A 55,906-nucleotide genomic window follows, 5' to 3' on the forward strand; every position below is an offset into this window, starting at 1 on the left:
TGGCGCAGACCACCGAGGTCAAGGGCGACGGTCAGAAAGTCACCGGGTTGGTCTACAAGGACCGCACCAGCGAAGCGCTGCACGAGGTCGAGCTGGAAGGCATCTTCGTGCAGATCGGCTTGCTGCCCAACAGCGACTGGCTGAAAGGCACCGTCGAGCTGTCGCGCTTCGGCGAGATCATCGTCGACGCCAAGGGCCAGACCAACATCCCCGGCGTGTTCGCGGCCGGTGACGTGACCACGGTGCCCTACAAGCAGATCGTCATCGCCGTGGGCGAAGGCGCCAAGGCCTCGCTGAGTGCCTTCGACCACCTGATCCGGACGTCCGTACCGGCGTAAGTGACGCAAGGCGCAAAAAGAAGGGGAGCGGCCGCGAGGTCCGCTCCCTTTTTCGTTTATCCGCGCTGTCGGCTTCGTCCGACCGCCAGGTGCGATCGAAGGATAGTTAGCGCACATCCGCAGTCTATTGCTGTACAGCGAATCCTCGGGTTCGACTGCAAGCGAGCGGATGGAGCGCCGGTCGGCCGTTTCGTCATGCATCTGTCAGCAGTTCATGGAGCCATCCACAGATGATGAAAGCGGATACACCGCAGAACACCCGCGGTGCGGTGGTTACGCTGAGCAACAGAGCTCGGGAACCGCAGCACGAAGCCTCCGTACACGCCGAATTGGCCAGGCGTATCGCCGGACTCCAGGGCATGGCCTTTCTTGGTGAATATGACCCTGCCATGGATTATTCGGGGAAGCTCTACTTCGTTCCCTCCGGCACCGTCATTGGCGCCCGGCAGGCGCGCGAGCTGGGGTTGGGCGGCGAAACCGATCTGTTCGGCGGAGTGGTGCCGCAGGCGTTCGTCGAAACCAAGGCCATCTCCCATCCGCTGATCCGTCCCGACGCCGAAGCGCCGGTGGGCTGGTCCCGCCCCTTCGGCGCCCGCGTGAAGGGCTGCGTATTGCGTGGCTACAGCGCATTTTCCCTGGCGGATGCGCGCGAGGCGGGACACAGGTTGCTGCAAGAGGGGGCGCTGCGGATCAAGCCCGTGCGGGCAACCGGCGGCCGTGGCCAGCAAAAGGTCAGCGGTGTGCATGAGCTGGACGAGGCGCTGGCGCAGCTCGACGAAAAGGAGTTGCGCCAGTACGGGTTGGTGCTCGAGGCGCACCTCGACGAGGTCACCACCTTCAGTGTCGGGCAGGCCCGGGTGGCCGGCCGGGTGATCAGCTATCACGGCACCCAGCGTCTGACCCAGGACAATACGGGCGAAATGGTTTACGGCGGCTCGGACCTGCTGGTGGTCGAGGGCGGTTTCGATGCGCTGTTGAGGCTGGACCTGGATGAGTCGACCCGGCAGGCGGTGTCACAGGCCCAGGCATATGACGAAGCGGCCTCGAGCTGCTATCGCGACTTCTTCGCCTCCAGGCGCAACTACGACATCGCGCGCGGCGTCGATGGCAAGGGCCGCGTCTGCTCCGGCGTGCTGGAGCAATCCTGGCGGATCGGCGGCGCCAGTAGCGCGGAGATCGCCGCCCTGGAGGTGATCGTCCGGGGGCGCGTCGAGGGGGCCGTGCGGGCCTCTTCGGTGGAGCTGTACGGCGAAGACCCGAGCCTGCCCGCGAATGCGACCCTGATGTTCCAGGGGCAGGATGCGGAAGTCGGTTTCATCACCAAGTACGTCACGGTAGAGGACTAGAGCGGAGCCTATGGCAACTCATAGCGAAGCGGTAGACATCCTGGTCGAAGACGAACACATCGCCGGGACCTTCCTTACCCCGCCGACGAAATTGCCCGGTGTGCTGTTCGTGCATGGCTGGGGTGGCAGCCAGGCGCGGGATCTGGCACGGGCCCGGGGTATCGCCGGGTTGGGCTGCATCTGCCTGTCCTTCGATCTGCGCGGTCATGCGCAGACCCAGGCCCAGCAGCAGACGGTGACGCGCGAACAGAACCTGAAGGACCTGCTCGCGGCCTACGATCTGCTGGCGCAACATCCGCATATCGATCCCTCGGCCATCGCGGTCGTGGGCACCAGCTACGGCGGTTATCTGGCGGCAATCCTGACCTCGCTGCGGCCGGTGCGCTGGCTGGCCATGCGCGTGCCAGCGCTCTACCGCGATGAAGACTGGGTCATGCCCAAGCGCCAGCTCGACCGTGAGGTGCTCAACCGCTTGCGGCGTAGCAGGGTCAGACCCGAGGACAATCGAGCGCTGGCAGCCTGTGCCGCGTTCAGAGGCGATGTGCTGATCGTCGAGTCGGAGCAGGATAGTTTCGTCCCTCACGAGACCATCATGAGCTACCGTGCGGCTTTCCAGCAGACGCACTCGCTGACTCATCGGATCCTCCTCGGTGCCGATCACGCCTTGAGCGAAGAGAGCTGCCAGCGCGCCTATACCGACATCCTGGTCGGCTGGGCGACTGAGATGGTGGTGGGCGGGCGACTCAACCGCAGGAAGGACGAATGACCCTATGCAAGCGGGCGCCGCTGCGCATCGTCATTCCGGCGGGGTAGGCGGTTCGACAGGCCCGATGAAACCGCTCCAGCGCCGGTCGAGTACCTGCTGCTTGAGCACCTCGATGACATCGACCAGCAGTTCTTCCAGCGCCAGGTCGGTGTTCTCGTCCTGGTACACCCAGGCGTCGAAGAATTCCTCGGCGAGATTGCGCGCCAGGCGTTGGAACTGCGGACCCTGCAGACCGTCGACCGCACCCTGGATCAGGCGCGCGGCGATATCGGCCAGGGCATCGTCCAGCGTGTCGGCCAGGCGCCCGCCGAGCGGCACGCGTCGCAGGTTGCGTACCTCGCGGTTGTCGCGCAACGCCTGATGAATCAGGCTGCCCACATAGCCTTCGATGGCGCCGCGATTGTCCCGGTAGCCGTTTTCCAGCATACCCTGCAGACGCCGTGACAGGTCGTCGAGCAGGCGCTCCTTGCGTGGCTTGACGACTTCCTGCAGCAGCCGCCGGGAAAGGTCGTCGCTGGCGCCGATCTCCTGTTGCAGGCGGCTGAACAGCCGCACCATGACCCGGTCCGAGAGTTCTTCCAGCAACAGCAGGTAGTAGCGTCTGAGCAGGCCGTACAAGGCCCAGCCACGCATGTCGATCAGGCCCAGCCGCTGCAGGCGGACCAGCAACACACCAACACGCAGCACGCGCAACAACCGGAAACCACTCAGTGGAATGCAGCCGAGCACGTCGTACCAGTGTGCGAAGGGGTAGTACCACCAGCGCGCGTAGCGGCGTTCGAACAAGGCGATCGTCCAGCCCAGCAATACATCCAGGACGAAGATGGTCACGAAGCCCAGGTCGATGAGCTGGAAATTGGCGTGGATGTGCTGATCGTAGGCGGCATGCCAGGCCGGTAGCCAGGTCGCCAGGAGCTGGCTGATCGGCGCGATGGCGAACAGGCCGTCGAACAGGATCAGCCCCAGGTTCGCGCACACCAGCAGGACGATCAGCGCTTCCCAGGCGACATGCAGTCCCTCGCGCTGCCGAGCCGGAGGGGCGAGCGGCCGCTCAGGCATTCGCACTATCCGGCGCACTGGCCGCCTGCCAGAGGATTTCGGCGCAGCCCTGGCGGCGGGCGATCAGGCGGGCGGCCACGAAGAACAGGTCGGACAGACGATTGAGATAGGCGAGCCCCACCGGACGCAGGGGTTCGCTGGCGTTGAGCAGCTGGCAGCGGCGCTCCGCCGTGCGCGCCAGGCTCCGGCACAGGTGCGCCAGGGCGATCAGGCGCGAGCCGCCGGGCATGATGAAGTCCTTCAGGGGGCCGAGCTCCTGGTTCCAGCGGTCGATGGCCGCTTCCAGTCGACTGATTTCAGCCTCGTCCAGCGCCTGGTACTCCGGCATGGCCAGTTCGCCGCCCAGATCGAACAGACGGTGCTGGCAATGACTCAGCACTTCGATCAGCTCGGCGAGCCCCGGCCATTGCCCCTGTTCTTGCGCGAGGTCTGCCAGCAGCAACCCCAGCTGGCTGTTCAGCGTATCCAGCTCGCCCATGGCTTCGATTCTCGGATGGCTCTTGGGCACACGACGGCCATCTGCCAGCCCGGTTTCGCCCGTGTCGCCGGTGCGTGTGTAGATCTTCGACAGTCGGTTGCCCATGTTCGGTCCTTGTTAATAGCTGGTTGGTTCGGATGGCGTGGAGAGCGGCAGGCGCAGCGTGAAGGTACTGCCCTGTCCGGGCCGGGACTGTATCTCCATCTGGCCCTTGTGATTGTTGGTGATGATGAAATACGAAACGGAAAGGCCCAGGCCGGTTCCCTGGCCAACTTCCTTGGTGGTGAAAAAGGGCTCGAAGATACGCTTGCGGACGCGTTCGGGTATACCGCTACCGTTGTCTTCGACCTGTATTTCCGCCCAGGGCGGATTCAGACGGGTACGCAGGATGATCTGCCCGGGCACGTCGCTGCCTTTCTGGTGGATGGCCTGGGCGGCATTCTTCAGCAGGTTCAACAGCACCTGTTCCAGCTCGTTGCCGATGCAGGGGACACGATCCACCTGAGGATCGAAATCGCGAACGATATCGATGGCGCGGAAATCGAAGCCTTCGATCAGTGCGAAGTCGTTGCCGGCGATCTCCAGCGCCTGGTCGATCAGCACCGGCAACTGGCACTCGGCCAGTTGGCGATTGCTCATCCGGCTGAAACTGAGCATGTGGCTGACGATCTTGGCCGCGCGGGAGCCGGCCTGCTGGATTCCGTCCAGCAATTGCGGCACTTCGCGGCGCTGCAGGTACTGGTTGACGGCTTCCAGCTGTACGCCGGTTTCCTCGGCGCTCTTGCGGTTGCGTTCCAGCTCGGGGGACAGCCGGCGGCGGATATTCTGTGCGTTGTGCAGGATGGCGCCGAGCGGGTTGTTGATCTCATGGGCCATACCGGCCGCCAGGCTGCCGACCGACAGCATTTTTTCCGACTGCACCATGATTTCTTCCATGTTGATGCGCTCGGTGATGTCGTCGATGCGGATCACCACCCCGCGACCGCCTTGTCCCATCAGGGGATAGAGCGTCAGCGCGAAATGCCGGGGTTCCTCGTTGAGCAGCCAGGTGACGCGCTCGATCTTGGCGACCTGATGCTGCTCGGAGGCCAGGCGAATCTGCGTGAGGAAGGGCTTGAGCGGCTCGAAGGCGATGAACACCGGCTGGTTCAGTGCATCGTCCAGCGAGGTGCCGGAAAGCTGGCTGGCCTGCTGATTCCATTGGGTGACGTAGAGCTGTTCGTCCAGCGCGATGAGCGCCGAGGGCATCGAGTCGATGATGCTGTTGAGGTAATGCTGGAAGCCGGTGAGCTTCTGCTCGATCTTGCTGCGCACCTGGACTTCCAGTTCCAGCTTGCGGTTCGAATGGCGGGTCTGCTCGGCCAGCCCCTGCGCGTGATCGAAGGCTTCCTGGGCGTCGTCGCGGGCGCGCTTGAGCTGCTGCTCGCGGGCTTCCATGCGCGACAGCATGGTGTTGAAGGCATCGGCCAGGCGGCCGATCTCGTCCTGGTTCTTCGGCGTAGCGCGTAAGGCGTAGTTCTCCTCGCGAGTGACCTGGCGCGACAGGGCTTCGAGATCGCGGATCGGGCGGCTGATCAGCTGGCGGATCTGCCGCGCGACGATGATCCACAGCAGCAGGCTGACCGCGAGAATGGCCAGGCTGGCCGTCAGCGTGCCCCTGTAGAAGGCGCCTGGCAGCTCGCTGCTGGCGACCATCAGCAGATGGCCGGTTCGACCTTCGCTCGCTGGCAGCTCCACCAGCAGGCTGGCGCGTATCTCGCCGGCCCGCCAGGTGTGCACCTTTTCCAGGCGTTCCGGCAGGGCCAGTCGCTCGCCGCGCTGAAGCTGCGCGAGGCTGTTACCGGCGGCGTCGTAGATGATCGCCCCGCGCAGGGGAGGATAGTCCGCCAGGCGCGCCAGCAGAGCGTTGGCCGATGCTTCGGAGGCCAGCGCCTTGCTGCTCAATTCCTCGGTGGCGAGCAGTTCGCCGAGCGTGTGCATGGCCTGGGGGGCAACGCTCTGGCGGGAAATCCAGTAGGCGGCACTGATGAACGCGAGGTTGGAAACCAGCAGGACGGCTGCCAGCAGGACGAGCATGGCGACCAGCAGTTTGCGGCCGACCGGAAGGTTTTCGAGCTGCTGGCGCAGATTCATGGGAAGACAATGTCTGGCAGGATGATCCTGGCAGGTTAGCGGCGCCTTAGTCCCTGGGCAATCCGCGGCGATCCAGCAGCGTTTGCAGGCGCCGGTGCAGCCCGTCCAGGTGGGGCACTTTCAGGCCGATGAGCGCCGCCGTGCTGCAGGCATGGCCCAGCAGGTAGGTGATTTCGGTGCGGCGCCCTGCATGGACGTCCTGGTACATCGACGAATAATTGGCTGCGGTTGCCTCTATGACCTGTCGCACATCCTCCGCGAGCCCGGCTGCCAGCTCGGGGTAACCGTTCGCCACGAGCAGCGCGGCAAGTTCGTCGCACAGTGCATCGAGCGCCTGGGGATGGGCCCGCAGTTCGCCGTTGCGACAATCGTGCAGCACCGTCAGGGGGTTGATTGCGCAGTTGAGCGCCAGCTTGTGCCACAGGCGCCCCATGATGTCGGTGGTCCACCGATGGGGAATCGATGCCGCGGCAAGGTCTTCCAGCCACGCCGGAGCGGTTGAATCATTCGGGTCGCCCAGCCAGTTCTGCCCCTGGCCGGCGAAGGTGGCGTGGAAGCCATTCTGGCGGTAGGCGCCTTCGGTACTGGAAACGAACAGGCAACGCGCAGCGGGCCAGCGGCTGGCCACTGCCTGCTGACTGCCCAGGCCATTCTGCAGCAGCAGGATTTCGCAGGATTCGGCGAAGCGGCTGGCAACCTGGGCGACGGCGTTTTCCGCATCGTAGGCCTTGCAGGCGACCAACAGGCGGCGAATCGGCGTATCCGCTTGCGCCAGTTCGGCGGGAATTCTGTACAGGTGGGTCTGGCCGTTCTCCGTCAGTCGCAGGCCGCCGGCGTTCCGGTAGTCGTTCAGGCGATCCGGGTTGCGCAGGATCAGCCGGACGGGCAGCCCGGCGCGGGCCAGGCGGCTCGCCCAGAGAATGCCGAGACTGCCCGCACCGAGCACATGCCAGGTGGTCATCAGCCCGATTGCTTCAGCCGCAGCGGTACGATGCGTCCCGTTGCGTAGGCATCGCGCAGCAGTGACCGTGCCTGAGTGGTGACCGCCGGAGCATCGGTGGGAAAGGCGTTCGCGTCCACGCTGACCAGGCTGATGCCGGCCTTGAGCGAGACGAAGCCCTCGCTGGTTTTGAACGCCTTGAGGTTCAGGCCTTCATGCAGGCGCTTGAAACTGCTGGGTGAGCAGGCCTTGACGTCGTCGACCAGGGCCAGCAAGCCGAAATGATCTTCATCCAGGCGGCTGAGTACGTCCAATGGCCGTACTAGCTGTTGCAGGCGCCGCGCCACGCCCCGCAGCAGCTCGTGATGATATTCCTCGCCGTGCCGGTCCCGCTGGGATGCCAGTTCCTGCAGGCCGATCAGCAAATAGCACAGCGCGCCGCCGCGACTCTCGATCTGCCGCAGGCTGTCGCCCAGCTTCTGGTTCATGTAGCGCGAATTGCCCAGCCCGGTGATCGGGTCGATCAGGTTGCGCTGTTCGAGATCGTTGAGGTCTTCGGTCAATGTGCGATTCGTCTGCGTCAGGCGTTGCAGCGAACCGCAGAGGCGGTCGGCGGCATAGACCCGTGGCACCAGCTGCTCGTGCATCGCGGATTTGCTGATGAAGTCGTCCACCCCGCGGTCGAACGCCTGGCTCAGCACATCCTGGCCGTCGCGGCCGGTGAGGAGGATGACGTAGGTGTAATGGGCGGACATTTCGTCCTGCTGGCGGACCTGGGCGGTCAGTTCCAGGCCATCCATCTCCGGCATCAGCCAGTCGGCCAGCAGCACGTTGGCCGGCCGCTGTTCGATCAGCGCCAGTGCGGCGCTGGCGCTGTCGGCGAAACGAATGTCCTGGTAGCCGGCCTTGGACAGGGCGCGGCCGATCATCACGCTGGAGAATTTGGCGTCGTCGACAACCAGAATGCTGAGTTGGGGGTTGGGCATTGATGATCTCGGTCGGAAAGGCTGTCGTGTCGCCTGCGGTCAGCACCGCCAGGTTGAATGGTTATAATGATGGCGTATTTCAATCGTCAAGCACGGCGCGCTCGGTCACACCGTGGCGCCATCAATCTGGAGGAATCCCATGCCCTCGTTCGACGTGGTGTCCGAACTGGACAAACACGAAGTCACCAACGCAATCGACAATGCCATGAAGGAGCTGGAGCGGCGTTATGACTTGCGCGGCAAAGGCAGTTTTGAACACAAGGATCTGACGGTAAACCTGACCGCCGAAGCCGATTTCCAATTGGAACAGATGCTGGAAATCCTCAAGTTGAGCCTGGTCAAGCGCAAGATCGATATCCAGTGCCTGGAATTCAAGGATCCCTACCCGTCGGGCAAGACGGTCAAGCAGGAAGTGATTCTACGCGAGGGCATCGACAAGGAGCTGGCCAAGAAGATCGTCGCGCATATCAAGGACGCCAAGCTCAAGGTGCAGGCGGCCATCCAGGGCGAGCAGGTCCGGGTGACCGGCAAGAAGCGCGATGACCTGCAGGAGGCGATTGCCCTGCTGCGTGCCCATGAGTTCGGCATGCCGCTGCAGTTCAACAACTTCCGCGACTGATCCGCCACTTTTCTTCCGCTTTACCCCAGCACACCGCACGATCGGTGTGCTCTGCTTTCAGGAGTCCGTACATCATGGATGTCAATATCGAATACCTGGTCGGCCTGTCCGAGGCATGGCTGCCCATCGTGCTGCAGTACTCGGCCCAGCTGCTGCTGGCGCTGATCACCTTCCTGATCGGCTGGTGGCTGATCAACAAGCTGACGGGCAGGCTCGGCGCGCTGCTGCGTCGCCGTCAGGTCGACCCCTCGCTGCATGGCTTCATCGAAAGCCTCGCCGGGGTAGCGCTCAAGATCCTGCTGCTGATCAGCGTGGCTTCGATGGTCGGTGTGGAAACCACGTCGTTCATCGCCATGATCGGTGCGGCCGGATTGGCAGTGGGTCTGGCCCTGCAGGGCAGCTTGGCCAACTTCGCCGGTGGTGTGCTGATCCTGCTGTTTCGTCCGTTTCGGGTCGGCGAATGGATCGAGGCCCAGGGCGTGGCAGGCACCGTCCACTCCATCCAGATTTTCCATACTGTGCTCAAGAGCGCCGACAACAAGACCATCGTGGTGCCCAACGGCAGCCTGTCCAACGGCCATATCACCAACTATTCACGCGAACAGCGTCGGCGTGCGGACATCAACGTCGGCATCGCCTACAGCGCGGATATCCGGCTGGCCCGCAAGATTCTGCTGGAGATCGCCGAGGATGCGCGCGTGCTGCGTGACCCCGAGCCCGTGGTGTTCGTGACCGGTCTGGGTGAAAGTGCGGTGAACCTGTCGCTGCGCGTCTGGGTCGCCACGGGCGACTTCTGGCCGGTGACGTTCGCGTTCACCGAACAGCTCAAGGAGCGTTTCGCCGAGGCCGGCATTGGCGTTCCGCTGCCGCGCCGCGAGTTGCACGTCGTTCAGGGCTGAGCCGTCAGCCGTGCTCGGAAGACGGCGTGCTCCGCGCCGCGTCGGGGTGCTGGCGGTTGCGCGTCCATTGCCAGGCGATCAACACCAGCGTCGGCACCCCGAGCAGGGCGGTGACCAGGAAGAAGTTGCTGTAGCCGAGATGCTCCACCATCACCCCTGAATAGCCCCCTAGCAGGCGCGGCAGCAGCAGCATCAGCGAGCTGAGCAGCGCGTACTGGGTGGCCGAGAACTTCAGGTTGGTCAGGCTCGACAGGTAGGCGACGAAGGCCGTTGAGGCCAGCCCGCCACTGAAGTTGTCGCAGGAAATGGTGACGATGAGCATCTGCAGGTTCGCGCCCATCTCCACCAGCAGCATGAACATCAGGTTGGTCGCCGCCGAGGCGACGCCGCCGATGAAGAGGATCGGCAGGATGCTGAAGCGCACGATCAGCAAGCCGCCGAAGGCCGCACCGAGCAGCGTCATGATCAGCCCGAACAGCTTGCTGACGCTGGCGATCTCGTCCTTGGAAAAGCCCTGGTCGATGTAGAACACGTTGGCCATCACGCCCATCACCGTGTCCGACATCCGGTAGGTGGCGATCAGCCCGAGCAACAGCAGCGCCTGCCAGCGGTAGCGCACGATGAAGTCGGTGATCGGCGTCAGCACCGGGCCCATCAGGATGCGCCCGGGTGCCGACAGGCAGCCCCAGCAGATCAGCAGGTACATGGTGCCGCGCGGCCAGTAGCCGCCCCAGTAGGACTGGAACATACCGGTGGTCGAGACCATCAGGATGATCAGCACGATCACCGACACCGCCTGGTGGGCGAAGTCGAAGCGCGACGGGCGCTGCTTCTGCCCGGCCTGACCGAGGATATGCCGCACCGGCACCAGAAGCGCCCGGCCCACCGGAGAAATGCTGCCGAGGATGAACAGCGCGTAGAGCGTCGCCCGCGGCCAGGCCTGGGCGATCAGCGCATTGATCATCGCCGGCACGGAAATCAGCAGCACCAGCAGCAGGCCTACCGATGCCAGCTGGTGATTGAAGGTGTAGCGGGAGGGTTCGTTGGGCAACGGTGCGGCTGCCTGAGGCTCGGGGATCAGCAGGCTGGTGATCAGGCCCGGCACGATCAGCAGGGCGAAGACGATGTAGGTGGTGGTCCATGCAGCCTGGTTGTAGTCCAGGCTGCTCGACCCCAGCCACTCGGCGAGAAACAGCGCGCCGGCACTGGCCAGCAGCATGGCGATGCGGTAACCGGTCATGTAGCTGGCGGCCAAGGTGGCCTGCAGGCGATCTTCGGCGATCTCCAGGCGATAGGCGTCGATGGCGATGTCTTGGGTCGCGGAGGCGAAGGCGACAGCCACGGCCAATGCAATCAGCAGCGTCAGGTTTTCCTGAGGGTTGCACAGCGCCATGCCGATCAGGCCGACGGCGATCACGACCTGCGACAGCACCAGCCACGAACGGCGCTTGCCGAGTGCCCCGATCCAGGGCAGGCGCCATTGGTCGAGCATGGGCGACCAGACCCATTTGAAGGCATAGGCCAGGCTGATCCAGCTGGCGAAGCCGATGGTTTCGCGGGAAACCCCCGCTTCGCGCAGCCATACCGAGAGCGTGGAGAACACCAGGATCGCCGGCAATCCGGCGGCGAATCCGAGGATGAGCAGCGTCAGCGAGGCGGGGCTGGCATAGGCGGCGAGGGCGTCGCGCCAGGTTTCACGGGACATACGGCGATGATCTGTCGGCAATGGAGGCAAAAGCCGCACTCTACCCGCTGTGCTCGGATGAATGCCAGCCGTGCCGACGCACGTCCACCCGGTCGTTGACTATGGTCAGGCCCTCGGCGCGCAAACGCATGCGCTGCTCGTGACCCGCCGCGGTGCCCGCCGGCAGGCTGAGCCGGCCGCCGGCTGCGATCACCCGGTGCCAGGGCAGGCGGGTATCGTCCGGCAGTTGCGACATGAGCCGTCCGACCCAGCGCGCGGCACGGCCGAGGCCGGCCATGGCGGCCAGCTCACCATAACTCACCACCTTGCCTTCGGGAATCTGCGCCATGACCAGATAGACGGCGGCGCGGCGCGTCTGGGCATCGGCATCGGGTGGCAGCAGGGGAGATTGTTCTGTCATGGACGCGCTTCCGGTGAACTCGGCTTCCGCCTGGCGGTCATTGCTTGCTGTGACTACGGGCATAAGGATAATGCAGCCTTCCAACCCACTCGAACAGACCTTCAGTTCCCTCTATGTTTCCCAAAACCCTGCTGTGTGTGGCCCTGTCCACGCTTTCCCTGCCGCTGCTGGCCGATACCGTATGGCTGAAGAATGGTGATCGCCTGACGGGCAAGATCAGCGTCCTGGATGGCGGCAAGCTGCTACTCGAAACCGATTACGGTGGCTCGATCCCGCTGAAATGGAGTGCGATCGCGACGCTGGAAAGCGACCAGAAGCTGCTGATCAAGCAGGACGACGTGACGGGTGAAGTGGTGCAGACGATGCAGGCGTCCGAGGACGGCACCGTGGTTCTCGCCAATGGTGCGGCGCCGCGTACCGTCGAGCTGGCGAGCATCTCGCAGATCATCCATCCCAAGCCGCTGATCCAGGATTTCACCTGGAAGGGCAACATCGACGTGGCGATGGACTACAAGCGTGCGGAAACCGACACCGATGACTATGACGTGTCCTTCGACACCAAGGCGCGACATGGCCTCTGGCGACACAACGGCAACGGCAACTACAACCGTGAATACCGCGATGGCGTGACCGTCACCGACAACTGGGATGCCGAATACGCGCTCGACCGGTTCCTTGACGAGCACTGGTTCTGGCAGGGGCGCTTGAGCTACAAGCGCGACCAGATCGAAGACGTTCGCCGCCAGCGCACCATAGGTACCGGTCCCGGCTACCAGTTCTGGGACAACGAACTGGGCGCCTTCTCGCTGGCTTCGCTGATCAACCGCAGCGATTACGAGTATGCCGACGGCAGCAAGGACGAATTCTTCCTGGCGGCCGTGAAGTGGGACTACAACCGTTATCTGGTCGGCAAGACCTTCGAGCTGTTCAGCTCCGGCGAAGTCGGCAAGCCGTTGGAAGACGTGGCCGATTACGCGCTGGATGCCGAAGTCGGGCTGCGCTACAAGGTGACCGACTGGGCTTCGCTGAACATGAAGGCCGAACGGGATATCGTCAGCGGCGCCGAGAGCGAAACCGACGAAACCCGCTACTCCATCGGCTTCGGGGTGGGCTGGTAACAGCCGCAGTCCTCGAGCGGCGAGAGATCTACGTCGCTCGCCGCTCGAGGACTGCCGCGGCCTTCAGAGCCGCAGGCCGCCGTCCAGCTCCAGAATCCGCCCGGTGTAGTAATCGTTCTCGAAGATGTACGCCACCGAATGGGCGATCTCCTCCGGCTTGCCCATTCGCCGGAGCGGGATGCCCGCGGTCATTTTCTCCAATGCCTCGGGTTTCATGCTGGCGACCATTTCGGTCTCGATGAAGCCAGGGGCCACGCCTGCGACGCGAATGCCGTAGCGGGCCAGCTCCTTCGCCCAGACCACGGTGGCGGACGCCACGCCGGCCTTGGCCGCGGAATAGTTGGTCTGGCCCATGTTGCCGGCGCGGGAAATCGACGAGATGTTCACTATCACGCCTGCGCGCTGGAGTTCCACCAGCTTCGCCGCGACCTCGCGGGTGCAGAGGAACACCCCCGTGAGGTTGACGTCGATCACCGCTTGCCACTGGGCCAGGCTCATCTTGCCGATCACGCCGTCCTTGACCTTGAGCAGCAGGCCATCGCGCAGGATGCCAGCATTGTTGACCAGGCCGTCGAGGCCGCCGAAGTCCTCGGCGACCTGTGCGACCATGCCGCTGACCTGCTCTTCGTCGGCGACATTGCACAGATAGGCACGTGCGTCACCACCGGCGCTCTTGCAGGCCGCCACCGCTGCGGCCAGGCGTTCCTCGTTGAGGTCGACCAGCGCCAGGCGTGCGCCCTTGGCGGCCAGATGCTCCGCCATCGCGCGGCCGAGCCCCTGGCCGCCGCCGGTGACGATGATGATCTTGTCTTTCAGCTGCATGGCACCTCCATCCTGTCGTTCGTTGCGAGCCATGCTCGCGTTGAAACCGTTTATGCTGCGAGCCATCCAGAAGTCATTCGAGGAACCCCTGGTGAGCGCACAAGCCGTCAAGAATGCACGACAACTCCTGCTCGAGGAATACCGTGGTGTGCTCTCCACCCATTCCCGGTCGATGCCCGGTTTTCCGTTTGGCTCGGCAGTGCCTTATTGCCTGGATGCCAACGGCTGGCCGCTGCTGCTGATCAGCCGTATCGCCCAGCACACCCGCAATCTCCAGACCGACAACAAGTGCTCGCTGCTGGTGGGCGAGCGCGCGGCGGAGGATGTGCAGGCAGCCGGACGCCTCACGGTGCTGGCCGAGGCGCGGCAACTGGTCGATCCGCCAGTCGTCGAGGCTGCCGCGCGGCGCTATTACCGCTACTTTCCCGAAGCGGGCGATTACCACCGCGTCCACGATTTCGATTTCTGGGTGCTGCAACCCGTGCGCTGGCGCTACATCGGCGGCTTCGGCGCGATCCACTGGCTGGACGAGGTTGCCCTGGCCAATCCCTTCGCTGCCGGCGACGGCGCGCAGGAGCAGGGCATGGTTGCGCACATGAATGACGACCACGCCGCGGCCATCGCGCATTACGTCGAACAGGCGGGGCTGCCGGCCAGCCCACCGGCGCAACTGGCAGGTATCGACAGCGAGGGCTTTCACCTGCGTATCGGCCAGGCGCTGCACTGGCTGCCTTTTGCCGAAATCTGCGAGACGCCGCTGGCGGTGCGCCAGGCGCTGGTGGCGATGGCGCGCCGCTGATTCAGTTTCGCTTCAGCCATGCGGTGCATGATCCGCTTACAAACTGCTGGTCGCGCAGGTTGAATTCGGCCTGCCGCGCCATCATCTTCAGAACACTGGAAGCCTATCTTCCGCCAAGGATTCATGATGCGTATCTTTTTACTGCTGTTTCTGATCTTTCCGCTGGCCGAGCTCTATGTGCTGATCAAGGTCGGCAGCGCCATCGGCGCGCTGGCGACCATTCTGTTGCTGATGCTGGGCGGCATCGCGGGCGTGCTGCTGATGCGCCTGGCCGGTTTTGCCACCGCCTGGCGCGCCCGGGAGCGCCTGGCTCGCGGCGAGCTGCCCGAACGTGAAATGCTCCAGGGAATGCTGATGGCGATCGGCGGCGGGTTGTTATTCCTGCCCGGCTTCATCAGCGATGCACTGGCGCTGGTCATCCTCTTTCCGCCGACTCGCAAGCTGCTGTTCGGCGCGCTGACCCGGCGTATCGAGGCCCGTGCCCAGCGTCAGCGCGCTTTCCATGAGGACATGCAGGCCCGTTCCGGGCCGCAGCGACCGAACGTGATCGAGGGCGAATGGGAGCGTCGCGACCGCGACCAGTGACAGAAATCTTCATCAACCGGCATGCCTCTGTGCATGCCGGTTTTCGTTCATGGACAAGAAATTTTCAGCGGCACCCTTGAAATAACCTTGCACGCCCGCATGTAGCGGACACCGAAAGGTTGCTGTCGAGATTCGACAGTCCGTCTTCTGCGGCTCGCGTTGCGAGACGCAACCGGCCTTGCCGGATTTGCCAACCCGCCGATGAGATGCATCGGCATGGAACCACTCTGTTAGGAGAGATCGACAATGAAGCTTCGTCCTCTGCATGACCGCGTCGTGATTCGTCGCAGCGAAGAAGAAACCAAAACTGCAGGCGGCATCGTCCTGCCGGGCTCCGCTGCCGAGAAGCCGAACCGTGGTGAGATCGTTGCTGTTGGCACCGGTCGGGTGCTGGACAGCGGCGAAGTACGCGCTCTGGCCGTGAAGGTCGGTGATCAGGTGGTTTTCGGCCCTTACTCCGGCAGCAACACCGTCAAGGTCGACGGTGAAGACCTGCTGGTGATGAGCGAAAGCGAGATCCTCGCTGTCGTCGAAGCCTGATAACCCGCATCTCCCGTAACCAATTTCAAGATTGAGGATCAATCAAAATGGCTGCTAAAGAAGTCAAGTTCGGCGACTCCGCTCGCAAGAAAATGCTGGTTGGCGTAAACGTCCTGGCCGACGCGGTAAAAGCGACCCTCGGCCCGAAAGGCCGCAACGTGGTTCTGGAAAAGAGCTTCGGCGCTCCGTCGATCACCAAGGACGGCGTTTCCGTCGCCAAGGAAATCGAGCTGAAGGACAAGTTCGAGAACATGGGCGCTCAGCTGCTCAAGGACGTTGCCTCCAAGGCCAACGACGAAGCCGGTGACGGCACCACCACCGCTACCGTACTGGCCCAGGCCATCGTCAACGAAGGCCTGAAGGCCGTTGCCGCCGGCATGAACCCGATGGACCTCAAGCGCGGTATCGACAAGGCCACCATCGCCATCGTCAACGAGTTGAAGAACCTGGCCAAGCCGTGCGCCGACTCCAAGGCCATCGCTCAGGTGGGCACCATCTCCGCCAACTCCGACAATTCCATCGGTGACATCATCGCCGAGGCCATGGAGCGCGTGGGCAAGGAAGGCGTGATCACCGTCGAGGAAGGTTCGGGCCTGGAGAACGAACTGTCCGTCGTCGAAGGCATGCAGTTCGACCGTGGCTACCTGTCCCCCTACTTCATCAACAAGCCGGACACCATGGTGGCCGAGCTGGACAGCCCGCTGCTGCTGCTGGTCGACAAGAAGATCAGCAACATCCGCGAACTGCTGCCTGTGCTGGAAGCCGTTGCCAAGGCTGGCCGTCCGCTGCTGATCGTGGCCGAGGACGTCGAAGGCGAAGCCCTGGCCACTCTGGTCGTGAACAACATGCGTGGCATCGTCAAGGTTGCCGCGGTCAAGGCCCCGGGCTTCGGCGATCGCCGCAAGGCCATGCTGCAGGACATCGCCATCCTGACCGGCGCTACCGTGATTTCCGAAGAAGTCGGCCTGAGCCTGGAAACCACTACCCTGGAGCACCTGGGTAACGCCAAGCGCGTCGTGCTGAACAAGGAAAACACCACCATCATCGATGGTGCTGGCCAGCAGGTGGACATCGAAGCCCGCGTTGCGCAGATCCGCAAGCAGGTCGAAGAAACCACTTCCGACTACGACAAGGAGAAGCTGCAAGAGCGTCTGGCCAAGCTGGCCGGCGGTGTTGCGGTGATCAAGGTCGGTGCCGGTACCGAAGTCGAGATGAAAGAGAAGAAGGCTCGCGTCGAAGATGCCCTGCACGCTACCCGTGCAGCCGTCGAAGAAGGCGTGGTGCCTGGCGGCGGTGTCGCGCTGGTTCGCGCTCTGCAGGCCATCTCCGAGCTCAAGGGTGACAACGAAGACCAGAACGTCGGTATCGCGCTGCTGCGTCGCGCCGTCGAGGCTCCGCTGCGCCAGATCGTCGCCAACGCCGGCGGCGAGCCGAGCGTGGTGGTCGACAAGGTCAAGCAGGGTTCGGGCAACTACGGCTTCAACGCCGCTTCCGACACCTATGGCGACATGATCGAGATGGGCATCCTGGACCCGGCCAAGGTCACCCGTTCCGCGCTGCAGGCTGCGGCCTCCATCGGCGGTCTGATGGTCACCACCGAAGCCATGGTCGCCGAGAGCGCCGATGAAAAGGCCCCGGCCATGCCTGACATGGGTGGTATGGGCGGCATGGGTGGCATGGGCGGCATGATGTAAGCCACCCCACCTGCTGTACCGAAAAGCCCCGCCTCGTGCGGGGCTTTTTCGTTTCCGGGTGTTCTGTTGCCGGTCGGCAGGCGGCAACGCGGAGCACGCTTTCGCGCCTTTGGTCGCCTTGTAAGGTGATTTCTTGATTCATGAGCTAGGGTCTTGTTGTTCATAGGAAAACAAGGGCAGGACCATGACGCTTGCAATCGCACGGGTGGTGTTTATCGCAGCTGCCCTGGGCATCGCCTCGCTGGCTGCGGCGGCCTGGATCGAGCCCGGAACCCAGGTGCTACAGAGCAACGAGCGCGGCTATTGCCCGCTGCCGCCCAGTGCACGGCAGGTGGCGGCTCCGGTACGGCCCGATCACGATCTGCTGCTGTTCATCTACAGCCTGAGCCAGCGCGGCTTTCTCGGCTGATCGCTGCAGACGCAAACGAAAACGCCCTCCTGCCGTAAGGCGAGGAGGGCGTCGGGTGTCGCTCGATCAGGCCCGGTGGTTGTACTTGCCCAGGTCCATGTGACGGTTCACGTCCTTGTACAGCAGGTAGCGGAACTTGCCGGGGCCGCCGGAATAGCAGGCCTGCGGGCAGAAGGCGCGCAGCCACATGTAGTCACCGGCCTCCACCTCGACCCAGTCCTGGTTCAGGCGATACACTGCCTTGCCTTCCAACACGTACAACCCGTGCTCCATCACGTGAGTCTCGGCAAAGGGGATGACTCCGCCCGGCTCGAAGGTCACGATGTTCACGTGCATGTCGTGGCGCATGTCGCTCATGTCGACGAAGCGGGTGGTCACCCAGGCGCCATTGGTGCCCGGCATCGGAATCGGCTCGATGTCCTGCTCGTTGGTGACGAAGGCTTCCGGATGCGCCAGCCCTTCGACCGCCTGGTAGTACTTGCGGATCCAGTGGAAGCGAGCCGGCTGGCCGCTGTTGTTGCGCACCTTCCAGTTCGCTGCCGGCGGGATGAACGCGTAGCTGCCGGGGCGCATGACGTGGGGCGTGCCTTCAAGCGTCAGGGTGAACTCACCGTCGACCACGAAGAGGACACCCTCGGCGTTCTTGTCCAGTTCGGGCTTGTCGCTTCCGCCGCCGTCGGCCAGTTCCACGATGTACTGGGAGAAGGTTTCGGAGAAGCCGGACAGCGGACGGGAAAGAACCCACATGCGCATGTTGTCCCAGAACGGCAGATGGCTGGTGACGATGTCACGCATCACGCCCTTGGGGATGACCGCGTAGGCCTCGGTGAACATTGCGCGGTCGGTCAGCAGTTCGGTCTGCGCCGGATGCCCGCCCGTGGGGGCGTAGTACTTGGTGTTTGCCATATAACTCCCGTCATCGGTTGTTGTTGCCCGCCAAACTTAGCAGAGAGCGCTGAGGCTGACCGAAAGGAGCTTGGCTGGGCTTGGTAAAGGAGCTTCTGGCGTATCGTATACAATTGTTCTGTATATGGCTATATATTGTATCCAATCTGTGCGCCGAGCTAGCTGCCTGACCCGTTTCAGCAAAAACCATCGTCAGCTCAGGCGATTGGTGAGTGCGCTGAGGCGGCCGGACAGATCATGCAGCTCCCCGCTGATATGTTCGCTGCGCTGCACTCGTCGCTGGTTATCGGTGGCGATCTCGGCCAGCTCGGTAAGATTGCGCGAAATTTCCCCGGCCACCAGTGTCTGCTCTTCGGCCGCGCTGGCGATATGCCGGTTCATGTCGCGGATGGTTTCCACCGCATCGGTGAGGTTGGCGAGGGTTTCGCCAGCCTGGGCCACCTGACGCACACCTTCCTCGCTGCTGCGCTGGCCATTGTCGATGGCCTGTGCCGCTTCGCCGGCGCGGCGCTGAACGGCCTCGATGATGGCATTGATTTCCAGGGTGGACTCGGCTGTTCGTCGCGCCAGGTTGCGCACTTCGTCGGCCACCACTGCAAAGCCACGTCCCTGCTCGCCCGCACGTGCGGCCTCGATGGCGGCATTGAGTGCCAGCAGGTTGGTCTGGTCGGCAACCCCACGGATCACCGCCAGCACGCTGCCGATGCGCTGACTGTCGTCCTCCAAGGCATGGATCACGCTGGCAGTACTTTCTATCTCGCGGCGAATGGCCTCGATGCTCGCCACCACACCCTGCATGGCCTGTTCGCCCTGGCGGGTAGCGAGGTCCACCCGTGTGGCCGCTTCTGCCGCGCCGCGTGTATGTGCGGCCACTTCCTGAGCAGTAGCGGACATTTCCTCCATCGCCGTGGCTGCCTGGTCGGTGCGCTCGGTCTGCACCCGGGCCCCCTCGGACATTTCATGGGCCACCGCACCCAGCTCGTTGCTGGCGAATTCCAGGTCGGCACTGCTGCGTTGGAGGTTGCTGAAGGTCTCGGCGAGAAAGGCCTGCAGCACGTTAGTCGCGGCAGCGAGGCGGCCCAGTTCGTCCTGCCGGCCTTCAGCCACCGGCTGGCCGATCCTGCCGTGGCTGAGATTGGCGATATGGTCGATCAGCATGCCTATCGGCATGACCAGGTTGCGGTTGATCAGCCACAGCCCGAGCAGGGCAATCAGTACGCCAGCCAGGATCATCAGCAGCGTGCCGAACATGATCGAACGGTCGGCCGCCGCGCCGATCCGGGCGGATTCGCGCTGGGCCGCTTCACGCAACTCAACGACCAGGGCGCTCAGTTGCTCGCTGGTGGCACGGTCGATGCCGCGCACGGCGGTATCGCCGATTGTGGCATCGTTCGAGGCGACGAAGGCTTCAAGGCCCCTGCGGTAGCTTGCGCCCAGCGTGCGGTGTTCAGCCTGCAGCTGCCGAATCTGCGTCGCCAGGGCCGTGTTGCCCTGGCTCAGCACGACCAGCCGTTCGAGAATGACCTGCACCTGGCTTTCCTGGTCTTCGAAGCTCCCCCAGTACTTTTCCCGGTCGCCGGGCGAGCCACCGCGTAGCAGCACGTTCTTCCACTCCTGGACCTGTACCTTGAACTTCAGGTTGGCCTCGTCGACCAGGCGTGACGCCTCCAGCGGGCCATCGAGTAGCCGTTGGTAGGCGGTGATGTTGCCCGACAGGAAATGGAAGCTGCCCAGGGCAAAGATCAGCATCGACAACAGGCTGGCGCCGATGAGCGCCAGGAGCTGTGCACGGATAGAGCGATGCAGAAGCATGGAAGGTCCTGACAGAAAAGCTGATAGAGGTTTGGCCTTCGATATTTCGCTGTGCGCTTATACCAGGCGCAGATGGTTATCCCAGAGGCCAGCAGGCAGTTTCAGCGGCTGGGTGACGATGCGCTCGCCCCGGCAGTCGTAGAGGCGGCAGCGGCCCTGGCCGGAGGTCACCACGAAGCCTTCTTCGACGGCGCCAACGCCGGCGCAATCGGGCAGGTGGGCCTCCTGGCGCAACTGTGCGCTGTCCAGATCCCAGAAGAACACCTTGTTGCCTCGCGGGGCCGTCACGGCGAGCAGGCGCAAGCCGTCGTGAATCGCCACGCTGGCCGTGTACTGGTTCATCGACAATCGCTGCGACTCACCCAGTGGAAACGCCTGGAACGCCTCGCCCGGACGCTTGATCGCCACCAGCGGGGCACGATCCAGCGGATCGCCTTCGTATTGCTGGCCGGAGACCACGGTGCCGTCCGCGGCCACGGCCAGATGGCGGACGCTGTTCATCTGCTGGGGCAGTTGTTCCTTGCTGACCAGCGTCCCGTCGCGGCGCAGCAGCACCAGGCTCGGCTCCATGGCATCGAGGTTCATCATCTCGCGGCTGTCGGCTTCGGTGCGAATGCCGCCGTTGGCGATCACCAAGGTTTCGCCGTCGGGCATCCACAACAGCTGATGCGGGCCGAGGCCATGGCTGGAATGCTCGCCGGTACGCACCAGGCGCCGCTCCTCGACGCGGTAGACGCCGATCACGCCACGGCCGGGGTCGCTGGTGTCGTTCTCGGTGGCGTAGAACCAGTCGCCATCCTTGTGGAACACTCCATGGCCATAGAAATGTCGGTCCCTGGGCGATTCGATGACCTGCAGCAGGCTGCCGTCGCGGCAGTCGATCACGTAGCTTTCGCGGCTGGGGCGGCGGCCAACGAACACGGCCAGCGGCAGGTGTGGGTGGGCATAGGCATCGTGGCAGCGCTCGGCCACCGGGGTGGCGAACGCCTGGCTGCCGTCGAGGTGATAGCCGACCGCATAGTGCCGTCCTTCTGCATCGTCGCGGGCGGACAGCAGCAATGGCTGCTGCGTCTGTCGGGTGAAGGTCCAGCCACACAAGGCCGAGGCGGCGAGCAGTGCGCTGCCCAGGCCGAAGAACGTCCGGCGTTTCATCTCAGTCTCCGTCGTGGGCGTTGAAACCGATCTGGATGCCCAGCGCACCGGCCAGCTCGCCCTGATGCAGGCGGTGCAGGGTATCGATACGCTCGTACAGGGTGTTCAGGCGCTCGCGGCCGCTTTGATCGGCGATCAGCTCGCTGAACGGCTGACCCATTGCATTCAGTTCCTGTAGCACCGCTTCGTAGGCGCGGTCGATACGCGTGGCGATTTCCGCCTGGTCGCTGTCGAGCAGCTGGCGCAGCCCCTTACCATCGGCCCCTTGCCAGAGACGCTGTGCACCGGCGATGGCGGCTTCGATGCTGATCAGCGTGGCATCGCTGCGCCAGGCTTCGGCCTGGTAGGGCTGCGGATGCCCCTTGGTCTGGCGGCCGAGCGGGGCGCCGAGCTTCTTCTTCAGGCCATCCAGCGCCGTGACCTGTACCCGTATCAGGTCGGCGATGGCCTCGGCGGCGTCGGCATAGCGCTCGTTGGGAAACTTGCTCAGCTGTGCGGCCATGCCATCGGCGGCCTTCCACTGTTCGAGAATCTCGCTGGCCAGCTGCTGCTGGTGCTCGCCGATGGCGATCAGCAAGGGGCAATAGCGCGCCTTGGTTGCGCTGTCCTGGAGGGTGACGGCCTCATCGAACAGCACGTACTCATAGGCGGACAGGCCCTGCAGCACCACGCTGCCGCTTTCCAGGTCGGCCCGGGTCAGTTGCGGGTTGTTCTTCAGCAGCGCGGCGATCTGCCGGCCCACGAGGTTCTTCTTGTCCGGCCAGAACTGTACCTGCCAGGCGCGGTTGCCTTCGCCCATCGGGCCGACCAGCAGCGGCTGCAGTCCGGCCCACGCGCGCTGGGCCTGGAAGAAGGCTTCACGGGCGGCGGCCAGGTCTTCGTTGCCGGCGCAATAGGCGATGGCGCTGGCGGCCAGGCGGCGATCGCTTTCCGCCCATTGGGTATAGGCCGGTAGCAGCACTTCGCCGGCGAGCGACTTGCTCGTCTTGGTGAAGGGGTCGGAGGGCGAGCAGGCGCTCAGCAGCAGGCCCAGTGCGGCCATGCCGGCGGCATGGATGTTTCGGATGCGGTACATGTTTTTCCTCTTCGGCAAGGCTTGGCAGGGTGCTGCGCGCGTCAAAGCGATTCGAGAAAGGCCAGCAGGGCGGCCCGCTCTTCGCTATCGAATTTCAGTACATGACGACGAGCCTGCTCCGCTTCGCCGCCGTGCCAGAGTATGGCTTCCATCAGGTTGCGTGCGCGGCCGTCGTGCAGGAAGCGGGTGTGGCCGCTGACTGCCTGGGTCAGACCGATGCCCCACAGCGGCGGGGTCCGCCATTCGCGGCCGCTGGCCTCGAACTCCGGACGGCCATCGGCCAGACCTTCGCCCATGTCGTGCAGCAACAGGTCGGTATAGGGGCGAATCAGCTGGTTGGCCAGCTCAGGTTCGGCGGCGTCGGCGTCGGTGGTGAACTGCGGTGTGTGGCAGCTCTGGCAACCGGCACGGTGGAACAGCGTCTTGCCGGCGAGCACCTGGGGCGCATCGACGTTGCGGCGAGCCGGTACGCCCAGGTTGCGGGTGTAGAACAGCACCTGGGAGAGAATCTTGTCGCTCACCTCCGGTTCGCCGCCGTCCGGCATGGCGCGGCATTCGACCTGCCGTTCGGTGCAGCTGTTGCCCGTCAGCAGGCTGGTGCTCAGCCCCATATCGTTGAAGAAGGCGTCGGCATTCTGCTGGTTCAGCGTCGGCTGGCCGGCCTTCCAGCCGAAACGGCCAATGACGGTTTCCCCCGTGACCTGGTCATAGACCCGGTTGGGGCGGCCGGAGATACCGTCACCGTTCAGATCATCGGGATCGGCGTTGGCCAGCAAGGCGGCTTCCGGTATCGCTTCCAGCAGGCCCAGGCCGATCATCGGCGGCGCCACGCGCGGCGAGAACAGCGTCTGCGGGTGCATTGGGCCGTAGCCCAGCTCGGTGATGTCCAGCTGGGGTCTTCGCAACTCCACCTCGTGGCCATCGGCGAATTTCACACGGTGGGTGGTAAAGCTCAAGCGGACCTTGCCTTCCGGGGCGATGCCTGGAATGGCCATGTCCTGGAGCTGGCCGCCGTAGGTCGGTTCGGGCGCTATGCCACGCTGGTGGACGACGTCGGCATGGGCTTCGGTCGCCGGAATGGACAGCCGCACCAGCATCGAAACGGAATTGGATGCGTCGCCTTCGGGTGGATGCCCACGGCCATCCTTGATATGGCAGCTCTGGCAGGCATTGGTATTGAACAGCGGACCCAACCCGTCCCGGGCCGTCGTCGATGCCGGGGCGATCACCCAGGGGTTGCGGAAGAAGCTGTTGCCCACGCTGAAGTCCAGCCGGCGCAGCGGCGACAGGTTGGCCGAAGGCATGGAGAAGGCGTTCTGATCGAACTTCATCACGGTCGCGGCTCCGGCGGAAAGGGCCTCACCGGGCTCGGCCCGATCGAAGTGCACGGCTTCATCGCCGCAGGCTGTCAGGCCTATTGCCAGCAGCGGAACGCAAAGGCGGAACAACGCTAGACCCCTCAGCCAGAAAAAGGATGCGATCTTAGCAGGCTAATGGATCATGAATAAGAGGGATTTGCATTTGTGTTGGCCTGAGGCCGAGAGAGGTGCGCAAGAAGCGCGGGTGAAAGGCAGCCTTGGGAGTGGCCGGAGTCACTCCCAAGGCTGAGCGGATCAGAACTCGTGATCGGCGGTATCCGGGTTCAGGTCCTTGATGCCCAGTGCCGCGGCGGCTTGCTCGATCGAAGCCGTCTGGGCGACCAGTGCGGCAATCGCCGCGCGCACCTTCTCCTGGCCTTCGTTGTTATCAGGGGCGATCAGCTGGTCGAAGGCTTCGCCATCGTTGGCGCTCGCGACCAGCACCTGCATCTTCGCTTCGGTGGTTTCTAGGTTGGTCTTCAGGTCGCTGTCGATCTCGGGCGAAACGCCTTCGACCAGCGAGGCCAGGCTCGGGCCGGTCAGGGTGCTGCCGTCGGTACGCAGGTACTCGCCCAGGTAGATGTTGCGAATGCCCTTGGCATTGAAGAAGTGCGAGTTGTGGGTGTTGTCGCTGAAGCAGTCGTGCTCGTCCTCGGTGGAGTTGGCTTCCAGGGCCACTTTCATGCGTTCGCCGGCCAGTTCGCCGAGGGACAGGCTGCCCATGCCGAAGAACATCTTGCGCAGGCCGTTCTCGGCCGATTCGGCTTCCAGGCTGGCGCGGTAGTTGCCCGCTACGCCGGCTTCCCACTGGCCGACCATTTCCTCGAGATCGCTGACCAGCAGGTCGGTGGCGACCTTCAGGTAGGTGCGGCGGCGATCGCAGTTGCCGCCGGTGCAGCCTTCGCCATCGATGAAATCGCTCACCGGGCGCTGACCGGCGCCGGGATTGGTACCGTTCAGGTCCTGGCCCCAGAGCAGGAATTCGATGGCGTGGTAGCCGGTGGCGACGTTGGCTTCGGAGCCGGCCAATTCGTTCAGGCTGGCCAGCAGCTCGCCGGTGATCTGGCTGACGTCGATCTTGTCTTCGCCGATCTGTACTTCCTGGTTGGCGATGATGTTGGCAGTGGCGCCGGGGTTGCCCAGCGCATGCTGGTAGTCGCCCTCGACGTAATCGATCAGGCCTTCGTCCAGCGGCCAGGCGTTCAGCTGGCCTTCCCAGTCATCGACCACCGGGTTGCCGAAACGGAAGACTTCCGTCTGCATGTAGGGCACACGGGCCGCCAGCCAGGCTTCTTTGGCCGCTTGCAGGGTTGCGTCGGTCGGCTCGGCGAGCAGGGCGTCGATGGCTTCCTGAAGCTTCAGCGCGGTGCCGTGGGCGTCGCTGAAGATGGCATGGGCCATGTCGGCGTAATGCTTGACCACTGCCTGGGCAGCTTCGCTGTTCAAGGTATCCGGCGCGCTTGCGGCGGGCTCGCTCTGGGTGGTGGTTTGCGGAGCGGCGGCCTGTTCGGCGGGGGCCTTGTCCTCGCCGCAACCAGCGAGGGAAATGGCGGCGGCCAGCAGGCTGGCGGTGGCCCAGAGAGGAGTGCGTAGCATGGCGGGTTCCTTTGCTTGCGTAGGTTTTTGTGGTGGGGTGCCAGCAGCGGAGGTGCGACAACCGAGGCAGAGCATAATGCGAAAGATTTGCATTTTGTGCAAAGGAATTGCGTGGAGTGGGTCGCTCTTCGGGGATGGCGATATCGCTAGAATGCCTTTCCCGTACGGATCCTGGAGTAGTTCTGATGAGCCCGAGCGCCGTCGTCACGCTGGTCGTGCTGTTTCTTGTCGCAGCTTATGCGGTCGTTCTCTATAACGGTCTGGTGCGCCTCAAGCACGGCGTGGGCAAGGCCTGGTCCAACATCGACGTGTTGATGCGCCAGCGCCATGAGGAGCTGCCGAAACTGGTGGAGACCTGCAAGCAGTACATGCAGCACGAGCGGGGCACCCTGGAGGCGGTCATCCAGGCGCGAAACGCCGTTTCCAGCGCTCGCCAGCAGGGCGATGTCGGCGCCCTGGGCCAGGCCGAAACCGGCTTGCGCGCGGGCCTGGGGCGGCTGTTCGCGCTGGCCGAGAATTATCCGGAGCTGCGCGCCAACGACAGCTTCCGCCACCTGCAACAGCGCATCAGCGGCCTGGAAAGCGGCATCGCCGATCGCCGCGAGCTGTACAACGAATCCGTCAATCTCAACAACGTGCGCATAGAGCAGTTCCCCGATGTACTGCTGGCGCGCCTGTTCGGCTTTCGCGAAGCGGCGCTGCTGCAGTTCAGCGAGGCGGAAAAGGCCGACGTCGACCTGAAGACCCTGTTCGGCTGACATGGATCTGGGACTGCTGATCATCCTGGGCGGCAGTGCGGCGCTGTCGCTCGGGGGAGGCTGGGTCTGCATCAGCCGCTGGTCGCGCATACGCCATCTGCAGGATACGCCGACCTCCCGGATTCGCTCGGCGGCCCAGGGATATGTGGAGCTTGTCGGCATTCTGCGGCCGTTAGGCGATGTGCCGCTGATCGCTCCCCTGAGCGGTGAGCTCTGCCTGTGGTGGCGCTATCGCATCGAGGAATATCGCTCGAACGGCAAGCGCAGCAGCTGGAGTGTGGTGGAGCGGGGCGTCAGCGAGGGCTGGCTGCGCCTGGCCGACGCCACCGGCGAATGCCTCATCGACCCGCGCGGCGCCGAGGTACGACCGGCCTTCCGCCGGGTATGGAGCGGTTCCCTGCGCCATCCACGCGGTATGCCGCTGCGCGGTTTGCGCGGACTGCTCGGCATTGGCCGTCGATATCGCTACTGCGAAGAGCGCCTGCACGCCGACGAGCCGCTTTACGCCATCGGTGATTTCCGCACGACGGGAGGCGGCCGCCAGGGGCTGGACCTGGCGACCGCCAGAAAGCAGGTGATCAGCGAATGGAAGGGTGAATATGCCGGCTTGCTGCAGCGCTTCGACAGCAATGGCGACGGCCAGCTGGACGAAGCGGAATGGCGCCGGGTGCGCCTGGCTGCGGGGCTCGAGGCTGAAGAGCGGCATCGGCATGCCAGTACCGGCCCTGCGCAGCATCGCTTGGCGCGACCGACGGAAAGGCTGCCGTTCGTGCTGTCCAGCCATGGCGAGGAAGTGCTTGCACGGCGTTATCGCTGGCAGGCCCTTGGCGGCGCATTGATGTGTCTGGCGGGTGCGTTGCTGCTCTCTGCCAAGCTGGCGTGATCTGGCCTAGAACAGCTCGGAATTCACCGCTGCCTTGTGGCGCAGGTCCTGTTGCAGCAACTCGCCCAGCGCTGGCGCCGGCAGGGGACGGCTGTAGAGATAGCCCTGCCCTTCGTCGCAGCCCTGCGCGATCAGGTAAGTTTCCTGCTCCGTCGTTTCCACGCCCTCGGCGATGACCTGCATGCCCAGGTTCTGGCCCAGCTGGATGATGGCGCGCACGATGGCGGCGTCGCCATCGCCGACGCTCATGTCGCGCACGAAACTCTTGTCGATCTTGATCTTGTCCACCGGCAGCCGCTTCAGGTAGCTGAGCGAGGAATAACCGGTGCCGAAATCGTCGATGGCGATCAGCGCCCCCGAATGCCTCAGGCGCTGCAGGTTGCGCGAGGCGGCGTCTATGTCTTCCATCAGGCCGGTTTCCGTCACTTCCAGCTCGAGGCTTTCCGGCGGTAGCTGGTAACGGTCGAGCAGGTTGCTGATGGTTCGCGGCAGCTCGGCGTGGTGCAGTTGCACCGTGGAGAGGTTGACCGCCATGCGCAAGCCATCGAGGCCTTCTTCATGCCACTTGCGCAGTTGCTGGCAAGCCTGGTCCAGCACCCAGTTGCCGATGGCGACGATGCTGCCGTTCTGTTCGGCCAGCGGAATGAACAGGTCCGGCGGGATCATGCCGTCCGTTGGGTGGGTCCAGCGGAGCAGGGCCTCGACGCCGGTGATGCGTTGCCGGCGATAGTCCATCTGCAGCTGATAGGCCAGATGGAACTGGCCGAGCGTGAGGGCCTGGCTCAGGTCTTTCTGCAGTTTGCGACGTTCGCGCATCTCGCTGTCGATGCTGGCCACATAGAACTGGTAGCGGTTGCGCGCACGCGCCTTGGCCAGGGTCATGGTCTGTTCGGCTTTCTGCAGCAGCTTCTCGGTGCTGTCGCCGTCTTCGGGATACAGGGTGATGCCGATGGTGGCCTGCAGGCGGATCTGATGTTCGTCGAGTTGTATGGGGGTTTCGAGGCCGTCGAGCAGGGTTTGCGCCAGTTCGGCCGCTTCGTAGGGTTCGGCGAAACCCGACAGCACCAGCACGAACTGATCGCCGCCCAGGCGCGCCAGTGCGCCGACTCGACCGCTGTAGGCACGCAGTCGATCCGCCAGCGCGACGAGCAGCCGGTCGCCGTTCTGATAGCTGAGTTGCTCGTTGACGCCCTTGAAGTCGTCCAGCCCGAGGCAGAGCACGGCCACGCGGCGCTGCAGACGCTCGGCCTCCTCGAGGATGCGGTCGAGCTGCTGCTGCAGTTGCAGGCGGTTCGGCAGGCCGGTCAGCAGGTCGTAGCGGGTCATGCGCTGCAGGTCGTCCTCGGCGGCGAGGCGCAGCTGCATGTTGTGCTCGATCGAGGCGAGCAGGCCGTTGGCGGTTTCGATCCAGAGCCCCAGTTCGTTCTTCTCGTGCCCCTCGATGATGGGCAGCTTGTGTTCGCTTGGGCGATCCGGGTTGATCCGCGACAGGTGTTCGACGAGCTTCGCCAGTGGCCGCGTCAACAGCCATTCGTAGATCAGGTAGAGCACCAGGCCCAGCGTCAGCGCGCGAAGCAGGCCCAGCGCGAAGATCAGCAGCGAGTTGTCGACGAACGCCTTGCCATAGGGCGCGGTATCCATCGTGATGTGCAGGTCGCCGTAGTATTCGTCGTAGGGCGGACGCCCCACGAGCGGCACGGAAAACGACTGGTCGCGGCCCAGGATGGGGTCGGTCAGCCAGCGTGAAGGCATCGAGATCGGGGGGCGGATCTTCTGCGCGAGGGGTTCGTCGCCCGGATGGCCGATGGAAGCACGTCGAATCGCTTCGTGCTGAAACAGCCCTTCCATGACCTGGGCGCCCATTTCGCGGTCCAGGCTGTAGATGGCCTGGGTGGACGGGTCGCGTGTCATGCGCAGGATGCGTTGGGCGTCGGCCTCGATCAGCTGGCGGGTGCTGTAGACGTTGAAGAGAATCTGCGCGCAGCTGAGTACGAGCCCTACGGCCAGCGCGGACAGCAAGACGATGCGCAGTAGTCTCCGCGACAGGCTGTGGCGCAATTCCGTCAAGAGAATTTCCTTTTTCCGAGCGAAGGCGTGTCGCAAGTATTGGTAGTCATCGGAAAAAGGTCAAAGAAACAGATAGCACTTTGGCATTGCGGTGGAGTGGCGAAAACGAGAATGCCCGCATCGAAGCGGGCATTCACTTGGGTGGAAGCCGGGCCTGACACGCCGGCCTGCTTCACCGCGGGGGCGTTCAGCCTGCGAAGTTCTTCGCGACGAAGTCCCAGTTGACGACGTTCCAGAACGCTTCGACGAACTTCGGACGGGCGTTGCGGTAGTCGATGTAGTACGCGTGCTCCCAGACGTCGCAGGTCAGCAGCGGCTTGTCGCCTGCGGTCATCGGGTTGCCGGCGCCAATGGTGCTGGCCAGGCCGACGCTGCCGTCAGCTTTCTTCACCAGCCAGGCCCAGCCGGAGCCGAAGGTGCCGATGGCGGTCTTGGTGAATTCTTCCTTGAACTTGTCGAACGAGCCGAAGGCGGCGTTGATCGCATCCGCCAGCGGGCCGGTAGGCTGGCCGCCAGCGTTCGGCGCCATGCAGTTCCAGAAGAAGGTGTGGTTCCAGACCTGAGCGGCGTTGTTGAAGATGCCACCGGAAGAGGTCTTGATGATGGTTTCCAGATCCTTGCCTTCGAACTCGGTGCCCGGGATCAGGTTGTTCAGGTTGGTCACGTAGGCCTGGTGGTGCTTGCCGTGGTGATACTCGAAGGTCTCGGCGGAAATGTGCGGCTCGAGGGCGTTCTTTTCAAACGGAAGCGGCGGCAATTCGAAAGCCATGGTGTATCTCCTGCTCAGGTGTCGAGAATTGATGTGGCCAGCGATGAGAGGAAGTGTGTTTGGCGCAATGCGTAACGGTGAAAACCGCATTGGGTTTCGTCCGTTGCGCCTGTCCTTCTCTCGCTCGCCACATGCGTGTGCAATCTCTGGCCGTTCACGGGCGGCCGTGGTGGCGGACTGAAGCATTCCACTCCATGCCCGCGAATCCGGGATCATAGCACCCGCCCTGTGGCAAAACCACGCGGCAACTGTGTGGAAAAGCGGCGGCTGCAGGCCCTGAGCGTGGACCGCTGGCAGGCGATGACGTTCCTTGGGATTGTTGCCACTGCGTACGCGACTGCGCTGGAGCCTGTGCCCGGACCTAAGCCATGACGACCAATTGCACGGCGATGGCGAACATCATGCACGCCACGCCCAGGTCGATGAGACGCCAGGTCAGTGGACGTGCCAGCCATGGCGCCAGCCAGGCGCCGCCCAGTGCCAGCAACAGGAACCACAAGGCCGATGCGCTTGCCGCGCCCACGGTGTAGGCGCCGGGCTCCGGCTGCTGCGCACCCAGCGAACCGATCAGCAGGACGGTATCCAGATAGACATGAGGGTTGAGGAAGGTCACCGCCAGCGCCGCGAGCAATACGCTGCGCAGGGAGCGACTTGCGGCGGTTTCCTCCCGCAGCACGCCCGGGCGCACCGCGCGGCGCAGGGCCAGCGTGCCGTACCAGAGCAGGAAGGCCACGCCGCCCCAGCGCGTGATCTGCAGCAGCATGGGGCTCTCGGCGATGATCGCCGCCAGCCCGAACACACCGAGGCTCACCAGCAGGATGTCGGAGCAGATGCAGAGCAAGGCGACCGGCAAATGGTGTTCGCGGCGCAGGCTCTGCGCCAGGACGAAGGCGTTCTGTGCGCCGATCGCCATGATCAGGCCGGCGGTCACCAGCAATCCGTTGAAATAGCTTTGCCACATAACCCGGACTCGCGATTCGATGAAGGTGTGGCAGTTTCAAGGAAGGCTATGTATAAGAAAAACGAATTATGCTGATGCTGCATTAGGGAATCGAATGTTCGACTACAAGCTGCTTGCCGCTCTGGCGGCGGTTATCGAGCAGGCCGGCTTCGAGCGCGCGGCGCAGGCGCTGGGGCTGTCGCAATCGGCCGTTTCGCAGCGCATCAAACTGCTGGAGGCGCGCGTCGGTCAGCCTGTCCTGTTGCGTGGCGCGCCGCCACAGCCAACCGAACTGGGCCAGCGTCTGCTCAACCATGTTCAGCAGGTCCGCCTGCTGGAGCGCGACCTGCAGGGGCAGGTTCCCGAACTGGACGAAAACCGCCTGCCCGAGCGATTGCGCATCGCGCTCAACGCCGACAGCCTGTTGACCTGGTGGACCGCGGCCGTTGCGCCCTTCTGCATCGCGAACCGGGTGTTGATCGACCATGTGCTGGAAGATCAGGACGTGGCACTCAAGCGCATGCGCGCTGGCGAAGTGGCCGCCTGCGTCTGCGCTGTCGAGCGCCCCCTGGCCGGTGCACGCAGCCTGTTTCTCGGCGCGATGCGTTATCGGGCGCTGGCCAGCCCGGCGTTCATTGACCGCTATCTGGCGGGCAAGGCCGGCCCCCAGGCGTTGTTGCAAGCGCCGGCCATCGTCTTCGGTCCCGACGATCAGCTGCAGCATCGCTATCTGGCCTCGCTCGGCCTGACCGGCGCGTTCGCCCATCATCTGTGCCCCTCGTCCGAAGGGTTCGTGCGCCTGATGGAAAACGACATGGGCTGGGGACTGGTGCCCGAGCTGCAAGTGCAGAACGAACTGCGCAGCGGGGCGCTGAGGGATGTATCGAGCGGCCAGCCGATCGATGTGCCGCTGTACTGGCACCACTGGCGCAATGGCGGAGAGCTGCTGGCGGAGCTGACCGGGTATCTGAGTCGTTCGGCCGGGCGCTGGTTGATTCAGGCCGGCGGTTGAGGTCGCACCTGCGGTTTCGTCGTATCCGCTGGTTCCAGCAAAGTAACGTGGAACTCCACGACGAATCGTACCTCTAATCACGCCCGAAGGCCCAACGTCCCTGTCGGAGTCCGTCGATCCGCTGACAGTTGAGCAGTAGCAACAGGCGTACCACTTTTACTCCAGTGGGGCGTCTGGCCGGCAAGCCTGTGAAGTCGCGACCTGGCGTCGCAGGGCCCCGATCGAAACGGCGGCATTGGCACCGAACAGCGCGCGGCGATGCACATTCCTGGGGTGCGCAGGCGCCATGCTGGTGCAGTTCCATCGCGCAACTATCGCCACTGAAGTGCGGTAGCCGAATCGTTATACTGCGCGCTGCTTACGCTTCCGCGCCCCTGACATAGGTATCCCATGCGCAACGATGCTCACGATGAACTGGACGACATCCCCAGCCTGACTGCGGAACGCGAACGCGGCGGGCCTTATCCGCCGCCACAACTGGAACCGGTGCTTCAGCCCGCCGAAAGCCGTTCGCGGCAGAAGCGTCGCTCGGGCGGTACGGCGCCGTTGTGGGTGCTGGTCGTGGCGCTGTTCATCGCGCTGGGAGGGCTTGGTTGGTGGAGTTACCAGCAGATCTCGCGACTGGAAATGCAACTGGTCGCCACCCAGGATAGCTTCGCACGCATCAGCGAAGATGCCGCCGGGCGACTGCAGGACATCTCCGGGAAAGTGGTGGCCACCGAGTCCAACGTGACCACCGAGAGCGAGGCGGTGAAGCTGCGCATCAGGCAGTTGGAAAAGCAGACCCTCGACCTGGTCGAACAGCAGCGGGCGCTCGCCACCCAGCAGCAGAGCTTCGCGGGCAAGCAGGGCAACCAGGATCAGCGACTGGGCGAGCAAGGGCAGCAGTTGAAGAGCCTGGCGAGCGATCTGCAGAACCAGCAGGGCAGTACCGCTGCGCTTTCCGACAGCCTCGAGAAGCTGACGGGCGAGCAGGCTGCATCGACTGCCGCGCTGAATGAAATGAAAGGGTCGCTGGCGGGGCTGGACAAGCTGACGGCGAGAGTCGAGGGGTTGAGCAAGGAAATCGCCACCCTGAAGCAGCAGGGCAATTCCAGCCAGGAACTGCGTCGGCTGGAACAGGACGTGCTGGTGCTGCGCAGCGAGCTGGAAAACCGTCCGCGTGCGCAGCAGGGCGTCAATACCAGTGAGTTCGACTCCTTCCGCGGGCAGGTTACCCGCACCATCAACGCCATGCAGGGGCAGCTTTCCAACCTGCAGCAGCAGATCAACCAGAACTGAGTGCTCCGGTTCGAGAGCGGGTCGTGTGACTTCAGGTCGCACGATCCGCTGTGTCTCGACCCGGCAAGATGGCAGATAGCTGCTGATCTCGACGGCAGCGATCCGTTCGCTCGCAGCCGGCGTTGCTGAGCGCGCTCATGCCGACTGAATATTGGCGCACTAGCTTCGTGGCGCCATTAAAGTGCTATCATCCGCGCCGCCGGTACGCAGGAGGCATGCCGGTGTTTCCATGCCCGGGTTAATAATATGCCGTCACTGCTTGATGTCGTTTCCAGTCGCCTGGCTACGCTACTGCCCAGCGAACTTCGCTCCCACGAACTGACGAAACTGCTGGCTCCGCACCAGCACTCGCTGTTGCTCAGCCAGAGGCGCGCCACGCTGATCGTCACGCGGGTGCGCATGTTCGCCTTCCTGTTCGCGATACTGACCCCCTTGTGGGGGCTGATCGATCTGATGGTGTTCACCTATCCGCTATGGCCGGGCCTGGCAGCCTGCCGCCTGATGGCGTGCGGAGCCTTCGTCTGCCTTCTGCTGTTCTATCGCCCCAGCGGAAACCTGTTCGACGCCTACCGGGCGATTGCCATCCTGTTCGCCATCCCCACGGTGTTCTACGTGGCTTCGCACATCATGCTCGGTGGTCATCAACTGACCCAGTTCTCCGCTGCGGTGGCTACGGGGTACGCCTTCCTGCCGTTCGTGCTGATGGCCGGATTGGCGATCTTTCCGCTGACGCTGCTGGAAAATCTGGTACTCGCTTCCGTGCTGCTGCTGGCCCAGGTAGCGGTGGGCTACCTGAGCTGGTCGACGCTGAACTGGCCCTCCTACGTGGGGGCATTCTGGTTGCTGGTGCTGATTGCCGGCGTGACGGCACTGGCCAGCCTGAGCCAGCTGGCGTTCATGATCGCGCTGGTGCGCCAGGCCATTCGCGATCCGCTTACCGGTGTGTTCTCGCGCGGCAGTGGCGAGGACATCCTGCAGCTGCACTGGCATGCAGCCCGGCGTTCGGATCAGGCGCTGGCGGTCGCCTTCGTCGATCTCGACCATTTCAAACCCATCAACGACATGTTCGGCCATGAAGCCGGTGACCAGGCGCTGCGTGACTGCACCAGGAAGATGTTGGAAAAGCTGCGCGGCAGCGACAGTCTGGTGCGCTGGGGTGGTGAGGAATTCGTGGTGATCATGCCGGACACCGATATCGAGCAGGCGCAGATCGCCATGCGCCGGATGGTCGAAGACGGGCTCGGTTTCCGCCCCGACGGCCAGCCGCTGACGGCCAGTATCGGACTGGCCGAGCGCTGTTTCGACTGCGTCGAGGACCAACGGCAGCTGCTCGAGCTGGCCGATCAGCGCATGTATCTGGCCAAGTCGGAAGGGCGAAATCGGCTTTGCACGGCGGATGCTCCGCTAGGCGCCAGCGCCTGACGGCCTGCCCGTTACACCGCGAAGACATGCCTGAGGTAGGCGACGAAGGCCTCGTCTCGGCACATGGTCTTGCCGGGTGAGTCGGAGATCTTGGCGACGGGCTGGCCGTTGCAGCTGATCATCTTGATCACCATGTTGGTGGGTTCCACGCCCGGTATGTCGCAGGTGAGCTGGGTGCCAATGCCGAAGCTGGGGTTGCTGCGCCCCACCAGCGCCCGATAGAGATTCATGGCCCTGGGGAAATCCAGGCCATCGGAAAACACCAGTTGCCGGCTCATCGGGTCGATGCCCAGGCGGCGATAGTGGGCGATGGCCTTTTCCGCCCATTCGAGCGGGTCGCCGGAGTCATGACGCAGGCCGTCGAACAGCTTGGTCAGGTACAGGTCGAAGTCGGAGAGAAAGGCATCCATGGTGATGCAGTCGGTCAGCGCAACGCCCAGGGCGCCGCGGTACTCCCGGGCCCAGCAGTCCAGCGCCGCGCTCTGGCTGTCGATCAGCCGCGGGCCGAGCTGTTGGTGCGCCATGATCCACTCGTGCGCCATGGTGCCCATGGGCTTGACGTCCAGCAGGCGGGCCAGGTGAACGTTGCTGGTACCCACGAAGCGACCGGGAAAGTCGTCCTTCAGCCGTTCCACGACCATCGCCTGCACCCCATAGGAGAAGCGTCGCCGGGTGCCGAAGTCCGCCAGGCGGAATCCCGCCAGCTCCTCCTCGCTCGCCTCGCCACGTAGCCAGGCGAACTTCTCCTCGAGCCGCGCCTCGGCCTGCGCGAGGGTGACTTCGGGGTAACGGGTGCGATTGCGGACTTCGCTGATGATCGCCAGCAGCGGGACTTCATAGAGCATCACATGCAGCCAGGGACCGCGCAGGTGCACCACGAGTCTGCCGGCTTCGACAGCCACTCGCAGGTAGCGCAGATCGAAGCGAAATAGCCCCAGGAAGCGGATGAAGTCCGGCTGCATGTAGGGAATGCGTTCCAGGAAGGCCAGTTCCTCGGCACTCATCTGCAACTCGGCGAGCGCCTCGATCTGCTGCCGGATCTCTTCCAGGTAAGGCGTCAGGTCTTCATCCGAACGACTCTGAAACGCCCATTCCACTTCCGCGTTGGGGTAGTGGTGCAGCACCGCCTGCATCATGGTCAGCTTGTAGTAATCGGTATCCAGCAGGCTCTGGATGATGGGGGTGGAGGAGGGGCTGGCACTCATGAAAACATTCCTGTCTGGGAGCGGCGAGGGGGCTGCGCCTGGCCGCTTCATGTATAAGCCGTCGTGCTTGCTTTACCGGCATGTGGTTGCAAAGTTTTTCCGATATTAAGTGGCCGAGAAAGTTATAAGACGGCTCGTCAGGAAAAGTCGTTTTTCAGTTGAAATTATCAGGTGAAGTGTTCGCGCCATAGTAATGCAGTGTCGTTGAAAGTGGCGAGTTAATATCGAGGCAAATAAAAAGGGCAAAGGCTTTCGCCTTTGCCCTTCGGTACAACGGTTGTTTTTAACGGTTGCCGCCGCTACGGCCACCGCCGTGGCTGTTCTGGCCACCTTTGCGGCCAGCTTCGGAAGCTTTTTCACGGTCATTTGCAAAGTTGCCACCGCTGTTGTGGCCGCCTTTCTTGCCCGCTTCGGAGGCCTTTTCGCGATCGTTTGCAAAGTTGCCCGGATTCTTGTTCGCCATGTCTTTTTCTCCTACGTTGGATAGAGACTTGCTACAGGCCGTAATACTCGATCAGCCTTCATGATGTGAGATGGGTATATCCAGCGAGGAGTTTCACCCTGAACCTGAACGGCAGACGAATGGTTTTCCACACCTGAAGTAAGACAATGGCGAAATGCAGGCCAAGCGAAACGGTAGTTGCATGTTTCCCGGTAATTCAATTGCCGAGAAACAACTATCGCCCGCTTGGTCAGGCTGCGAGGGCGACCTGCCTTTGCGCCAGCAAGCGAACCACATAGCCGATTTTCAGCGCCGTGGGGCCGAGGATGACCAGTGCATGGGAGGCCACGATGGAGCCGAGGGGCAGTCGCTGATCGAACAGGTAGGCACCGCATACCCCGATCAGGAGCAGCAAAACACCACCAATCATCAACAGGTTGCCCAGGTTCAGCAGGCGGTTTGGATCGAACGATTGATCAATCATGAGGCCTCCTCGTGTGCGGCTCGGATGCGCCCGCACTTCTTCGTACGGGCGCGAGATCGTTACTCCAGTGCGGCGGCGGGCCCGAAGAATTCGTAGCGCGTCTGCTGTTCCGGTACACCCAGCGCCTTGAGCTGGCGCCGGATGGCGGCCATGAACGGCTTGGGTCCGAGGAAATAGGCGTCGACGTCGCGCTCGCGGGGCAGCCAGCTGGCCAGGCGTTCCTCGGTGAGCAGGCCGATGCCGTCGGGCTCTGCGTCGTCGCCCTGATGTTCTTCGTAGCAGTAGAAACGCTTGAGCTGCCCGTGCCGCTCGGCCAGCGCGTCCACGGCGTTGCGGAAGGCGTGCACGCCGGCATTGCGCGCGCAGTGGATGAAGTGCACCGGGCGCGAGGTCCGCAGGGCTTCTTCGAGCATCGCCAGGGTCGGAGTGATGCCGACGCCACCGCTGATCAGCACCAGCGGCTTGTCGCTCGGCTCCAGGGTGAAGTCCCCGGCGGGCGCGAACAGCTCCAGGGTTTCGCCTTCGCTCATTGCATGCAGCGCATTGGAAACCAGGCCGCCATTCTCGCGCTTGACGCTGATGCGGTACTCGCTGCCGTTGCTGGCGGCGGACAGCGAATAGTTGCGGCGCACCTCCTGGCCATCGATGACCAGGCGCAGGCCGATGTACTGGCCGGGCTTGTGGGCCAGCACCGCGCCGCCGTCTTCGGGTTGCAGGTAGAAGGAAGTGATCTCGGCGCTCTCGCTCACCTTTCGGGCGATGCGGAAACGTCGCGCGCCACGCCAGCCGCCAGGTGCCTCCTCGGTCGCGCTGTAGATCTGCTCTTCGGTGCCGATGAGGATGTCGGCCAGTTGCTGATAGGCGGCGGCCCAGGCGGCGATCACCTCGTCGGTAGCGACTTCGCTGCCGAGCACTTCGCGGATGGCGCGCAGCAGGCAGGAACCGACGATGGGGTAATGCTCCGGCAGGACCTGCAGGGCCACGTGCTTGTTGACGATCTGCGACACCAGCCCGCCCAGCTGCTCCAGCCGGTCGATATGTTTGGCATACATCAGTACGCCGTTGGCCAGCGCGCGCGATTGGTCGCCGCTGGCCTGGTGGGCCTGGTTGAACAGCGGGCGGACTTCGGGGTGTTCGCTCAGCATCAGGCGGTAGAAATGAGCGGTCAGGGCTTCGCCACCGCTTTCCAGCAGGGGGACGGTGGCTTTGATCAGGGCACGTTTTTCAGCGCAAAGCATGGATTTCTCCGTTCGTTATAGAGCTGTCTCTCTGACGGGGGTTCGCCGAGGCGTACCTACGGACAGGCTGTCTTGTGCCTTTCAACAATCGTTCCAGCTTGGAATTGACCGAAATCAAGGCCATGCAGGAGAAGCCAGGTAGTTAGGACCCTAACTTTAAGGGTTTAAATGACCCTTTCGGGGTGATAGTTACCGTGGCGCATCGAGAAGCCGCGAACCACCGCGCCGCCCGCCACTCCAAAGCAATACCTTTGATTTCGCCCACGGAGGGCAGCATGGAGAACTACCACATCACTCACGAAGACGATCGTTGGGTATTGCGCGAGGAAGGCGACAAGCGCGCCCTGATCGAGACCCTGACCAAGGAAGACATCCTCAACGAGACGCGCGACTACATGAAGCTGCGCACGGCTTCGGTGAAAATCCATGCCGAGAACGGTGAAGTCGAAGAGGAGCGCAGCTATCCGCGCGATCAGGATCCGCGGGCGACCAAGGGCTAAACGGGCTCCCTTCGCCTGGCTTTCCAGCGCCTTCCCAGTGCGACCAGCCAGCAAGCCATGATGAATGGCATGGTCAGCGGCGGCAGGCCCAGCCGGTCGAATCCTGCCCTGAGCAGCACCGCCGCGATGATTGCCAGCAGGGGCGCCACCCACGAACGATGGACCTGGCTGACCGCCAGCGCGGCGAGCGCCGGGTTGTAGCCGGCCAGCCCGGCCAAGGCCTGCTGTTCCGAACCGCCAGCCGCCAGCAACAGAGCCAGGCCGCTGACCGAGCCGCAGAGCATCCAGGCCGCGGCCCTGCGATCGGCCAGCCATACGGCCACCATCACCAGCAACCCGGCCAACGGCTGGCCGAGGAAGATGACCTGGCCGATGCCGGAGGCGACCGCGAAGAGCAGTCCTTGACCGTCCAGTATCAGCGGCGCATCGAGTCGCGCCGGGGTGACCAGATCGAGCGCCCCGGCCAATGCCAGCGCAAGCCAGCCGAAAAGCACGAAGGGCAGGGTGAAGCCGGGCAGCCAGTTGCGTTCGCGCATGGCGGCCATCAGGCGCACCTGCAGCAGATTGGTCACCACCGAACCGAGCGCGATCAGCCCCAGCGTGAGCGCCGACAACCCCAGCAGCAGAACGAACAGCAAGCCCAGCAGCGCCGCGTTGTAGCCGTAGAGGCCGATCGCGATATCGGACTTGCGGTAACCCAGTGCGACGGCGCTGAAGGTGCCCACCAGCGCGCCGACCGTCGCCCCGATCATCAGGCCTGGGGCATGCAGGGCGATCGCCAGCAGGATCAGCAGTCCGCAGCCGGGATGTGCCTGCAGGAATATCTGGCTGAAGCCGTTCAGGACGGCAGTAGTGCAACGCGATGGGCTGAGAGTGAGCATTTGCGGGGGAGAGGATCGCTCGGGTAAACGAGGAACGGCGAGCCGAAGCTCGCCGTCGAGAGGCTGGCGTCCGTTATGGTCCTCAGTTGAGCGTTTCGATCCGCAACGAATTGGTGCTGCCCGGCTGGCCCAGCGGCACGCCGGCGGTCACTATCACCGTATCGCCGGTGCCGGCCATGCCCTGCGCGCGAGCCAGTTCCAGCGCATTGGTGCAGACCTGCTCCATGTCGCGCATGGGCGCATCGAGAATCGAGTAGACACCCCAGGCCACCGTCAGCTTGCGTGCCGTGGCGATGCTCGGCGTCAGGCTGAGAATCGGCGCGCTCGGACGCTCGCGCGAAGCGCGCAGGCTGGAGCGCCCGGATTCGGTGTAGTTGACCAGAACGGCGACCGGCAGGATGCCGCTGATCCGGCGAATCGCGCAGCTGATCGCATCGGACAGCGTGGCCTCGGCGCTCGGCCGGTTGACGTCGAGCTGGGCCTGGAAGTCCGGGCCGCTTTCCACCTGGCGGATGATCTTGCTCATCATGCTCACGGCTTCCTGCGGATAGTCGCCCGAGGCGGTTTCCGCGGAAAGCATCACCGCATCGGCGCCTTCGGCCACGGCGTTGGCTACGTCGGTGACCTCGGCACGGGTCGGCGCGGGGGAGAAGCGCATGGACTCGAGCATCTGCGTGGCCACCACCACCGGACGGCCCAGCTGGCGGCAGATGCGGACGATGTTCTTCTGGATGCGCGGCACGCTCTCGGCCGGTACCTCGACGCCCAGGTCGCCACGGGCGACCATGATCGCGTCGCACAGCCGGGCGATTTCCCGCAGGTGCTGCACCGCCGAAGGCTTCTCGATCTTGGCCATCAGGAAGGCGCGGTCGCCGATCAGTTCGCGCGCCTCGTGGATATCCTGCGGACGCTGCACGAATGACAGCGCCACCCAGTCGACGCCCAGTTCCAGGCCGAAGCTGAGATCGCGCCGGTCCTTCTCGGTCAATGGGCTCAGTTCCAGCACCGCTTCGGGAACGTTGACGCCCTTGCGATCGGACAGCTCGCCACCGGCCACCACCCGCGTTTCGATGGCGTCGGCGTGCTTGGCGATCACCGTCAGGCGCAGGCGACCGTCATCCACCAGCAGGCTCATGCCCGGCTGCAGCGCTTCGATGATCTCCGGATGCGGCAGGTTGACCCGTGTGCTGTCGCCCGGTGTCGGGTCGAGGTCCAGGCGCAGGGTCTGCCCGCGCACCAGCTGCACCTTGCCTTCGGCGAAACGTCCGACACGCAGCTTCGGCCCTTGCAGGTCCATGAGGATGCCGATGGGCTGGTTCAGCTCGCGCTCGACCTCGCGGATCCAGCCGAAGCGTTCGGCATGGTCGGCGTGCTCGCCGTGGCTGAAGTTGAGGCGGAACAGGTTGACCCCGTTTTCGACCAGCGCGCGCACATCGTCGATGCTGCGCGTGGCGGGGCCCAGGGTGGCGAGGATCTTGACCTTCTTGTCGGGTGTCATGGCAGGTTCCCCTGGCAGTTATCGTTATATGTCGTGTCGGTGCCGCCCCTCAGGCGGAAGGCGGCAGCACCAGGATCGCGCGGAAGTCGTTGACGTTGGTGCGGGTCGGGCCGGTCATCAGCAGGGCGTCGAGCGCCTGGAAATAGCCGTAGCCGTTGTTGTCGGCCAGCTCGTCGGCGGCGCTGAGCCCCAGCGCCTCGGCGCGGGCGTAGCTGTCCGGCGTCATCAGGGCGCCGGCATTGTCTTCCGAGCCGTCGATGCCATCGGTGTCGCCGGCCAGCGCGTAGACGCCGGGCAGGCCCTGCAGGTTTTCCGTCAGGCTCAGGAGAAACTCGGCGTTGCGTCCGCCCCGGCCATTGCCGCGCACCGTCACCGTGGTTTCACCGCCGGAGAGGATCACGCAGGGCGCGGCGATCGGCTGGCCATGCAGCACCACCTGGCGGGCGATACCGGCATGGACCTTGGCCACTTCCCGCGATTCGCCCTCCAGGTCGCCGAGGATCAGCGGGGCGATGCCGGCAGCCCGCGCTTTCTCGGCGGCGGCTTCCAGCGATTGCTGCGGCCTGGCGATCAGCTGGAAATGGCTGCGCGACAGGCAGGGATCGTCCGCCTTCACGGTTTCCGAGCGCGGATCTTCCAGCCACTGGCGCACATTGGCCGGGATCTCGATGTTGTAGCGGGTGAGGATTTCCAGGGCTTCGGCGCTGGTGGTCGGATCCGCTACCGTCGGCCCGGAGGCGATCACCGTGGCCTCGTCGCCGGGCACGTCGGAAATCGCGTAGGTGTAGACGCTGGCCGGCCAGCAGGCCTTGGCCAGGCGGCCGCCCTTGATCGCCGACAGGTGCTTGCGCACGCAATTCATCTCGCCGATGTGGGCGCCGGAACGCAGCAGCGCCTTGTTGATCGCCTGCTTGTCGGCGAGGCTGATGCCTTCGGCCGGCAACGCCAGCAAGGAGGAACCGCCGCCGGACAGCAGGAAGATCACCCGGTCGCTTTCCTGAAGGTTGCTGACCATTTCCAGCACGCGGCGGGCGACGCGCTCGCCGGCATCGTCTGGCACCGGATGCGCGGCTTCCACCACCTCGATCTTGCGGCAGTCGGCGCCATGACCGTAACGGGTCACCACCAGACCGGAAATTTCCCCTTCCCAGGCCGCTTCGATGGCTTCGGCCATGGCCGCGGCGGCCTTGCCGGCCCCGATGACGATGGCTCGGCCGCTGCGATCGGCAGGTAGGTGATCGGCCAGTACCTGGCGTGGGTGGGCCGCGTCGATGGCGGCGGCGAACAGCTCGCGCAGCAGGGCTTGCGGATCGAGGGTCATGTGAAGCTCCTTGTATGAGGTCTGGGGCCGATTCCAGACCTTAGCGCTCGGCCATGCAAGTGAAAAAGGACAAGCGCTAAGGTTTGGAATCGACCCACCCGGCATTCGGGCCGTGACTCCTTCTGCCGGGCAGGTCGAAAGGGGTGCCGCCAGGAGGCGGCGGTTGAATCGTCGGACAGGCAAGGCCCAGGTCGTGGGGACGCGATGATTCCAGCCCTGCGTATTCGACGGTCAACCCTTGAGCGTCGCTGCGCCAGGGTTTGCGGTGAGCCACCACCCGTTCTGTCTGTCTGTCCCGTGAAGGTGGCTACCGCAGGCTCGGCTCAACTGGCTCGAAGCTTTTTACTTGTTGCGGATCGAGAAGTTGGACATGTGCTCCAGGCCCTTGATCAGCGCCGAGTGATCCCAGCCGCTGCCGCCGATCGACGCACAGGTGCTGAACACCTGTTGCGCGTTGGCGGTGTTGGGCAGGTTCAGGCCCAGTTCGCGCGCACCGGCCAGGGCCAGGTTGAGGTCCTTCTGGTGCAGGCTGATGCGGAAGCCCGGATCGAAGGTGCCCTTGATCATGCGCTCGCCGTGCACTTCGAGGATCTTCGAGCCGGCGAAGCCGCCCATCAGCGCCTCGCGTACCTTGGCCGGGTCGGCGCCGTTCTTGGCGGCGAACAGCAGGGCTTCGGCCACCGCCTGGATGTTCAGCGCGACGATGATCTGGTTGGCCACCTTGGCAGTCTGGCCGTCGCCGTTGCCGCCAACGCGGGTGATGTTCTTGCCCATGGCCTCGAACAGCGGCAGGGCGCGGGCGAAGCTTTCCTCGCTGCCGCCGACCATGATCGACAGGCTGCCGGCCTTGGCGCCGACTTCACCGCCGGAGACCGGGGCGTCGAGGTACTGCGCGCCGGTGGCGTTGATCTTCTCGGCGAACTGCTTGGTGGCGGTGGGGGAGATCGAGCTCATGTCGATCACGATCTTGTTCTGGCCGACACCTTCGGCAACGCCGTTCTCGCGGAACAGGACGTCTTCGACCTGGGGCGTATCCGGCACCATGATGATGATGAACTCGGCTTCCTGAGCGACTTCCTTCGGGTTGGCCAGGGCGACGGCGCCGCCTTCGATCAGCGCGGCCGGGGCCTTCTCGTGATGTTCGGAGAGGAAGATGTTGTGACCGGCTTTCTGCAGGTTCTGAGCCATGGGCAGGCCCATGATGCCGGTGCCGATAAATCCGATTTTAGCCATGAGTTTTCTCCTTCAATTCAGTCTGGGGTCGCGTCAGTTCAGATCGCGTTATGCACGCTGTTCTGGTAAGGAGCCAGCCAGCCGAGACCGGCTTCGGTTGTGGTGGCCGGCTTGTATTCGCAGCCGATCCAGCCCTGGTAGCCGATGCGGTCCAGATGCTCGAACAGGAAGCGGTAGTTGATCTCGCCGGTGCCCGGCTCGTTGCGGCCGGGGTTGTCGGCCAACTGCACGTGGTTGATCACCGCCAGGTTGCTTTCCATGGTGCGGGCCAGATCGCCCTCCATGATCTGCATGTGGTAGATGTCGTACTGCAGGAACAGGTTGCTGCTGCCGACCTTGTCGCGAATCTCCAGCGCCTGGGAGGTGTTGTTGAGGAAGAAGCGCGGGATGTCGCGGGTGTTGATCATTTCCATGACCAGGCGGATGCCTGCTTCTTCGAGCTTCTTCGCCGCGTAGCGCAGGTTCTCGATAAGGGTCGCCTCCAGCTTGCCGAGGTCTGCACCCTTGGGCGCGATGCCGGCCAGGCAGTTGACCTGGGTATTGCCCAGTACCTTGGCGTAGGCGATGGCCTTGTCGACGCCGGCGCGGAATTCCTCGACCCGCTCCGGATCGCAGGCGATACCACGGTCACCGCCCGCCCAGTCACCGGCCGGCAGGTTGAACAGCACCTGGGTCAGGCCGTTGGCGTCCAGCTGAGCCTTGATCTCCTCGGCCGGGAAGTCGTAGGGGAACAGGTACTCGACACCGCTGAAGCCGGCCTTGGCGGCGGCGGCGAAACGGTCCATGAAGTCCACCTCGGTGAAGAGCATGGACAGGTTGGCGGCAAAACGTGGCATGGGTATCTCCTTGTGATCTGTAGGGATCAGTTCGGACGGGTTTGAAGCTACTGCGCTTGGCTAGGCTGCGTTGGAATCGAACTCAAAATGCTCATTTACATAAGTAAACTCCGCTTCTTCGTTCGCTTCCGCCTTGCCTAGCCTGCGCTCGTAACGCTTCCAATCCCGCCCGGCGGTGTTGTGGTGGATGTGCTGCGCGACATCCACCCTACGGGGGGTGCTGCGGTGTTGCATCTGGTGGATATGCTTCGCGATATCCACCCTACGGTTGCTTGCGTAGGACGGGTGGCCGCCCCGTGGAAGACCACGAAGCGTTTTCCACGCGGTTACGGCTGCCTCAATCCAGCAATCCGACCGCGGTCGGCGCGTCCTCGCGGCCGCTGGCCAGTTCCTCGAACTCGTTGATGGCGTCGATCTCGGTGCCCATGGCGATGTTGGTCACGCGCTCCAGGATCACTTCGATCACCACCGGTACCTGGTGCTCGGCCATCCAGGCCTGGGCCTGTTCGATGGCCGGGCGCAGATCTTCCTGCTTGAACACGCGGATCGCCTTGCAGCCCAGGCCCTCGACCACCGCGACGTGGTCGACGCCGTAGCCTTCCATGCCGCTCTGGTCGGCATTGATGTTCTCGAAGCCCAGCTGCACGCAGTAATCCATCTCGAAGCCGCGCTGCGCCTGGCGAATCAGGCCCAGGTAGGCGTTGTTCACCAGGATGTGGATGTAGGGCAGCTTGAACTGCGCACCCACCGCCAGCTCCTCGATCATGAACTGGAAGTCATAGTCGCCCGAGAGCGCCACGACCTTGCGCGACGGGTCCGCCGCAACCACGCCGAGCGCCGCCGGAATGGTCCAGCCGAGCGGGCCGGCCTGGCCGCAGTTGATCCAGTGGCGCGGCTTGTAGACGTGCAGGAACTGCGCGGCGGCGATCTGCGACAGGCCGATGGTGCTGACGTAGCAGGCGTCCTTGCCGAACGCGTTGTTCATGCACTGGTATACGCGCTGCGGCTTCATCGGCACGCTGTCGAAGTGGGTCTTGCGCAGCATCGTGCGCTTGCGCTCCTGGCAGTCGGCGGCCCAGGGCGTGCGGTCCGGCAGCTTGCCGGCAGCCTTGCGCTCCTTGGCGACTTCGACGAACAGCTTCAGCGCGGCGCCCGCATCGGAAGTGATGCCGTAGTCCGGCGAGAACACCCGACCGATCTGGGTTGGTTCGATATCCACGTGTACGAACTTGCGGTCCTTGGTGTAAACCTCGACCGAACCGGTGTGGCGGTTGGCCCAGCGGTTGCCGATACCGAGCACGAAGTCCGAGGCCAGCATGTTGGCGTTACCGTAGCGATGGCTGGTCTGCAGACCGCACATGCCGGCCATCAGCGGATGGTCGTCGGGGATAGAACCCCAGCCCATCAGGGTCGGGATTACCGGCACGCCGACGGTTTCGGCGAACTCCACCAGCAACTCTTCGGCGCCGGCGTTGTAGATGCCGCCACCGGCGACGATCAGCGGACGCTCGGCGGCGCAGAGCATGTCGATGGCTTTCTCGATCTGCTTGCGGCTGGCTGCCGGCTTGTAGACCGAGAGCGGCTCGTAGGTGTCGACGTCGAATTCGATTTCGGCCATCTGCACGTCGAACGGCAGGTCGATCAGCACAGGACCGGGACGGCCCGAGCGCATCACGTGGAAGGCCTGCTGGAACACGCGCGGCACCAGTGCCGGCTCGCGCACGGTGACGGCCCACTTGGTGACCGGCTTGGCGATGGATTCGATGTCCACGGCCTGGAAGTCTTCCTTGTACAGACGGGCGCGCGGCGCCTGGCCGGTGATGCAGAGAATCGGGATGGAGTCGGCCCAGGCGGAGTAGAGGCCGGTGATCATGTCGGTGCCGGCCGGGCCGGAGGTGCCGATGCACACGCCGATGTTGCCGGCCTTGGTGCGGGTGTAGCCCTCGGCCATGTGCGAGGCGCCTTCGACGTGGCGTGCCAGGATGTGGCGAATGCTGCCGTCAGCGCGCAGGGCGGAATACAACGGGTTGATCGCGGCACCGGGGATGCCGAAGGCGGTATCGATGCCTTCCTTGCGCAATACCGCGACGGCGGCATCGATTGCTCTCATTCGGGCCATGGATCATTCCTCCTACGTTTTACTCGATAGTTTTTATACGTGGCCCAAGCATGCAGCGCTGGAACTGAAGGCGGAATTGGTCGAGACTTCAGTTCTGTCGATATCAGGAGTATCGAATGGATCGTTACACAGCCGTACACAGCTTCGTGCTGGTCGCCGAAGCCGGCAGCTTCGCCGCCGCTGCATTGAAGGAAGGCGTGACGCCGGTGGTGATGGGCCGCCGTCTCGATGCGCTGGAGCGCCACCTGGGCGTCAAGCTGATGCACCGCTCCACCCGTGGCCTGGCGCTGACCGACCTGGGCGAGCAGTACCTGGAGCGGGCGCGCGGGTTGCTCAAGGATTTCGACGAGGCCGACGCCAGCATCGCCAAGGACCGCACCTCGGTGCGCGGCCATCTGGTGATCTCGGCGCCGGCGGCATTCGGTCGCCGGCATATCGGCCCGCATGCGCCGGCCTTCCAGGCGCGCTTCCCCGATCTGCAGCTGTCGTTCAACTTCACCGACAGCGTGGTCGACCTGGTACGCCACGGTTACGACATGGGCATCCGCATCGGCGAGGTCACCGACCCCAACTATGTGGCGGTCAAGCTGTTTCCCAATCGCCGGGTGGTCTGCGGTGCGCCGGACTACTTCGAGCGCCAGGGCGTACCGCGCGAGCTGGAGGACCTGGCGCGGCACAACTGCCTGGCCTTCAACCTGCAGGGCGGGCAACAGCGCGGCTGGACCTTCCTGCGCGACGGCAAGCAGGTGGCGGTGCGGGTGGACGGCAACCTCGACTGCAACGACGGCGAGCTGCTGTTCGACTGGGTCAAGCAGGGCCTGGGCATCGGCTGGCGCTCGACCTGGGAAATCCAGGCCGAACTCAAGCGCGGCGAACTGGTGACCGTGCTCGACGAGTACGCACTGCCGGCCTACGACATTCAGGCGGTCTACCCGCAGCAACGCTACCTGCCGGCCAAGGTGCGCTTCTTCATCGACTACCTGAAGGCGATCTACAACGCGCCCGGTTACTGGGAAACCCGCTGAGCCGAACCACGTCGCGTGGTTGCTGGTCGTAGGGTGGATGTCGCGTAGCACATCCACGCGCGGTGGCTACCGAAAAAACGCAGCCTTCGGCCATGAGGTGCATCGTGGATCGTCTGAAAATCGCCACCTTCAACATCAACGGTATCCGCGCGCGGCGGACCAATCTGCTCGAATGGCTGCAGCGTGAGCAACCTGATGTGGTCTGCCTGCAGGAATTGAAGGCGCAGGACGCGGACTTTCCCATCGACGACATCCGTGCCGCCGGCTACGGCGCGATCTGGCATGGGCAGAAATCCTGGAATGGCGTGGCGATCCTGTCGCGGGGCGACGATCCGCTGGAGATCCGTCGCGGCCTGCCGGGCGATCCCGACGACAGCCACAGCCGTTACCTGGAAGCGGCGGCCCATGGCGTCATCGTCGCCAGCCTCTACCTGCCCAACGGCAACCCGCAGCCGGGGCCGAAATTCGACTACAAGCTGGCCTGGTTCGAGCGACTGATCGAACATGCCGAAGGGCTGCTCGCCAGCGGCCATCCGGTGGTGCTGGCCGGCGACTACAATGTGGTGCCCACCGACGAGGACATCTACAACCCGCGTTCCTGGACCAGGGATGCGCTTTTGCAGCCGGAAAGCCGCGAGTGCTACCAGCGCCTGCTTGCCCAGGGCTGGACCGATGCCCTGCGCGCCAGATACCCGGACGAGCGCATCTACACCTTCTGGGACTATTTCCGTCAGCACTGGCAGAAGAATTCCGGCCTGCGCATCGATCACCTGCTTCTCAGCAAGGGCCTGGCGCCCCGCTTGAAAGAGGCGGGCGTGGATCGCTGGGTTCGCGATCAGGAACATGCCAGCGACCATGCGCCGACCTGGATCGAACTGGATATGGGCTCCATCCAGCGGGGCGGCTGAACCTTCTTTCCGGCCCCGCAGTCGACTTGAACGGGAGGCCCGCGCAGAGGCGCGGCCATTAGAACGATTGCGCAGGAGATCGGAAATGGACACGAAAGAAACGATTTCGGTACTCAACGACCTGATCGAAACCAGCAAAGACGGCGAGAAGGGCTTCCGCGAATGCGCCGAAGACCTCAAGCGTGCCGACCTCAAGACCACCATGATGCAGCGCTCCCAGGACTGCGCCAGCGCAGCGGCCGAATTGCAGCAGCTGGTTCGCTCCCTCGGTGGTGATCCGGAAACCAGTTCGAGCGTGGCCGGCGACCTGCATCGGCGCTGGGTCGACCTGAAATCCATGGTCACCGGCAAGGATGACGAGGCCATCCTCAACGAATGCGAGCGGGGTGAGGACGTGGCGCTCAAGAGCTACCGCAAGGCGCTCGACAAGGACCTGCCGGCGGATATCCGCGTGGTGGTCCAGCGCCAGTTCCAGGGCGTGCAGCGCAACCATGACCAGGTCAAGGCTCTGCGCGACGCGGCGCGGGCCCGCGGCTGATCGGCTTTTGCAGGCTGAATGAAAACGCCAGCGTGATGCTGGCGTTTTTCTTTATTGGATATCGCTTTTCATAACCACCGCACCTTGGCTTGCCGCTCGTGACTTGTAGGGCCGAACAAGTTCGTCCCTACGGTGCGGGATGGTGAGTCATGTAGGGTGGATGCCGCTTTTTACATCCACCGTAACGGCGTCCGTTAGCGTGTTTTCTGGTAGTTGGTAAGCTCGTGGATCGGTAACGCGTGATCCCCCTACGCCGGTTCCTGCACTTCGCAGCCCTTGATCACCATGCGGATGATGGTCTCGGCGGCAGCCTCGTAGTCGCTGTCGTCCAGCGTGGCTTTTCCCGTCACGGCCGATATCTGCCAGTCGAAATCGGCGTAGGTCTGGGTCGCGGCCCAGATGCTGAACAGCAGGTGGTTGGGGTCGACCCTGGCCATCAGTCCCTGGTCGATCCAGCTCTGGATGCAGGCGATGTTATGGGCGGCCTGGGCATTGAGCTGAGCGGTGCGCTCGGCGGACAGGTGCGGTGCGCCGTGCATGATCTCGTTGGCGAAGACCTTCGAGGCACAGGCGTGCTCGCGCGAGATGCGGATCTTGGTGCGGATGTAGGCGCGCAGCACCTCGCCCGGGTGGCCAGGCTGGTTGAAGGGCGCCGAGGCTTCGAGCAGCGGCTCGACGATGCTCTCCAGCACTTCGCGATAGAGGTTTTCCTTGCTCTTGAAATAGTAATAGACGTTGGGCTTGGGCAGGCCGGCGCGGTCGGCGATATCGCTGGTCTTGCAGGCGGCGAAGCCCTTTTCGGCGAACTCTTCGCTGGCGGCGCGCAGGATCAGCTCTTTGTTGCGCTCACGGATGCTGGACATTGGGCCTATTCGATTCGCTACGAGGAGGCCGGCTGGCCTGGCGCAGAATGCTAGCACCGGCCTCCGACTTCTCTCAAGCCAAGCTATGAAAGCTGCTCGATCAATAGATTGTGTGCTTGTTTGTATACAATTTATGTGGCGTTCTGATACTGTTTTCGCGGCCTTGTCTGTCGGCGCGCCCGGTTACCGGCGACTGCAGCCGATCAGGCCATGGCGGAGGCAATCGTGCTTTGTCTCGCCGTGCGGGGCCCCACAACAAGAACAATGCGTCAACAAGGAGTCACCATGAAGCACATGCTCGCCGCTGCAGCGCTCATCTTCGCTGCCCATGCGGTCGCCGAGTCGACCTATGTGGTCGGCGTCGAAGACGCTCGATTCATGCCGCACTACAGCCTGGACGCCCAGGGCCAGTATCAGGGCTTCGCGCGTGAACTGCTCGATGCCTTCGCCGAAGAAAGCGGCGTGCGGCTGATCTATCGGCCATTGCCGGTCGACGAGCTGCTGCCGGCGCTGCTCGACGGGAGTGTCGACTTCAAGTACCCGGACAACCCCTCCTGGTCCATCTCCGACAAGAGCGGCCATGGCTTGCATTACAGCCAGGCGGCGGTGGCCTATGTCGACGGCGTCATGGTCGCGCCGCGGCGCGTGGGTCTGGGTGTCGAACAGCTGAAACGGCTGGCGGTGGTCGATGGCTGGACGCCCAAGGGTTACGAGGCACGGATCGATACCGATCAGGTGTTGCTCGTCGGCAGCAGCGACCTGCCGCGGATGATCCGCCAGGCGATGCTCAAGGACACCGATGGGGCCTACTACAACATCGTGGTAGCGATGCACTATCTGAACAACGTCCGTACCAAACCCGGTGCGCTGGTCTTCGACCCGAAGCTGCCGCACACCCGGGGTACCTACCATCTCTCCAGCGTGCGGCATCCGGAGCTGATCCGGCGCTTCGACCGCTTTCTCGACGAACGTCGCGAAGACGTCGCCGCGCTCAAGGCCAGGCACCAGGTGGAGGTCAACCTCGACTCGGAATATATCGGCATGGAGCAATGGAAGGTGGACTTCCTGGAGCGGCAGAAGGCCAGGAATGCGGTAGGTGGCTGATCGCCGAGCTCTGCTCAGCCGCGCCGAATCAGCCAGACGCCAGCGAAGATCAGCACGATGCCGCCGACCTTGCCGAGGCTGATCGACGCCTGACGATAGCCGGCCCAGCCGAAGTGATCGAGCAGCAGTGCCATCAGCAACTGACCGGCCAGCAGCAACGCCATGAACAGCGAGGCGCCTACCCGTGGCGCTGCGAACGCCGCGGTGGCGATGAGGAAAACCCCGAGCAGGCCGCTGCCCCAGTGCCACCAGGTGATGCCGCGCAGGCTCTGCAGACCCGGCAGGTCGCGCTGGGCCAGCACGATGCAGAACAGGGCCAGGGTGCCCACCGCGAAGGACACCAGCGCGGCATTCATCACGCTGGACAGGTGACGCGCGACTTCGCCGTTCATCCCGGCTTGCAGCGGCAGCATTGCTCCGGCAATCAAGGGTAATGCGAGCAACCACCAGGCAACCGTGGGCATGAACTTCTCCGTAGATGAGCGTGAGGACTGCGGGCAACGCAGGCCGGGTGAGGAGGCGACAGGCAGCTGGACCGGGACGAATGTCCTTGGCGCCATTTGTGTGATTCAGATTGTATACAAGATACCGGCCAGAGACGGCAGAGGCAACGGCAGAGCGCGGCGACAGCTTATTTCGCAGCCCAGCCGCTGGCCGCTGCGTGCGCCAACGGCAGCAAGGCATGGCTCGGCAGCCGAGGGCCTTGCGAGGAAATCGATTGGATGAATGGCCTCAAGGGACGGGAGTTCGGTGCCGATAGCAGTAAGACGTCGGTGTTTATTTGTTGTACACAATCTTGCCTGCAAGGTTTACAAGAACGAGGAATTTGCCATGCGCTTCATGCAACGCAGTATCCAATGGCAGCTGATGGTCAGCATGGGCGCGGCCCTGTTGACCAGCATACTGATCGTCATCCTGGTGTATTCCTCGGCAGTCAATCGGCTGGCTGAGCGCTACCTGATCGGTGAAGCGCTGCCAGCCAATGTCACGGCCATCCGCAATGACATCGAACGCACGCTGGCGGCGCCGATCACGGCCGCCGCCGGTATCGCCGGCAATACCCTGGTGCAGGATTGGCTGCTCGATGGCGAGAACGACCAGCAGGCGGCCGCGATGAGTCGCTATCTCGACGGGGTAAAGAAGCAGCAGGACGCGTTGACGACGTCCATCGCCGTGCTCGAAAGCGGTCATTACTACACGGAAACCGGGCTCACGCGGAAGCTGGATCGCGGTAATCCGAGCGAAGGCTGGTTCTACAGCCTGATCGACGGCAATCTGGACAGGCGTGTCGAAATCGACACCGACAAGGCCACGCGACAGCTCACGATGTTCATCAATCAGCGCATCAGCGTCGACGGTCGGAAGCTGGGTGTCGTGGGGCTGGGCTACAGCCTGCGGCACATGTCCGAGCTGGTCAGCGGGTTTCGCTTCGGTGAACGCGGCGAGGTCTATCTCGTCGGTGCGGACGGGAGCGTCAAGGTCCACCCGAAGAGCGAATACAACGACAGCGCCGAGCTCGCCCAGCTCATGGGCGGCGAGGCGGCCGGACGCTTGCTGGGCGGCGAGAGGCAAACGGTACGTTTCGAGCGCGATGGTGAAGCCTTCCTGGCGCTGGCGCAGCCACTGGAGAGCCTCGGCTGGATTCTCGTCAGCGAAGTGCCGGAAGCCCAGATCTTCGGCGAAGCCGAGCGAACCATGTGGACCACCAGCCTGATCGGCTTGGGCATCGCGTTGTTCTTTCTCTTCCTGGTGGTGCTGCTGGCGCGCGGGTTGGTCAAACCCATCCGCCAGGTCACCAGCGCCCTGGTCGAGATTGGCGGTGGCGGCGGCGATCTGACGCGGCGGCTGGACGAAAGCCGGGCCGACGAGCTGGGCGACCTGGCGCGTGGCTTCAACCGCTTCATCGGCAGCCTGCGCAGCCTGATCGGCGATGTGCTGAAAACCAGCGAGCAACTGCGCACGGCGGTGGGGCAGGTGTCACATGTGGTGGACAATACCGCCGGGCGTGCCGGGCGCCAGCACGAGATGACCGATATGGTCGCCACGGCCGTGCATGAAATGGGGCTGACCGTGCAGGAGATCGCGCGCAACGCCAGCAACGCGGCGCAGGCGTCGCAAGGTGCGCGCAGCGAGGCCATGCAGGCGCGCACGGTGGTGGGCGAGTCCATCGCCCATATCGAGCGGATGTCCGGCGACATCGGCCAGGCGGCGGATGCGGTGACCGATCTCGCGCAGCAGGTCGCCTCCATCGACAAGGTGCTGGCGGTGATCCGCAGCATTTCCGAACAGACCAACCTGCTGGCGCTCAACGCCGCCATCGAGGCGGCGCGGGCCGGTGAAATGGGGCGTGGCTTTGCGGTGGTCGCCGATGAGGTGCGAACCCTGGCCAGCCGGACCCAGGCCTCGACCGACGAGATCCAGCAGATGATTCAGGGCCTCAAGAATGGTGCCGAGAACGCGGTCAGCTCGATGCATGCCGGCCAGGCGGCGACGGGCACCGGCGTGCAGGCCAGCCAGCGTACCGGGGAATCCCTGGCGACCATTACCGGGCAGATCGAGGCGATCAGCGACATGAACACCCAGGTCGCCGCGGCGACCGAGGAGCAGAGCAGCGTCACCGAGGAGATCACCCACAACGTCCAGGGCATCGCCGACCTGGCCCAGGCCACGGCGAGCGAAGTGCAGGAATGTCTGGAAAGCTGCCAGGCGCTGAGTCGTCTGGCCGATGATCTGAGCCGGCAGATGGGCAGTTTCCGGTTGTAGAAACCTCTGATGCCCACTGAGGCCGAGCACCCGCGCGGCCTCAGTGAGAGGGACCTTGGCCGCGCGCATTTGATCCTGCTGGCAGGCCCCGCCCGCATTCGCCGCGAGGGCGCGGCTCCCATGGAGCTGCGTTGCTTTCGTGGGAGCGCTGCCCTCCGCGCGAAGCTGTTGCTTTGTGCGCCGCTAAAAGCTCGCGAACAAGTTCGCTCCCACGAAAAGCGGGGCCAGCCACACCAGCCTGACAAATAAAAAATGCCAGTCAGCTGGGCTGACTGGCATTCGCTTGCCGGGTTGCTTTTCTCGCCTTCTGGCGAGGTGAGCTCAGAAGTAATGCGCCTTGACGATGAAGTTGACCACGTTGTTGTCGGTGTTGAAGGCGCCGCTGTCCTCGATGCCGTACTTGTTGGTCCAGTAATCGTATTCGATACCGACGTAGAGCATGCCGGCCTTCTGGTTCAGGGCCTTGCCCAGGTCGTACTTCACCTGCGGGTTGAAGTGGAAGTTCTTCTTCAGCTCGGTACCGCCGCTTTTCTTGTCGTTGACCACCCAGTCGATGTAGCCGTCGAAGAGAATGTCGGACTTGCCCACCGGAATGGTCATGGCCCAGGTCGGGGTGATCTGCCACTGGCCGCCGGGCTTGCCGGTGGCACCGTCGGGTTTGCGGTAGTAGGTGTTGACGGCGAAGCGGTCGAAGCCCGGTACTGCCAGATCCACGGCCGGGCCGAGCAGGTAGACCTGGTTCGGGGTGCCATCGGCCTGGCTTTCGCCGCGCTCGTAGGTGGTCGAGATCAGCACGTCCTTGATCGGGCCGAAGGACAGGTCTTTCCCGGTGACCTTGCCCAGCGACAGGCGTGGGCTGAACTCGCCGTAGTAGGTGCGTCCGTCCTTGCCTGAGTGGCCGTTGAACCACTTGTGGTCGACGAACAGGAACATGTCGCCCCAGCTCCAGCCGCTGGCGTGCTCGAAGGTGATGGTCTGCTGGATGGCGGCTTCGCGGCCATCCTCGCCCGAGTCGACCGAGAAGTTCTTGCCGTAGAGATAGGTCAGGCTGTTGTTCTGCCAGTGCATCTCGGCGAAGGCTGGCGCGGCGAGCAGGCTGCCGGCCAGGGCGAGGGAGAGCGGAGCGAGTTTGACGTTCATCTGGATACCCTTGAGTTTTTATTGTGGTGTGACGGAGGTTTCACCGCGCCGTCACGCACCGCGGTAAGAGGTGCCGGGTTCGACCGGAGTGGCGAATGGAGTGGCCGCCTCGGGCGGCGGAAACGAGGCGCAACGAGGCAAGGCTCGAGATCGGCGCAGGACGATGCGGTTCGCTGGCAACGGTAGGCAGGGAGGTGTGGTGCACGGACGATGAAGGTTCATCGTGCAGTTCGGCCGGCACTTGGCGAGGAGCCGCGAGACTCCTGGATTCGCTTGCGGACATGGTTCAGCCTGCCTGTTATTTATTGTTCGGTCTTGGCTTCGAGCCTTGCACGGCTTCTCCGTCGGAGATGTTGTCCAGACGGTCAGATAACCTGAATATAGCAATTTGTGGACATGTTGCTACACAATTATTTAATCAATTGTGCACAATTTTTTTGCGGGAAGAGTCTCGCCGGCAGCCCGATGGTGGGCTACGCGGCGAGTCGATGGAGAGGTCAGTGCTGCAGGGCGCCCGTCGTCGCGACGCGTTCGGCACCGCCCAGGACGTTGAACAGCAGGTTCAACAGCACGGCGCTGATGGTGGCCACGGCGATGCCGCTGTGCGTGATGGGCTCCATCCAGTGAGGCAGCTGGGCGAAGAACTCGGGACGAATCACCGGCACCATCCCCAGGCCGATGCTGACAGCCACCAGCAACTGGTTGCGGCGGTCACCGATGTCGGCTTCCTGCAGCAGTTTGATACCCGTGGCCGCCACCATGCCGAACATCGCGATGCCGGCACCACCCAGCACTGCGGCGGGAATCGAGGCCACCAGGAAGGCCGCCTTGGGCAGCAGGCTCAGGCTGATCAGAAACAGGCCGGCAATCGCGGTCACGAAGCGGCTGCGCACGCCGGTCATCTGCACCAGGCCGATGTTCTGCGCAAACGACGAATGGGTGAAGGTGTTCATGAAGCCGGCGAAGAAGGTCGCGCCAGCGTCGCAGAGCAAGCCGCGGCGCAGTTGCTTCTGGTCGATTTCCTGGCCGGTGATCTTCCCCAGCGCGAGAAACATCCCTGCGGATTCGACGAAGATGATCACCACCACCAGGCACATCGACAGGATGGGCGCGAGGAGGAACTGCGGGGTGCCGAAGTGGT

The 55,906-nt window shown here is 63.8% G+C and carries 54 protein-coding genes (1 of these 54 cut by a window edge); 22 read left to right on the plus strand and 32 right to left on the minus strand.

Going from position 1 to position 55,906, the window contains the following annotated elements; genetic code table 11:
• From EA795_RS17760 to EA795_RS17770, 3 genes are all read left to right on the plus strand, one after another.
• Positions 1-338: FAD-dependent oxidoreductase (locus tag EA795_RS17760; protein WP_158601302.1), on the plus strand; the 338-nt coding region annotated here is incomplete at its 5' end.
• A 230-nt stretch (positions 339-568) separates the two neighbouring features.
• Positions 569-1,684, plus strand: a complete 1,116-nt coding sequence (locus EA795_RS17765; RefSeq protein WP_122078736.1) for a DUF3182 family protein — start codon at positions 569-571, stop codon at positions 1,682-1,684.
• A 10-nt stretch (positions 1,685-1,694) separates the two neighbouring features.
• Positions 1,695-2,450 carry an alpha/beta hydrolase family protein gene (locus tag EA795_RS17770; protein ID WP_122078738.1) on the plus strand — a complete coding sequence of 252 codons (756 nt, stop codon included), beginning with the start codon at positions 1,695-1,697 and terminating at the stop codon, positions 2,448-2,450.
• A gap of 30 nt (positions 2,451-2,480) precedes the next feature.
• On the opposite strand, the gene EA795_RS17775 is transcribed toward EA795_RS17770, so the two are convergent.
• From EA795_RS17775 to EA795_RS17795, 5 genes are read right to left on the minus strand one after another with little or no spacing between them, the layout of a single operon-like run.
• Positions 2,481-3,509 carry an ion transporter gene (locus EA795_RS17775; protein ID WP_122078739.1) on the minus strand — a complete coding sequence of 343 codons (1,029 nt, stop codon included), beginning with the start codon at positions 3,507-3,509 and terminating at the stop codon, positions 2,481-2,483.
• Positions 3,502-4,092, minus strand: a complete 591-nt coding sequence (locus EA795_RS17780; protein ID WP_122078741.1) for a cob(I)yrinic acid a,c-diamide adenosyltransferase — start codon at positions 4,090-4,092, stop codon at positions 3,502-3,504. The genes EA795_RS17775 and EA795_RS17780 overlap by 8 nt, the downstream gene beginning before the upstream one ends.
• A gap of 12 nt (positions 4,093-4,104) precedes the next feature.
• Positions 4,105-6,120 (minus strand): sensor histidine kinase, encoded by a 2,016-nt coding sequence (locus tag EA795_RS17785; RefSeq protein WP_122078743.1) that lies wholly within the window; start codon positions 6,118-6,120, stop codon positions 4,105-4,107.
• 46 nt (positions 6,121-6,166) lie between these two features.
• On the minus strand, positions 6,167-7,081 hold the full coding sequence (locus EA795_RS17790; RefSeq protein ID WP_122078744.1) for a putative 2-dehydropantoate 2-reductase: 915 nt from the start codon (positions 7,079-7,081) through the stop codon (positions 6,167-6,169).
• Positions 7,081-8,046 (minus strand): GGDEF domain-containing response regulator, encoded by a 966-nt coding sequence (locus EA795_RS17795; protein WP_058077803.1) that lies wholly within the window; start codon positions 8,044-8,046, stop codon positions 7,081-7,083. Before EA795_RS17795 ends, EA795_RS17790 begins: the two co-directional genes overlap by 1 nt.
• A gap of 139 nt (positions 8,047-8,185) precedes the next feature.
• Here EA795_RS17795 and EA795_RS17800 point away from each other — a divergent pair, with 139 nt between their 5' ends.
• Positions 8,186-8,665 carry a YajQ family cyclic di-GMP-binding protein gene (locus EA795_RS17800; RefSeq protein WP_014853774.1) on the plus strand — a complete coding sequence of 160 codons (480 nt, stop codon included), beginning with the start codon at positions 8,186-8,188 and terminating at the stop codon, positions 8,663-8,665.
• A gap of 74 nt (positions 8,666-8,739) precedes the next feature.
• Positions 8,740-9,564 carry a mechanosensitive ion channel family protein gene (locus EA795_RS17805; protein WP_058074154.1) on the plus strand — a complete coding sequence of 275 codons (825 nt, stop codon included), beginning with the start codon at positions 8,740-8,742 and terminating at the stop codon, positions 9,562-9,564.
• A 4-nt stretch (positions 9,565-9,568) separates the two neighbouring features.
• Here EA795_RS17805 and EA795_RS17810 read toward each other — a convergent pair whose 3' ends face one another.
• Together EA795_RS17810 and EA795_RS17815 are read right to left on the minus strand one after the other, a co-directional pair.
• Positions 9,569-11,269 (minus strand): AmpG family muropeptide MFS transporter, encoded by a 1,701-nt coding sequence (locus EA795_RS17810; RefSeq protein WP_014853772.1) that lies wholly within the window; start codon positions 11,267-11,269, stop codon positions 9,569-9,571.
• A gap of 40 nt (positions 11,270-11,309) precedes the next feature.
• A complete protein-coding gene (locus EA795_RS17815; RefSeq protein ID WP_122078746.1) occupies positions 11,310-11,669 on the minus strand; it encodes an MGMT family protein in 360 nt (119 codons plus the stop codon).
• 113 nt (positions 11,670-11,782) lie between these two features.
• Between EA795_RS17815 and EA795_RS17820 the strand changes: the two genes are divergently transcribed.
• Positions 11,783-12,787, plus strand: a complete 1,005-nt coding sequence (locus EA795_RS17820) for a DUF481 domain-containing protein (protein WP_058077801.1) — start codon at positions 11,783-11,785, stop codon at positions 12,785-12,787.
• A gap of 63 nt (positions 12,788-12,850) precedes the next feature.
• Here EA795_RS17820 and EA795_RS17825 read toward each other — a convergent pair whose 3' ends face one another.
• Positions 12,851-13,609 (minus strand): SDR family oxidoreductase, encoded by a 759-nt coding sequence (locus EA795_RS17825; protein ID WP_014853769.1) that lies wholly within the window; start codon positions 13,607-13,609, stop codon positions 12,851-12,853.
• Positions 13,610-13,700: 91 nt separating this feature from the next.
• On the opposite strand from EA795_RS17825, the gene EA795_RS17830 reads away from it, so the two are divergent.
• The 5 genes from EA795_RS17830 (at position 13,701) to EA795_RS17850 (ending at position 17,636) form a co-directional block, all read left to right on the plus strand.
• On the plus strand, positions 13,701-14,408 hold the full coding sequence (locus EA795_RS17830; RefSeq protein ID WP_122078821.1) for a HugZ family pyridoxamine 5'-phosphate oxidase: 708 nt from the start codon (positions 13,701-13,703) through the stop codon (positions 14,406-14,408).
• Between the two features lie 126 nt (positions 14,409-14,534).
• Positions 14,535-14,993: an FxsA family protein gene (locus tag EA795_RS17835; RefSeq protein WP_014853767.1), complete on the plus strand. Its 459-nt coding sequence runs from the start codon at positions 14,535-14,537 to the stop codon at positions 14,991-14,993.
• A gap of 246 nt (positions 14,994-15,239) precedes the next feature.
• A complete protein-coding gene (locus EA795_RS17840) occupies positions 15,240-15,533 on the plus strand; it encodes a co-chaperone GroES (RefSeq protein ID WP_014853766.1) in 294 nt (97 codons plus the stop codon).
• A gap of 47 nt (positions 15,534-15,580) precedes the next feature.
• On the plus strand, positions 15,581-17,227 hold the full coding sequence (gene groL, locus EA795_RS17845) for a chaperonin GroEL (RefSeq protein WP_014853765.1): 1,647 nt from the start codon (positions 15,581-15,583) through the stop codon (positions 17,225-17,227).
• 184 nt (positions 17,228-17,411) lie between these two features.
• Positions 17,412-17,636, plus strand: a complete 225-nt coding sequence (locus tag EA795_RS17850; protein WP_014853764.1) for a hypothetical protein — start codon at positions 17,412-17,414, stop codon at positions 17,634-17,636.
• Positions 17,637-17,702: 66 nt separating this feature from the next.
• Here the strand turns inward: EA795_RS17850 and EA795_RS17855 are convergent, their stop codons facing one another.
• The 6 genes from EA795_RS17855 to EA795_RS17880 all read right to left on the minus strand — a co-directional run bounded on the left by EA795_RS17855 (position 17,703) and on the right by EA795_RS17880 (position 25,535).
• Positions 17,703-18,542: a bifunctional allantoicase/(S)-ureidoglycine aminohydrolase gene (locus tag EA795_RS17855; RefSeq protein WP_122078747.1), complete on the minus strand. Its 840-nt coding sequence runs from the start codon at positions 18,540-18,542 to the stop codon at positions 17,703-17,705.
• A gap of 192 nt (positions 18,543-18,734) precedes the next feature.
• Positions 18,735-20,354 (minus strand): methyl-accepting chemotaxis protein, encoded by a 1,620-nt coding sequence (locus tag EA795_RS17860; RefSeq protein WP_122078749.1) that lies wholly within the window; start codon positions 20,352-20,354, stop codon positions 18,735-18,737.
• A gap of 57 nt (positions 20,355-20,411) precedes the next feature.
• On the minus strand, positions 20,412-21,506 hold the full coding sequence (locus EA795_RS17865; RefSeq protein WP_122078750.1) for a DUF1513 domain-containing protein: 1,095 nt from the start codon (positions 21,504-21,506) through the stop codon (positions 20,412-20,414).
• Position 21,507: 1 nt separating this feature from the next.
• A complete protein-coding gene (locus tag EA795_RS17870) occupies positions 21,508-22,581 on the minus strand; it encodes an imelysin family protein (RefSeq protein WP_122078752.1) in 1,074 nt (357 codons plus the stop codon).
• 41 nt (positions 22,582-22,622) lie between these two features.
• Entirely contained in the window at positions 22,623-24,029 is a 1,407-nt protein-coding gene (locus tag EA795_RS17875; RefSeq protein ID WP_122078753.1) for a di-heme oxidoreductase family protein, read from the minus strand.
• A 165-nt stretch (positions 24,030-24,194) separates the two neighbouring features.
• Complete coding sequence (locus EA795_RS17880) at positions 24,195-25,535, minus strand: imelysin family protein (protein ID WP_122078755.1); 1,341 nt, start codon at positions 25,533-25,535, stop codon at positions 24,195-24,197.
• Between the two features lie 185 nt (positions 25,536-25,720).
• Between EA795_RS17880 and EA795_RS17885 the strand changes: the two genes are divergently transcribed.
• The gene (locus EA795_RS17885) at positions 25,721-26,293 is read left to right on the plus strand and encodes a LemA family protein (RefSeq protein WP_058074163.1); all 573 of its coding nucleotides are present in this window, start codon (positions 25,721-25,723) and stop codon (positions 26,291-26,293) included.
• 1 nt (position 26,294) lies between these two features.
• On the plus strand, positions 26,295-27,176 hold the full coding sequence (locus EA795_RS17890; RefSeq protein ID WP_122078756.1) for a hypothetical protein: 882 nt from the start codon (positions 26,295-26,297) through the stop codon (positions 27,174-27,176).
• Positions 27,177-27,182: 6 nt separating this feature from the next.
• Here EA795_RS17890 and EA795_RS17895 read toward each other — a convergent pair whose 3' ends face one another.
• The 3 genes from EA795_RS17895 to EA795_RS17905 form a co-directional block, all read right to left on the minus strand.
• Complete coding sequence (locus tag EA795_RS17895) at positions 27,183-29,243, minus strand: putative bifunctional diguanylate cyclase/phosphodiesterase (RefSeq protein WP_177431843.1); 2,061 nt, start codon at positions 29,241-29,243, stop codon at positions 27,183-27,185.
• Between the two features lie 187 nt (positions 29,244-29,430).
• A complete protein-coding gene (locus tag EA795_RS17900) occupies positions 29,431-30,012 on the minus strand; it encodes a superoxide dismutase (RefSeq protein ID WP_014853754.1) in 582 nt (193 codons plus the stop codon).
• A 361-nt stretch (positions 30,013-30,373) separates the two neighbouring features.
• A complete protein-coding gene (locus tag EA795_RS17905) occupies positions 30,374-30,973 on the minus strand; it encodes a LysE/ArgO family amino acid transporter (RefSeq protein ID WP_122078758.1) in 600 nt (199 codons plus the stop codon).
• A gap of 94 nt (positions 30,974-31,067) precedes the next feature.
• Here EA795_RS17905 and EA795_RS17910 point away from each other — a divergent pair, with 94 nt between their 5' ends.
• From EA795_RS17910 to EA795_RS17920, 3 genes are all read left to right on the plus strand, one after another.
• Positions 31,068-31,964 (plus strand): LysR family transcriptional regulator ArgP, encoded by an 897-nt coding sequence (locus tag EA795_RS17910; RefSeq protein ID WP_014853752.1) that lies wholly within the window; start codon positions 31,068-31,070, stop codon positions 31,962-31,964.
• 390 nt (positions 31,965-32,354) lie between these two features.
• Complete coding sequence (locus tag EA795_RS17915) at positions 32,355-33,245, plus strand: ATPase (protein ID WP_014853751.1); 891 nt, start codon at positions 32,355-32,357, stop codon at positions 33,243-33,245.
• A 246-nt stretch (positions 33,246-33,491) separates the two neighbouring features.
• A complete protein-coding gene (locus EA795_RS17920; RefSeq protein ID WP_122078760.1) occupies positions 33,492-34,667 on the plus strand; it encodes a GGDEF domain-containing protein in 1,176 nt (391 codons plus the stop codon).
• Positions 34,668-34,678: 11 nt separating this feature from the next.
• Here EA795_RS17920 and pncB read toward each other — a convergent pair whose 3' ends face one another.
• From pncB to hmpA, 4 genes are all read right to left on the minus strand, one after another.
• The gene (gene pncB / locus EA795_RS17925; RefSeq protein WP_122078761.1) at positions 34,679-35,872 is read right to left on the minus strand and encodes a nicotinate phosphoribosyltransferase; all 1,194 of its coding nucleotides are present in this window, start codon (positions 35,870-35,872) and stop codon (positions 34,679-34,681) included.
• Positions 35,873-36,155: 283 nt separating this feature from the next.
• Positions 36,156-36,335: a con-10 family general stress protein gene (locus EA795_RS17930; protein WP_014853748.1), complete on the minus strand. Its 180-nt coding sequence runs from the start codon at positions 36,333-36,335 to the stop codon at positions 36,156-36,158.
• A 229-nt stretch (positions 36,336-36,564) separates the two neighbouring features.
• Positions 36,565-36,798, minus strand: coding sequence for a hypothetical protein (locus tag EA795_RS17935; protein WP_014853747.1), 234 nt, complete (start codon positions 36,796-36,798; stop codon positions 36,565-36,567).
• A gap of 59 nt (positions 36,799-36,857) precedes the next feature.
• The gene (gene hmpA / locus EA795_RS17940) at positions 36,858-38,036 is read right to left on the minus strand and encodes an NO-inducible flavohemoprotein (RefSeq protein ID WP_122078763.1); all 1,179 of its coding nucleotides are present in this window, start codon (positions 38,034-38,036) and stop codon (positions 36,858-36,860) included.
• A gap of 275 nt (positions 38,037-38,311) precedes the next feature.
• On the opposite strand from hmpA, the gene EA795_RS17945 reads away from it, so the two are divergent.
• A complete protein-coding gene (locus tag EA795_RS17945; RefSeq protein ID WP_014853745.1) occupies positions 38,312-38,536 on the plus strand; it encodes a DUF2188 domain-containing protein in 225 nt (74 codons plus the stop codon).
• Here the strand turns inward: EA795_RS17945 and EA795_RS17950 are convergent.
• From EA795_RS17950 to gcl, 7 genes are all read right to left on the minus strand, one after another.
• On the minus strand, positions 38,533-39,417 hold the full coding sequence (locus tag EA795_RS17950) for an urea transporter (protein ID WP_122078765.1): 885 nt from the start codon (positions 39,415-39,417) through the stop codon (positions 38,533-38,535). The genes EA795_RS17945 and EA795_RS17950 overlap by 4 nt on opposite strands.
• Positions 39,418-39,499: 82 nt before the next feature.
• A complete protein-coding gene (gene pyk / locus EA795_RS17955; protein ID WP_014853743.1) occupies positions 39,500-40,915 on the minus strand; it encodes a pyruvate kinase in 1,416 nt (471 codons plus the stop codon).
• A gap of 49 nt (positions 40,916-40,964) precedes the next feature.
• A complete protein-coding gene (locus tag EA795_RS17960) occupies positions 40,965-42,236 on the minus strand; it encodes a glycerate kinase type-2 family protein (protein WP_065984727.1) in 1,272 nt (423 codons plus the stop codon).
• A 342-nt stretch (positions 42,237-42,578) separates the two neighbouring features.
• The gene (locus tag EA795_RS17965) at positions 42,579-43,469 is read right to left on the minus strand and encodes a 2-hydroxy-3-oxopropionate reductase (protein WP_122078770.1); all 891 of its coding nucleotides are present in this window, start codon (positions 43,467-43,469) and stop codon (positions 42,579-42,581) included.
• Between the two features lie 38 nt (positions 43,470-43,507).
• Positions 43,508-44,305, minus strand: coding sequence for a hydroxypyruvate isomerase (gene hyi, locus EA795_RS17970; protein ID WP_122078772.1), 798 nt, complete (start codon positions 44,303-44,305; stop codon positions 43,508-43,510).
• Positions 44,306-44,365: 60 nt separating this feature from the next.
• On the minus strand, positions 44,366-44,566 hold the full coding sequence (locus EA795_RS17975) for a hypothetical protein (RefSeq protein ID WP_014853739.1): 201 nt from the start codon (positions 44,564-44,566) through the stop codon (positions 44,366-44,368).
• Between the two features lie 76 nt (positions 44,567-44,642).
• Complete coding sequence (gene gcl / locus EA795_RS17980) at positions 44,643-46,424, minus strand: glyoxylate carboligase (protein WP_014853738.1); 1,782 nt, start codon at positions 46,422-46,424, stop codon at positions 44,643-44,645.
• 116 nt (positions 46,425-46,540) lie between these two features.
• On the opposite strand from gcl, the gene EA795_RS17985 reads away from it, so the two are divergent.
• The 3 genes from EA795_RS17985 (at position 46,541) to EA795_RS17995 (ending at position 48,895) form a co-directional block, all read left to right on the plus strand.
• The gene (locus EA795_RS17985) at positions 46,541-47,449 is read left to right on the plus strand and encodes a LysR family transcriptional regulator (protein WP_058074176.1); all 909 of its coding nucleotides are present in this window, start codon (positions 46,541-46,543) and stop codon (positions 47,447-47,449) included.
• A 104-nt stretch (positions 47,450-47,553) separates the two neighbouring features.
• Positions 47,554-48,357, plus strand: coding sequence for an exodeoxyribonuclease III (locus EA795_RS17990; RefSeq protein ID WP_122078774.1), 804 nt, complete (start codon positions 47,554-47,556; stop codon positions 48,355-48,357).
• An 85-nt stretch (positions 48,358-48,442) separates the two neighbouring features.
• Positions 48,443-48,895, plus strand: coding sequence for a PA2169 family four-helix-bundle protein (locus EA795_RS17995; RefSeq protein WP_058078117.1), 453 nt, complete (start codon positions 48,443-48,445; stop codon positions 48,893-48,895).
• Positions 48,896-49,143: 248 nt separating this feature from the next.
• Here EA795_RS17995 and EA795_RS18000 read toward each other — a convergent pair whose 3' ends face one another.
• A complete protein-coding gene (locus tag EA795_RS18000; protein WP_014853734.1) occupies positions 49,144-49,758 on the minus strand; it encodes a TetR/AcrR family transcriptional regulator in 615 nt (204 codons plus the stop codon).
• 285 nt (positions 49,759-50,043) lie between these two features.
• Here EA795_RS18000 and EA795_RS18005 point away from each other — a divergent pair, with 285 nt between their 5' ends.
• On the plus strand, positions 50,044-50,862 hold the full coding sequence (locus EA795_RS18005; RefSeq protein WP_122078776.1) for a substrate-binding periplasmic protein: 819 nt from the start codon (positions 50,044-50,046) through the stop codon (positions 50,860-50,862).
• A gap of 14 nt (positions 50,863-50,876) precedes the next feature.
• Here EA795_RS18005 and EA795_RS18010 read toward each other — a convergent pair whose 3' ends face one another.
• Complete coding sequence (locus EA795_RS18010) at positions 50,877-51,326, minus strand: DMT family transporter (protein WP_043942648.1); 450 nt, start codon at positions 51,324-51,326, stop codon at positions 50,877-50,879.
• A 367-nt stretch (positions 51,327-51,693) separates the two neighbouring features.
• Here EA795_RS18010 and EA795_RS18015 point away from each other — a divergent pair, with 367 nt between their 5' ends.
• The gene (locus tag EA795_RS18015) at positions 51,694-53,625 is read left to right on the plus strand and encodes a methyl-accepting chemotaxis protein (protein WP_122078777.1); all 1,932 of its coding nucleotides are present in this window, start codon (positions 51,694-51,696) and stop codon (positions 53,623-53,625) included.
• A 321-nt stretch (positions 53,626-53,946) separates the two neighbouring features.
• Here EA795_RS18015 and EA795_RS18025 read toward each other — a convergent pair whose 3' ends face one another.
• Both EA795_RS18025 and EA795_RS18030 read right to left on the minus strand, forming a co-directional pair.
• The gene (locus tag EA795_RS18025; RefSeq protein WP_122078780.1) at positions 53,947-54,765 is read right to left on the minus strand and encodes an outer membrane protein OmpK; all 819 of its coding nucleotides are present in this window, start codon (positions 54,763-54,765) and stop codon (positions 53,947-53,949) included.
• A 497-nt stretch (positions 54,766-55,262) separates the two neighbouring features.
• A protein-coding gene (locus EA795_RS18030; protein ID WP_043942647.1) for a nucleobase:cation symporter-2 family protein crosses the window boundary here: on the minus strand, positions 55,263-55,906 show its final stretch. 712 nt of this gene lie beyond the right edge of the window; 644 of the gene's 1,356 nt are visible here — the last part of the coding sequence; its start codon lies beyond the right edge, outside the window — the gene reads right to left on this strand; the stop codon is at positions 55,263-55,265.

This window comes from Stutzerimonas nitrititolerans (genome assembly GCF_003696285.1).
GTDB classification, from domain to species: domain Bacteria; phylum Pseudomonadota; class Gammaproteobacteria; order Pseudomonadales; family Pseudomonadaceae; genus Stutzerimonas; species Stutzerimonas nitrititolerans.

Bases quoted from the DNA above. Each gene is read 5' to 3' on its own strand.
- EA795_RS17860 (WP_122078749.1), bottom strand. From the start codon at position 20,354: ATGCTTCTGCATCGCTCTATCCGTGCACAGCTCCTGGCGCTCATCGGC.
- EA795_RS17850 (WP_014853764.1), top strand. From the start codon at position 17,412: ATGACGCTTGCAATCGCACGGGTGGTGTTTATCGCAGCTGCCCTGGGC.
- EA795_RS17950 (WP_122078765.1), bottom strand. From the start codon at position 39,417: ATGCTCACTCTCAGCCCATCGCGTTGCACTACTGCCGTCCTGAACGGC.
- EA795_RS17915 (WP_014853751.1), top strand. From the start codon at position 32,355: ATGCGCAACGATGCTCACGATGAACTGGACGACATCCCCAGCCTGACT.
- EA795_RS17815 (WP_122078746.1), bottom strand. From the start codon at position 11,669: ATGACAGAACAATCTCCCCTGCTGCCACCCGATGCCGATGCCCAGACG.
- groL (WP_014853765.1), top strand. From the start codon at position 15,581: ATGGCTGCTAAAGAAGTCAAGTTCGGCGACTCCGCTCGCAAGAAAATG.
- EA795_RS18010 (WP_043942648.1), bottom strand. From the start codon at position 51,326: ATGCCCACGGTTGCCTGGTGGTTGCTCGCATTACCCTTGATTGCCGGA.
- EA795_RS17985 (WP_058074176.1), top strand. From the start codon at position 46,541: ATGGATCGTTACACAGCCGTACACAGCTTCGTGCTGGTCGCCGAAGCC.
- EA795_RS17890 (WP_122078756.1), top strand. From the start codon at position 26,295: ATGGATCTGGGACTGCTGATCATCCTGGGCGGCAGTGCGGCGCTGTCG.
- EA795_RS17920 (WP_122078760.1), top strand. From the start codon at position 33,492: ATGCCGTCACTGCTTGATGTCGTTTCCAGTCGCCTGGCTACGCTACTG.
- EA795_RS17965 (WP_122078770.1), bottom strand. From the start codon at position 43,469: ATGGCTAAAATCGGATTTATCGGCACCGGCATCATGGGCCTGCCCATG.
- EA795_RS17805 (WP_058074154.1), top strand. From the start codon at position 8,740: ATGGATGTCAATATCGAATACCTGGTCGGCCTGTCCGAGGCATGGCTG.
- EA795_RS17795 (WP_058077803.1), bottom strand. From the start codon at position 8,046: ATGCCCAACCCCCAACTCAGCATTCTGGTTGTCGACGACGCCAAATTC.
- EA795_RS17835 (WP_014853767.1), top strand. From the start codon at position 14,535: ATGCGTATCTTTTTACTGCTGTTTCTGATCTTTCCGCTGGCCGAGCTC.
- EA795_RS17855 (WP_122078747.1), bottom strand. From the start codon at position 18,542: ATGGCAAACACCAAGTACTACGCCCCCACGGGCGGGCATCCGGCGCAG.
- hmpA (WP_122078763.1), bottom strand. From the start codon at position 38,036: ATGCTTTGCGCTGAAAAACGTGCCCTGATCAAAGCCACCGTCCCCCTG.
- EA795_RS17775 (WP_122078739.1), bottom strand. From the start codon at position 3,509: ATGCCTGAGCGGCCGCTCGCCCCTCCGGCTCGGCAGCGCGAGGGACTG.
- EA795_RS17825 (WP_014853769.1), bottom strand. From the start codon at position 13,609: ATGCAGCTGAAAGACAAGATCATCATCGTCACCGGCGGCGGCCAGGGG.
- pncB (WP_122078761.1), bottom strand. From the start codon at position 35,872: ATGAGTGCCAGCCCCTCCTCCACCCCCATCATCCAGAGCCTGCTGGAT.
- EA795_RS17840 (WP_014853766.1), top strand. From the start codon at position 15,240: ATGAAGCTTCGTCCTCTGCATGACCGCGTCGTGATTCGTCGCAGCGAA.
- EA795_RS17765 (WP_122078736.1), top strand. From the start codon at position 569: ATGATGAAAGCGGATACACCGCAGAACACCCGCGGTGCGGTGGTTACG.
- EA795_RS18025 (WP_122078780.1), bottom strand. From the start codon at position 54,765: ATGAACGTCAAACTCGCTCCGCTCTCCCTCGCCCTGGCCGGCAGCCTG.
- EA795_RS17870 (WP_122078752.1), bottom strand. From the start codon at position 22,581: ATGTACCGCATCCGAAACATCCATGCCGCCGGCATGGCCGCACTGGGC.
- pyk (WP_014853743.1), bottom strand. From the start codon at position 40,915: ATGACACCCGACAAGAAGGTCAAGATCCTCGCCACCCTGGGCCCCGCC.
- EA795_RS18000 (WP_014853734.1), bottom strand. From the start codon at position 49,758: ATGTCCAGCATCCGTGAGCGCAACAAAGAGCTGATCCTGCGCGCCGCC.
- EA795_RS17865 (WP_122078750.1), bottom strand. From the start codon at position 21,506: ATGAAACGCCGGACGTTCTTCGGCCTGGGCAGCGCACTGCTCGCCGCC.
- EA795_RS17995 (WP_058078117.1), top strand. From the start codon at position 48,443: ATGGACACGAAAGAAACGATTTCGGTACTCAACGACCTGATCGAAACC.
- EA795_RS17780 (WP_122078741.1), bottom strand. From the start codon at position 4,092: ATGGGCAACCGACTGTCGAAGATCTACACACGCACCGGCGACACGGGC.
- hyi (WP_122078772.1), bottom strand. From the start codon at position 44,305: ATGCCACGTTTTGCCGCCAACCTGTCCATGCTCTTCACCGAGGTGGAC.
- gcl (WP_014853738.1), bottom strand. From the start codon at position 46,424: ATGGCCCGAATGAGAGCAATCGATGCCGCCGTCGCGGTATTGCGCAAG.
- EA795_RS17910 (WP_014853752.1), top strand. From the start codon at position 31,068: ATGTTCGACTACAAGCTGCTTGCCGCTCTGGCGGCGGTTATCGAGCAG.
- EA795_RS17880 (WP_122078755.1), bottom strand. From the start codon at position 25,535: ATGCTACGCACTCCTCTCTGGGCCACCGCCAGCCTGCTGGCCGCCGCC.
- EA795_RS17900 (WP_014853754.1), bottom strand. From the start codon at position 30,012: ATGGCTTTCGAATTGCCGCCGCTTCCGTTTGAAAAGAACGCCCTCGAG.
- EA795_RS17810 (WP_014853772.1), bottom strand. From the start codon at position 11,269: ATGTCCCGTGAAACCTGGCGCGACGCCCTCGCCGCCTATGCCAGCCCC.
- EA795_RS17800 (WP_014853774.1), top strand. From the start codon at position 8,186: ATGCCCTCGTTCGACGTGGTGTCCGAACTGGACAAACACGAAGTCACC.
- EA795_RS17785 (WP_122078743.1), bottom strand. From the start codon at position 6,120: ATGAATCTGCGCCAGCAGCTCGAAAACCTTCCGGTCGGCCGCAAACTG.
- EA795_RS17885 (WP_058074163.1), top strand. From the start codon at position 25,721: ATGAGCCCGAGCGCCGTCGTCACGCTGGTCGTGCTGTTTCTTGTCGCA.
- EA795_RS18005 (WP_122078776.1), top strand. From the start codon at position 50,044: ATGAAGCACATGCTCGCCGCTGCAGCGCTCATCTTCGCTGCCCATGCG.
- EA795_RS17960 (WP_065984727.1), bottom strand. From the start codon at position 42,236: ATGACCCTCGATCCGCAAGCCCTGCTGCGCGAGCTGTTCGCCGCCGCC.
- EA795_RS17930 (WP_014853748.1), bottom strand. From the start codon at position 36,335: ATGGCGAACAAGAATCCGGGCAACTTTGCAAACGATCGCGAAAAGGCC.
- EA795_RS17945 (WP_014853745.1), top strand. From the start codon at position 38,312: ATGGAGAACTACCACATCACTCACGAAGACGATCGTTGGGTATTGCGC.
- EA795_RS17905 (WP_122078758.1), bottom strand. From the start codon at position 30,973: ATGTGGCAAAGCTATTTCAACGGATTGCTGGTGACCGCCGGCCTGATC.
- EA795_RS17820 (WP_058077801.1), top strand. From the start codon at position 11,783: ATGTTTCCCAAAACCCTGCTGTGTGTGGCCCTGTCCACGCTTTCCCTG.
- EA795_RS18015 (WP_122078777.1), top strand. From the start codon at position 51,694: ATGCGCTTCATGCAACGCAGTATCCAATGGCAGCTGATGGTCAGCATG.
- EA795_RS17935 (WP_014853747.1), bottom strand. From the start codon at position 36,798: ATGATTGATCAATCGTTCGATCCAAACCGCCTGCTGAACCTGGGCAAC.
- EA795_RS17770 (WP_122078738.1), top strand. From the start codon at position 1,695: ATGGCAACTCATAGCGAAGCGGTAGACATCCTGGTCGAAGACGAACAC.
- EA795_RS17790 (WP_122078744.1), bottom strand. From the start codon at position 7,081: ATGACCACCTGGCATGTGCTCGGTGCGGGCAGTCTCGGCATTCTCTGG.